This is a genomic window from Rhodospirillales bacterium RIFCSPLOWO2_02_FULL_58_16 (assembly GCA_001830425.1).
Classification (GTDB): domain Bacteria; phylum Pseudomonadota; class Alphaproteobacteria; order Rhodospirillales; family 2-02-FULL-58-16; genus 2-02-FULL-58-16.
On the sequence record MIAA01000036.1, the window covers coordinates 1 to 54,709 of the forward strand.

The 54,709-nt window shown below is 57.6% G+C and carries 58 protein-coding genes; 18 read left to right on the plus strand and 40 right to left on the minus strand.

The window, feature by feature from the left end; all coding sequences use genetic code 11:
* Positions 1-82: 82 nt before the first annotated feature.
* Together A3H92_09030 and A3H92_09035 are read right to left on the minus strand one after the other, a co-directional pair.
* Entirely contained in the window at positions 83-2,014 is a 1,932-nt protein-coding gene (locus tag A3H92_09030; GenBank protein OHC74259.1) for a DNA topoisomerase IV subunit B, read from the minus strand.
* Positions 2,015-2,364: 350 nt separating this feature from the next.
* Positions 2,365-3,321 carry a hypothetical protein gene (locus tag A3H92_09035; GenBank protein OHC74209.1) on the minus strand — a complete coding sequence of 319 codons (957 nt, stop codon included), beginning with the start codon at positions 3,319-3,321 and terminating at the stop codon, positions 2,365-2,367.
* Between the two features lie 63 nt (positions 3,322-3,384).
* Between A3H92_09035 and A3H92_09040 the strand changes: the two genes are divergently transcribed.
* On the plus strand, positions 3,385-3,771 hold the full coding sequence (locus A3H92_09040) for a hypothetical protein (GenBank protein OHC74210.1): 387 nt from the start codon (positions 3,385-3,387) through the stop codon (positions 3,769-3,771).
* Between the two features lie 4 nt (positions 3,772-3,775).
* Here the strand turns inward: A3H92_09040 and A3H92_09045 are convergent, their stop codons facing one another.
* From A3H92_09045 to A3H92_09070, 6 genes are all read right to left on the minus strand, one after another.
* Positions 3,776-4,876 (minus strand): hypothetical protein, encoded by a 1,101-nt coding sequence (locus tag A3H92_09045; GenBank protein OHC74211.1) that lies wholly within the window; start codon positions 4,874-4,876, stop codon positions 3,776-3,778.
* A 42-nt stretch (positions 4,877-4,918) separates the two neighbouring features.
* Complete coding sequence (locus tag A3H92_09050; protein OHC74212.1) at positions 4,919-5,527, minus strand: guanylate kinase; 609 nt, start codon at positions 5,525-5,527, stop codon at positions 4,919-4,921.
* A gap of 25 nt (positions 5,528-5,552) precedes the next feature.
* The gene (locus A3H92_09055; protein ID OHC74213.1) at positions 5,553-6,446 is read right to left on the minus strand and encodes a YicC family protein; all 894 of its coding nucleotides are present in this window, start codon (positions 6,444-6,446) and stop codon (positions 5,553-5,555) included.
* A 149-nt stretch (positions 6,447-6,595) separates the two neighbouring features.
* Complete coding sequence (locus tag A3H92_09060) at positions 6,596-7,996, minus strand: DNA helicase (protein OHC74214.1); 1,401 nt, start codon at positions 7,994-7,996, stop codon at positions 6,596-6,598.
* A 112-nt stretch (positions 7,997-8,108) separates the two neighbouring features.
* The gene (locus tag A3H92_09065) at positions 8,109-8,600 is read right to left on the minus strand and encodes a hypothetical protein (protein ID OHC74215.1); all 492 of its coding nucleotides are present in this window, start codon (positions 8,598-8,600) and stop codon (positions 8,109-8,111) included.
* 306 nt (positions 8,601-8,906) lie between these two features.
* Positions 8,907-9,608: a hypothetical protein gene (locus A3H92_09070; GenBank protein OHC74216.1), complete on the minus strand. Its 702-nt coding sequence runs from the start codon at positions 9,606-9,608 to the stop codon at positions 8,907-8,909.
* Positions 9,609-9,778: 170 nt separating this feature from the next.
* On the opposite strand from A3H92_09070, the gene A3H92_09075 reads away from it, so the two are divergent.
* Entirely contained in the window at positions 9,779-10,057 is a 279-nt protein-coding gene (locus A3H92_09075) for a hypothetical protein (protein OHC74217.1), read from the plus strand.
* Between the two features lie 4 nt (positions 10,058-10,061).
* On the opposite strand, the gene A3H92_09080 is transcribed toward A3H92_09075, so the two are convergent.
* The 5 genes from A3H92_09080 to A3H92_09100 all read right to left on the minus strand — a co-directional run bounded on the left by A3H92_09080 (position 10,062) and on the right by A3H92_09100 (position 13,626).
* Positions 10,062-10,703, minus strand: a complete 642-nt coding sequence (locus A3H92_09080) for a hypothetical protein (GenBank protein OHC74218.1) — start codon at positions 10,701-10,703, stop codon at positions 10,062-10,064.
* Positions 10,704-10,715: 12 nt separating this feature from the next.
* The gene (locus tag A3H92_09085) at positions 10,716-11,567 is read right to left on the minus strand and encodes a glycine cleavage system protein T (GenBank protein ID OHC74219.1); all 852 of its coding nucleotides are present in this window, start codon (positions 11,565-11,567) and stop codon (positions 10,716-10,718) included.
* Between the two features lie 5 nt (positions 11,568-11,572).
* Positions 11,573-12,079 (minus strand): hypothetical protein, encoded by a 507-nt coding sequence (locus A3H92_09090; protein ID OHC74220.1) that lies wholly within the window; start codon positions 12,077-12,079, stop codon positions 11,573-11,575.
* 186 nt (positions 12,080-12,265) lie between these two features.
* Positions 12,266-12,559: a hypothetical protein gene (locus A3H92_09095; protein ID OHC74221.1), complete on the minus strand. Its 294-nt coding sequence runs from the start codon at positions 12,557-12,559 to the stop codon at positions 12,266-12,268.
* 314 nt (positions 12,560-12,873) lie between these two features.
* Positions 12,874-13,626, minus strand: coding sequence for a hypothetical protein (locus A3H92_09100; GenBank protein ID OHC74222.1), 753 nt, complete (start codon positions 13,624-13,626; stop codon positions 12,874-12,876).
* Positions 13,627-13,697: 71 nt separating this feature from the next.
* On the opposite strand from A3H92_09100, the gene A3H92_09105 reads away from it, so the two are divergent.
* Positions 13,698-14,579: an NAD(P)-dependent oxidoreductase gene (locus A3H92_09105; protein ID OHC74223.1), complete on the plus strand. Its 882-nt coding sequence runs from the start codon at positions 13,698-13,700 to the stop codon at positions 14,577-14,579.
* A complete protein-coding gene (locus A3H92_09110) occupies positions 14,579-15,337 on the plus strand; it encodes a hypothetical protein (GenBank protein ID OHC74224.1) in 759 nt (252 codons plus the stop codon). The genes A3H92_09105 and A3H92_09110 overlap by 1 nt, the downstream gene beginning before the upstream one ends.
* 59 nt (positions 15,338-15,396) lie before the next feature.
* On the opposite strand, the gene A3H92_09115 is transcribed toward A3H92_09110, so the two are convergent.
* A complete protein-coding gene (locus A3H92_09115) occupies positions 15,397-15,807 on the minus strand; it encodes a hypothetical protein (GenBank protein OHC74260.1) in 411 nt (136 codons plus the stop codon).
* Positions 15,808-16,256: 449 nt separating this feature from the next.
* On the opposite strand from A3H92_09115, the gene A3H92_09120 reads away from it, so the two are divergent.
* Positions 16,257-16,886 carry an NYN domain-containing protein gene (locus A3H92_09120; GenBank protein OHC74225.1) on the plus strand — a complete coding sequence of 210 codons (630 nt, stop codon included), beginning with the start codon at positions 16,257-16,259 and terminating at the stop codon, positions 16,884-16,886.
* Positions 16,887-16,963: 77 nt separating this feature from the next.
* On the opposite strand, the gene A3H92_09125 is transcribed toward A3H92_09120, so the two are convergent.
* The 10 genes from A3H92_09125 to A3H92_09170 are packed head-to-tail and all read right to left on the minus strand — an operon-like array spanning position 16,964 to position 24,272.
* A complete protein-coding gene (locus A3H92_09125; GenBank protein ID OHC74226.1) occupies positions 16,964-17,269 on the minus strand; it encodes a hypothetical protein in 306 nt (101 codons plus the stop codon).
* Between the two features lie 25 nt (positions 17,270-17,294).
* Positions 17,295-18,845, minus strand: coding sequence for a cytochrome C oxidase Cbb3 (locus A3H92_09130; protein OHC74261.1), 1,551 nt, complete (start codon positions 18,843-18,845; stop codon positions 17,295-17,297).
* Positions 18,846-18,852: 7 nt separating this feature from the next.
* The gene (locus A3H92_09135) at positions 18,853-20,061 is read right to left on the minus strand and encodes a heme d1 biosynthesis radical SAM protein NirJ (protein ID OHC74227.1); all 1,209 of its coding nucleotides are present in this window, start codon (positions 20,059-20,061) and stop codon (positions 18,853-18,855) included.
* An 18-nt stretch (positions 20,062-20,079) separates the two neighbouring features.
* A complete protein-coding gene (locus A3H92_09140; GenBank protein ID OHC74228.1) occupies positions 20,080-20,571 on the minus strand; it encodes a protein nirH in 492 nt (163 codons plus the stop codon).
* Positions 20,572-20,575: 4 nt separating this feature from the next.
* Complete coding sequence (locus A3H92_09145; protein ID OHC74262.1) at positions 20,576-21,019, minus strand: protein nirG; 444 nt, start codon at positions 21,017-21,019, stop codon at positions 20,576-20,578.
* Between the two features lie 20 nt (positions 21,020-21,039).
* Positions 21,040-21,534: a protein nirL gene (locus A3H92_09150; protein ID OHC74229.1), complete on the minus strand. Its 495-nt coding sequence runs from the start codon at positions 21,532-21,534 to the stop codon at positions 21,040-21,042.
* The gene (locus A3H92_09155; GenBank protein ID OHC74230.1) at positions 21,525-21,974 is read right to left on the minus strand and encodes an AsnC family transcriptional regulator; all 450 of its coding nucleotides are present in this window, start codon (positions 21,972-21,974) and stop codon (positions 21,525-21,527) included. Before A3H92_09155 ends, A3H92_09150 begins: the two co-directional genes overlap by 10 nt.
* A gap of 6 nt (positions 21,975-21,980) precedes the next feature.
* The gene (locus A3H92_09160; GenBank protein ID OHC74231.1) at positions 21,981-23,189 is read right to left on the minus strand and encodes a protein nirF; all 1,209 of its coding nucleotides are present in this window, start codon (positions 23,187-23,189) and stop codon (positions 21,981-21,983) included.
* Positions 23,147-23,458: a hypothetical protein gene (locus A3H92_09165; GenBank protein OHC74263.1), complete on the minus strand. Its 312-nt coding sequence runs from the start codon at positions 23,456-23,458 to the stop codon at positions 23,147-23,149. The genes A3H92_09160 and A3H92_09165 overlap by 43 nt, the downstream gene beginning before the upstream one ends.
* 10 nt (positions 23,459-23,468) lie before the next feature.
* Positions 23,469-24,272, minus strand: coding sequence for a uroporphyrinogen-III C-methyltransferase (locus A3H92_09170; protein ID OHC74232.1), 804 nt, complete (start codon positions 24,270-24,272; stop codon positions 23,469-23,471).
* Between the two features lie 302 nt (positions 24,273-24,574).
* Between A3H92_09170 and A3H92_09175 the strand changes: the two genes are divergently transcribed.
* From A3H92_09175 to A3H92_09185, 3 genes are all read left to right on the plus strand, one after another.
* Positions 24,575-26,257, plus strand: coding sequence for a nitrite reductase (locus tag A3H92_09175; GenBank protein ID OHC74233.1), 1,683 nt, complete (start codon positions 24,575-24,577; stop codon positions 26,255-26,257).
* A 159-nt stretch (positions 26,258-26,416) separates the two neighbouring features.
* Positions 26,417-27,142: a hypothetical protein gene (locus A3H92_09180; GenBank protein OHC74234.1), complete on the plus strand. Its 726-nt coding sequence runs from the start codon at positions 26,417-26,419 to the stop codon at positions 27,140-27,142.
* A 292-nt stretch (positions 27,143-27,434) separates the two neighbouring features.
* Positions 27,435-27,854, plus strand: coding sequence for a hypothetical protein (locus A3H92_09185; protein ID OHC74235.1), 420 nt, complete (start codon positions 27,435-27,437; stop codon positions 27,852-27,854).
* Between the two features lie 8 nt (positions 27,855-27,862).
* Here A3H92_09185 and A3H92_09190 read toward each other — a convergent pair whose 3' ends face one another.
* From A3H92_09190 to A3H92_09220, 7 genes are all read right to left on the minus strand, one after another.
* Positions 27,863-28,363, minus strand: coding sequence for a hypothetical protein (locus tag A3H92_09190; GenBank protein OHC74264.1), 501 nt, complete (start codon positions 28,361-28,363; stop codon positions 27,863-27,865).
* Between the two features lie 245 nt (positions 28,364-28,608).
* Positions 28,609-30,144, minus strand: coding sequence for a hypothetical protein (locus A3H92_09195; GenBank protein ID OHC74236.1), 1,536 nt, complete (start codon positions 30,142-30,144; stop codon positions 28,609-28,611).
* A gap of 61 nt (positions 30,145-30,205) precedes the next feature.
* Positions 30,206-31,105: a hypothetical protein gene (locus A3H92_09200; protein OHC74237.1), complete on the minus strand. Its 900-nt coding sequence runs from the start codon at positions 31,103-31,105 to the stop codon at positions 30,206-30,208.
* An 83-nt stretch (positions 31,106-31,188) separates the two neighbouring features.
* Positions 31,189-32,874, minus strand: a complete 1,686-nt coding sequence (locus tag A3H92_09205) for a cytochrome C oxidase subunit I (GenBank protein OHC74238.1) — start codon at positions 32,872-32,874, stop codon at positions 31,189-31,191.
* An 11-nt stretch (positions 32,875-32,885) separates the two neighbouring features.
* Positions 32,886-33,431: a cytochrome C oxidase subunit II gene (locus A3H92_09210; GenBank protein OHC74239.1), complete on the minus strand. Its 546-nt coding sequence runs from the start codon at positions 33,429-33,431 to the stop codon at positions 32,886-32,888.
* 323 nt (positions 33,432-33,754) lie between these two features.
* Complete coding sequence (locus A3H92_09215; protein OHC74240.1) at positions 33,755-35,326, minus strand: peptide chain release factor 3; 1,572 nt, start codon at positions 35,324-35,326, stop codon at positions 33,755-33,757.
* Between the two features lie 25 nt (positions 35,327-35,351).
* Positions 35,352-35,717: a two-component system response regulator gene (locus tag A3H92_09220; GenBank protein OHC74241.1), complete on the minus strand. Its 366-nt coding sequence runs from the start codon at positions 35,715-35,717 to the stop codon at positions 35,352-35,354.
* Between the two features lie 159 nt (positions 35,718-35,876).
* On the opposite strand from A3H92_09220, the gene A3H92_09225 reads away from it, so the two are divergent.
* The 4 genes from A3H92_09225 to A3H92_09240 all read left to right on the plus strand — a co-directional run bounded on the left by A3H92_09225 (position 35,877) and on the right by A3H92_09240 (position 40,079).
* The gene (locus tag A3H92_09225) at positions 35,877-37,538 is read left to right on the plus strand and encodes a phosphoenolpyruvate mutase (GenBank protein ID OHC74242.1); all 1,662 of its coding nucleotides are present in this window, start codon (positions 35,877-35,879) and stop codon (positions 37,536-37,538) included.
* Positions 37,535-38,674: a phosphonopyruvate decarboxylase gene (locus A3H92_09230; protein OHC74243.1), complete on the plus strand. Its 1,140-nt coding sequence runs from the start codon at positions 37,535-37,537 to the stop codon at positions 38,672-38,674. The genes A3H92_09225 and A3H92_09230 overlap by 4 nt, the downstream gene beginning before the upstream one ends.
* A gap of 223 nt (positions 38,675-38,897) precedes the next feature.
* Positions 38,898-39,512: a hypothetical protein gene (locus A3H92_09235; GenBank protein ID OHC74244.1), complete on the plus strand. Its 615-nt coding sequence runs from the start codon at positions 38,898-38,900 to the stop codon at positions 39,510-39,512.
* 45 nt (positions 39,513-39,557) lie between these two features.
* The gene (locus A3H92_09240) at positions 39,558-40,079 is read left to right on the plus strand and encodes a hypothetical protein (protein ID OHC74245.1); all 522 of its coding nucleotides are present in this window, start codon (positions 39,558-39,560) and stop codon (positions 40,077-40,079) included.
* A gap of 3 nt (positions 40,080-40,082) precedes the next feature.
* On the opposite strand, the gene A3H92_09245 is transcribed toward A3H92_09240, so the two are convergent.
* Together A3H92_09245 and A3H92_09250 are read right to left on the minus strand one after the other, a co-directional pair.
* A complete protein-coding gene (locus tag A3H92_09245; GenBank protein OHC74246.1) occupies positions 40,083-41,465 on the minus strand; it encodes a hypothetical protein in 1,383 nt (460 codons plus the stop codon).
* Between the two features lie 195 nt (positions 41,466-41,660).
* The gene (locus A3H92_09250; GenBank protein OHC74247.1) at positions 41,661-42,263 is read right to left on the minus strand and encodes a hypothetical protein; all 603 of its coding nucleotides are present in this window, start codon (positions 42,261-42,263) and stop codon (positions 41,661-41,663) included.
* Between the two features lie 106 nt (positions 42,264-42,369).
* On the opposite strand from A3H92_09250, the gene A3H92_09255 reads away from it, so the two are divergent.
* From A3H92_09255 to A3H92_09265, 3 genes are read left to right on the plus strand one after another with little or no spacing between them, the layout of a single operon-like run.
* Complete coding sequence (locus tag A3H92_09255) at positions 42,370-45,006, plus strand: hypothetical protein (protein ID OHC74248.1); 2,637 nt, start codon at positions 42,370-42,372, stop codon at positions 45,004-45,006.
* A complete protein-coding gene (locus A3H92_09260) occupies positions 45,003-45,716 on the plus strand; it encodes a hypothetical protein (protein ID OHC74249.1) in 714 nt (237 codons plus the stop codon). Before A3H92_09255 ends, A3H92_09260 begins: the two co-directional genes overlap by 4 nt.
* Before the next feature lie 11 nt (positions 45,717-45,727).
* The gene (locus A3H92_09265; GenBank protein OHC74250.1) at positions 45,728-46,717 is read left to right on the plus strand and encodes a hypothetical protein; all 990 of its coding nucleotides are present in this window, start codon (positions 45,728-45,730) and stop codon (positions 46,715-46,717) included.
* Between the two features lie 5 nt (positions 46,718-46,722).
* Here A3H92_09265 and A3H92_09270 read toward each other — a convergent pair whose 3' ends face one another.
* Entirely contained in the window at positions 46,723-47,361 is a 639-nt protein-coding gene (locus A3H92_09270; protein OHC74251.1) for a hypothetical protein, read from the minus strand.
* Between the two features lie 223 nt (positions 47,362-47,584).
* Here A3H92_09270 and A3H92_09275 point away from each other — a divergent pair, with 223 nt between their 5' ends.
* Both A3H92_09275 and A3H92_09280 read left to right on the plus strand, forming a co-directional pair.
* Complete coding sequence (locus A3H92_09275) at positions 47,585-48,487, plus strand: hypothetical protein (protein OHC74252.1); 903 nt, start codon at positions 47,585-47,587, stop codon at positions 48,485-48,487.
* Positions 48,488-48,745: 258 nt separating this feature from the next.
* Positions 48,746-49,606, plus strand: a complete 861-nt coding sequence (locus A3H92_09280) for an RNA polymerase factor sigma-32 (GenBank protein OHC74265.1) — start codon at positions 48,746-48,748, stop codon at positions 49,604-49,606.
* A 190-nt stretch (positions 49,607-49,796) separates the two neighbouring features.
* Here the strand turns inward: A3H92_09280 and A3H92_09285 are convergent, their stop codons facing one another.
* Genes A3H92_09285 through A3H92_09310 form a run of 6 tightly spaced genes read right to left on the minus strand, consistent with a single transcriptional unit; the run spans position 49,797 to position 54,422 of the window.
* Positions 49,797-50,330 (minus strand): D,D-heptose 1,7-bisphosphate phosphatase, encoded by a 534-nt coding sequence (locus A3H92_09285; protein ID OHC74253.1) that lies wholly within the window; start codon positions 50,328-50,330, stop codon positions 49,797-49,799.
* 2 nt (positions 50,331-50,332) lie between these two features.
* The gene (locus tag A3H92_09290) at positions 50,333-50,944 is read right to left on the minus strand and encodes a sugar isomerase (GenBank protein OHC74254.1); all 612 of its coding nucleotides are present in this window, start codon (positions 50,942-50,944) and stop codon (positions 50,333-50,335) included.
* A gap of 2 nt (positions 50,945-50,946) precedes the next feature.
* Positions 50,947-52,140: a hypothetical protein gene (locus A3H92_09295; GenBank protein ID OHC74255.1), complete on the minus strand. Its 1,194-nt coding sequence runs from the start codon at positions 52,138-52,140 to the stop codon at positions 50,947-50,949.
* Complete coding sequence (locus A3H92_09300; protein OHC74256.1) at positions 52,134-52,862, minus strand: ABC transporter; 729 nt, start codon at positions 52,860-52,862, stop codon at positions 52,134-52,136. Before A3H92_09300 ends, A3H92_09295 begins: the two co-directional genes overlap by 7 nt.
* Positions 52,859-54,250 carry a hypothetical protein gene (locus tag A3H92_09305; protein OHC74257.1) on the minus strand — a complete coding sequence of 464 codons (1,392 nt, stop codon included), beginning with the start codon at positions 54,248-54,250 and terminating at the stop codon, positions 52,859-52,861. The genes A3H92_09300 and A3H92_09305 overlap by 4 nt, the downstream gene beginning before the upstream one ends.
* Positions 54,243-54,422, minus strand: a complete 180-nt coding sequence (locus A3H92_09310) for a hypothetical protein (GenBank protein OHC74266.1) — start codon at positions 54,420-54,422, stop codon at positions 54,243-54,245. Before A3H92_09310 ends, A3H92_09305 begins: the two co-directional genes overlap by 8 nt.
* Positions 54,423-54,469: 47 nt before the next feature.
* On the opposite strand from A3H92_09310, the gene A3H92_09315 reads away from it, so the two are divergent.
* Positions 54,470-54,673 carry a hypothetical protein gene (locus A3H92_09315; protein OHC74258.1) on the plus strand — a complete coding sequence of 68 codons (204 nt, stop codon included), beginning with the start codon at positions 54,470-54,472 and terminating at the stop codon, positions 54,671-54,673.
* The last annotated feature ends 36 nt before the right edge of the window (positions 54,674-54,709 follow it).

Sequence of the window (54,709 nt, forward strand, 5' to 3'; positions counted from 1 at the left end):
TACGATTTCTTGCAAATCCGACTACGTCAAATCGCTAAAACCACTCGGCAAATCAAGGGCGTTCGGAGTTTTTAACAGGGGACTAAATATCTATATTCCCGGTGAAGCGGGCGTTTTCCTGAATAAAGGCGAGGCGGAGTTCCGGCTTGCGGCCCATCAGGCTTTCCACCAGATCGGCGGTGTTCTTGGCTTCGACTATTTCCTCGGAACTGTGGCCGGTCGGGATGGTGACCCTCAGCAGGGTGCGGTTGGCCGGACTCATCGTAGTTTCCTTCAACTGGTTCGAAGGCATTTCGCCCAGGCCCTTGAAGCGGCTGATTTCTATTTTGCTCCTGCCCGTGAACTGCTTTTTCAGAAGCTCTTCCTTGTGAGCGTCGTCCCGCGCATACATGGTCTTGCCCCCTTGCGAGATGCGGTACAGAGGCGGCATGGCGAGGTAAAGGTGATTGTTTTCGATCAGCTTCGGCATTTCCCTGAAGAAGAAAGTCATCAACAAAGAGGCGATATGAGCGCCGTCAACGTCGGCGTCGGTCATGATGATGATCTTTTCGTAACGCAGGGCCGCGTCATCGTAGGTCTTTCCCGATCCGCAGCCCATGGCCTCGATCAGGTCGCGCAGTTCCTGATTGGCCATCATCTTTTCGGCGGTAGCGCTGGCGACGTTGAGAATTTTGCCGCGCAGGGGCAAGATAGCCTGATTCAACCGCTCGCGGGCCTGCTTGGCGGAGCCGCCGGCGGAATCTCCCTCGACGATGAACAACTCGGCGCCGTCGGCGGTGTTGCAGGTGCAGTCGGTGAGCTTTCCCGGCAAACGCAGGCGTCGGGTCGCCGAGGCGCGCTTGGTTTCCCTGGACTTGCGGCGACGGTTGCGCTCATCGGCGCGCTCGATGACATGATCCAGCAGCGCCTTGGCGCCGGCCGTATCGCCGGAAAGCCAGTGATCAAAGTGATCGCGTATGCCGGCCTCGACCAATCTGGCGGCTTCCGGCGTCGATAGTTTTTCCTTGGTCTGGCCCTGAAACTGGGGATCAGGAATGAACACGGACAGCATCAGGCGGGCGCCGCTGACCACGTCTTCAGCCGTGATCTTGGCCGCCTGCTTGTTGTTGGTCAGTTCGCCGTAGGCCTTAAGCCCCTTGGTCAAGGCCGAGCGCAAGCCCATCTCATGGGTGCCGCCCTGGGTGGTGGGAATGGTGTTGCAGTAGGAGTTGAAGAATTCATCCTCGTCAAGCGTCCACGCCGCCGCCCACTCGACCTTGCCGGAGCCACCGTTCAACTTGGCCTGCCCGGAGAAAATGGTCGAGGTCAGGGTTCGGCAATCCTTCAGCGTTGAATTGAGGAAGTCGGTAAGCCCGCCCGGAAAGTGCAGGGTGTCCGACGGCGGCGTGTCGTCGCCCCCTTTGATCAGGGACGGATCGCATAACCAGCGGATTTCCACGCCCCGAAACAGATAGGCCTTGGAGCGGGCCATGCGGTAGAGCAGGGCGGGGCGGAACTTGTGCATCGCGCCGAATATCTGCGGGTCAGGATGAAAAGTAACGGTGGTGCCTCGGCGGTTTTGCACCGCCCCCTCGTTTTTCAGCGGCCCTTCCGGTCGGCCCCGGCTGTAGGACTGGCTCCACAAGTTGCGGTCCCGCGCCACCTGCACCAAAAAATAATCGGAAAGGGCGTTAACGACGGAAACCCCGACGCCGTGCAAACCGCCCGATGTCTCATAGACCTTGCCGCTGAACTTGCCGCCCGAATGCAGGGTGGTGAGGATCACCTCCAGCGCCGATTTGTTCTTGAACTTGGGGTGGGGATCAACGGGGATGCCGCGACCGTTATCGCTGATGGTAAGAATATTGCCTTCCTTTAACTCGATGTCGATGCGTCCGGCATGGCCCGCCACTGCCTCGTCCATCGAATTATCGATAACCTCCGCCGCCAGATGGTGCAACGCTCTCTCATCGGTGCCGCCGATGAACATGCCGGGGCGCAGCCGCACCGGCTCCAGTCCCTCAAGAACCTCGATATCCTTGGCGGAATAGCTCTGCCCGTCGTCCTTGGCGGCGCCGCCCTTGGCGCGTGCGCTCTTGGCGGAAACGCTTCCGGCGGGCTTTTTCTCGACATGTTGAAACAGGTCGCTCATGGTCCGTATCCTAGAAATCCTTCAGGCTTATGACAGGCATGATACGGTATATGTTAAAGAAAATATAACAATATATTGTGGCTACCCGATCAGCAGCCACAAATAACCGGCCAGAACAAGGGAGAACAGCGTCGCAAAATCCTGCATGAATGATGTAGGCATAGTAGGAAACCTCCATTATTGAAATGTAAGAACATATCAATAACCATGCGCGAACATTTTAGCAACATAAATTATTTCGGGGTCTTTTTCTTCAGGGTAATGAGGGTCGCTTCTCCTCTGCTGAAGAAGCGCACGGGCACTCCGGAGGCGCCGATGCCGGGGCTGGTGTAGCCGGTCATATCACCGCATTTCCACCAGCCGGAGACAAACCGGTGATCGCGGATCAGGCGGGTCATGATCGGACGTCCTCCGGGCAGGCAGACCTGGCCGCCGTGAGTGTGTCCGCACAGATACAATGAATATCCCTTCCGTGACGCTTCGTTGGCCATTTCCGGGGAATGGACCAGGGCGATCTTGAAATCGTCTCCCGGCGGCGTCAGCGCCGCGTGGGCCATCGGGGTAAAAAAGCGGTTCACGTCATCAAGGCCGGTGATGTGGAGCCGCGCTCCGTTACGCTCCAGGGAAACCGATTCGTTGACAAGAACCCGGATGCCCAGCCTTTCCAGGCCCTTCGCCATGCGATGATCATCATGGTTGCCGAGGGTGGCGTAGATGCCGTCTTCGGCCCTGACGGCACCGGCTATTTTAGCCATGGGGTCGAGGATCAGCCGAAGGGGAAAGGGCCTGTCATTTTGATAGTCTCCGGTCATCACGCACAAATCAAATTGATGCCCTCTCACCGTCGAGATGATTGCCGCATCCAGGCCCGGCGCCATATCCAGATGAAAGTCGGTCAGGTGAAGGATGCGATAGCCGTCAAACTCATCGGGAAGGTCGGCGAAGGCAATCTGAAAGGAGTTAAGATGAATATCCAGCGCGTTGCGAAATCCGTAACGGTACAACCCGAAGCGCCTGACGACGGCGCCGAACAAAGTAACGGAATGCTTGATTATTCCCGGCTCATGATGGCTCAGCATGCCGAGCGGCGTGCTGCGCCGCGCATTCCCCTCGATCACGACGCGATTTTGTTTCCACAGGCGTCGATGATCTTTTTCGACCGCCGCCCGTTCTTTGCAGGGATAAACCATTTATTAACCATACCCGTTGTTTAATGAATGCGTATTTAATCTGAATCTCAAGAAGGCTACTACATGGCGGATGACCGCATTCTCATTGCCGCCGTCAGCGCTACCGTTATCGGCGTCGCCGTCTCGATGGCGGCTCCTTTTGATCGGGCCGGTTGGTCTCCCGGCGTTAAATACGATATCACGCCCCTGGTGTCATTAGACTTGCCGCCGATTCAGACATTACGGGAAATGCCTCCGCCGCCCCCGGAAACATCGACGGCATATGACGCGCCGCTTGTTGAACTGCCGGCAAAGCCCTCTCCCGCCAAGGCTTCTCCTCCGCCGAAACAGCAGACCATGCTCAAAACCGTTGTCGCTTCCTCAAGGCATCCGTTCGCCCCGCCGCCGCCGGCGATGCCGATCATCCGCGTTGAAAGCCGGACGTTGGCTCCGTTGACTCTCGATAATTAGGATTTCAGGTAGCTCGCCGCGCCGCCTCTTCTTCGATCATTTTCATCAACTCGGGCCGGCTGGCGGCGATATGCCGGAAGTCCGCCACGTCGAGTTCAAGAAGCACGCAGGGTTTGGAAGCGACTACGGTGACGCTTCGCGGCGCCCCGGTTATAAGCGCCATCTCGCCGAAGAACTGGTTGTTACGCAACCGCACGGACCCGGAAGGCGTCCGCACCTTCACCTCGCCCGAAACGATGAAGTACATCGATTCTCCGGGCGTTCCTTTTTGGATTATCGTCTGGCCTTTCGAAAATTCATTCCGCCTAAGCAGGCGGGCGACCTCGGCGATTACGCCGGGACCGATCTTGCTGAAGAAGGGGACCTTGGCCACAAGGTCCCAGTTATGCAGAAATTCACGTCGTTTGAGTTCGTCAGCAAAGCCGGAGGCGAGAATTCCCGCCAACAGGGCGAACGTGCCGATGCCGCAAACCATAGTTATGCCGGCAAGGACGCGCCCCGGAAAAGAGAGGGGAGTGACATCGCCGTACCCCGTCGTAGTGAGAGTGACGATCGCCCACCACATGGCCAGCGGAGTGCTGCCGAACTGCGCCGGCTGGCCCGGTCCTTCGATCAGATGCATCAGTGTTCCGGAAGTAATCAGAATGATGGCAAAGCTGAGCAGCACGGACAGCAATGAGTCGGCGGCATTGCCGAGCACCCGCCCGAGCAGCGCAAGCCCCATCGAATAGCGAACGAGCTTCAGAATGCATAGAAGGGCGAAAATATCCGGGATGTTGGAAGTCGCCCCAAGGAGTTCCATAATCGGAACCGTAACGGCGGCAAGCACGTCGATCCAGGCCAATCCCGTCTTCAGATAGGCCGTGACGCCCTTCATTCCTTTTTGATCGTTATTCTTCGCCTCTCTCGCCCGCAACAGCAGATCGATGAAAAAGAAAACCGTCGCCGCCCGGGTAACGGCCATGGTCAACCAACCCCAATCAGCGGCGGCTAGATAATCCGTGCCGGCCAACGTAACCAGAAGGGTCGCGCCGACGACCGCGCCGACGGCGAGCGGCGGCAGAATGAACGAAGAATCAGGCGCGTTCTCATTAGTATCGGACATGGCTTTAATTTTTCTCTTTAATTTTTTTATTAATGACGTCGCTTAACCTTCCCCGATCAGCCCCTTAACGAAGTCGGGCAGTCCGGTCTGTCGGCTCCGTCTCAGGCGCTCGGCGGCGATGATGGCCTCGACGCCGGAAACGCTGTCTCTGACGTGATGGTTGACGATAATATAATCATAAGCGTCCCAATGACTGATTTCGGATGACGCCTTGGACATGCGTTCGCGGACCACCGCTTCCGTATCCTGGGCGCGCTTGCGCAGCCGGTGTTCCAGTTCTTGATGGGAGGGCGGCAGAATGAAGATGCTGACCAGATCGTGGCGGGCGCTATGGGCCAACTGCTGGGTGCCCTGCCAGTCGACATCGAACAGCACGTCCAGGCCTTTCGCCAGCGCCGTTTCCACCGGCGCCCTCGGCGTCCCATAGGAATTGGAAAAGACGACGGCATGTTCAAGGAACTCGCCGTTGCTGACCATACGCTTGAACTGCTCCGGCGAAGTGAAGTAGTAGTCCCGGCCATCCTCCTCGCCGGGGCGCGGCGGACGGGTGGTGGTCGAGATCGACATGCTGAGATTCTCGTCGCGTTCAAGGAGTTCACGCGAAATCGTCGTCTTGCCGGCGCCCGACGGCGAGGACAGGACCAGCATCATGCCTCGGCGCTTGATTTTATGTTGGTTACTCAATGTTTTGCACCTGCTCACGGAGTTGATCGATAATCGACTTTAAATTCAGGCCCAGACGGGTCATTTCTACGTCCGGCGATTTGGAACATAGCGTATTGGTCTCGCGGCTGAATTCCTGGCATAAAAAATCGAACTTGCGGCCGATAGCTCCGTCGTCCTCCCCGAGCAATCCCCTGGCTGTCGCCACATGGGCGTCCAGACGGTCAAGTTCCTCGCGTATATCGGACTTTATAAGCAGCAGCGCCGCCTCCTGGGCAAGCCGTTCTTCGGGCAGGGCAGGGGTCGCCTCCAGCAGTTCCGCCACCTGGGCCTTGAGGCGTTTCTTCATGGCGGCGGGCTGGAGGGTGGCGAGAACTTTAACCTCGCCGAGCAGCCGCTCCATATGTTCAAGCTGAGATAACAGTACGCCGGCGAGATGCTTTCCCTCTCCGGCGCGCATGGCGCTCAGAGATATAACGGCTGCGTCCAGATCGGCGAGAAGCGCCTCGTCAAGAGCGCGGCACGTCTCCTCCGGCGGTTCGCCGTCCGCCGTCGTTTCAATAACGCCGCGCAGGGCAAGCAGACCGTCTATGCTCGGCGGGGCAAGCTCCGGCATGCTCTTTTTGATTTCCGGCAACAGGGAGAGATAGCCGGCCAGCATCCGGCGGTTAATGCGCACATTGTTTTCGGCCCGGCCCCAATCAATGGTCAGGGTTACCGACACATTGCCGCGATGAAGGCGGCTCTTGACGCGCTCGCGCACCGGCTGTTCCAGACACTCGAAACCGGACGCCGTCCGGCAGCGGATGTCCAGCCCCTTGCCGTTGACGCTTTTTAACTCCCAGGTCCAGGAACAAGTATCTTCCTGTCCTTCGCTATGTCCCCGGATGCGGGCGAAGCCGGTCATGGAATTCACGGACGGTATTCTCCTGTTCGATCATAGAGAACCGGAAGTTTTTACCTCCCCTAACCCCTCCTTGGTAAGGGGAGAAAAATTCCTCCCCTTACCAAGGGGAGGTCAGGAGGGGTTAAATTGCGCGAAACATCTGCTGGATTCTACTCGTTCGGCTTGGCCGGCCTCAGCAGGAAAGCGGGGGTATGAACGCCCGCGCCGAAGGTCGGCTTGTTGCTCGGCTCTCTTTCCCTTTCAGGCTTTTTAGCGGTTTCTTTTTTGGCCTCAATCGGCTTGGGCGGAGTTTCCTTTATTTCCGGGCGGCGTGTTTCCTGTTTACGCCCTCGGCCCCGTTCGCGTCCCCGTTCGCGCCCGGCGTGCGGGCGGTCGGAAGCGGCCTCAGGCTCGGCGCTTTGGACGCCGGTAAGTTCGATGCGCGGGATTTCATGGCCGATGATGCCGGCGATGGCGGCCAGATACTTGCCGTCTTCAGGCGTCGCCAGGGTCAGGGCGCGGCCTTCCTTGCGGGCGCGGCCCGTCCGTCCGATGCGATGCACATAGTCCTCGGCGTGGGTCGGCACATCAAAGTTAAAGACATGGCTCATGTTGGGGACATCCAGGCCGCGAGCGGCGACATCGCTGCACACCAGGAAGGTGATCTTGTCGTTCTTGAAGTTGTCCAGCACTTCCATGCGCGACGCTTGAGCCATGTCGCCGTGCAGTTGAGCGGCGTTATAGCCGTGACGGATTAACGACTTGCACAGCACGGAGACGTCGCGCTTGCGGTTGCAGAAGACCAGGGCGTTCTTGACGGTTTCATTTTTGATGAGTTGACGCAGGGCGGCGCGTTTTTCCTTCTGACCGCCGCCGGGGCGCTTGCCGTCGCCGTGGGCGACCATCACCAGTCCCTGGGTTACCATAGCGGTGACGGAGGCCGGCGGCGATACCGAGATTTCCTTGGGATTCATCAGGAAGGCTTCGGCCAGACGACGGATTTCGGGAGCCATGGTGGCCGAGAAGAACAAGGTCTGACGTATCTTGGGAACCAGCGAGACAATACGCTCCACATCCGGGATAAAGCCCATGTCAAGCATGCGGTCGGCCTCGTCGATAACCAGAATCTTGACATCGTTGAGAAGCAGCCGGCCGCGATCAAACAGGTCCAGCAGGCGTCCCGGCGTGGCGATCAGAACGTCCGGCCCACGGTCAATAACGGCGATCTGGTCATTCATCGAGGTGCCGCCGATAATCAGCGCCATGGAGAGCTTTTGGTGCTTGCCGTAGACTTCGAAGTTGTCGGCGACCTGGGCCGCCAGCTCGCGAGTGGGTTCAAGGATCAGGGTGCGCGGCATCCGCGCCTTGGCCTTGCCGGCGGCCAGAATGTCGATCATCGGCAGGGTGAACGAGGCCGTCTTGCCGGTGCCTGTTTGGGCGCAACCCATTATGTCGCGGCCCATGAGAATCACCGGAATGGCTTGCGCCTGGATAGGCGTGGGTTCGGTGTATCCCGCGTCGGCCACCGCCCGCAGAACCTTATCGCCCAGTCCGAGATCAGAAAACTTCATGAGGTTTGAATTTGACCGGCCAATTGTCAGGGCCACTCTTTTTCATTAATTTCGGGGAAATGCCGGGCGAATATCAGGCTTTCTGCCGCTTCTGTCAATGATCGTCGTGAATCTACAGCGGCGCAGCGATGTTGTAGGAGACAACGCCGCCGCTGAGACGCTTCAGGTCGGCGACCGTCGTCGCAAAAACGCAATGAGGATGTCCGGCGGGAACGTACAGGGTTTCAAAGCGCTTGAGGCTTCGGTCGATAAGCATGGGCAGCTTGAAAGGAAGTCCCGTCGGAGCGACGCCGCCGACGGAGAAGCCGGTGGCGCCGCGCACCTCGCCGGCGCCGGCGCCGATGACCTCGCCTTCCATATTAAGCGCTCGCGGCAGGCTTTCCTTCACGCAGGCGCAGTCGCCGGCGAAGAATACGATCACGAACCGCTTGCCGATCTTGAAAACCTGGGCCTGAACAACGGCGCCCGGTTCAACGCCGAGGGCCGCCGCCGCTTCTTCAGCCGTGCGGATCGACTTATCAAGCTCGATAATCGTATCTTCGCAGCCGGCCGCCGCCAGGGCGCAGCGAACCTTGGTCACGGATTTTTCATTCAACAAGCTCATGCCGGAACCTCCATTGGTTTATCCTAGGGCCAAGACTCATTAAATTTATGAAATTCTGTGACATCAAAATGACTGAGGGACAAGGAGAATCGGCGAAGACGGGCCTGAAGGCCCCCGGCGAGCCGATTTTCCGATGTCCATTCGGTCATTCTGATGTCACCCTTCTCGGGCGCGGCAGAAAAGGCGACCGGACGTCTTCAAAGGCCTCAACCGTAGCAAATACTACGCTTTTCGGCCTTTTCATAGCCGAATCGCCTTTTCTGCTTCGCGCAGAATTCATGAATTTAATGAGTCTTGACCCCAGGGTCAGAATGACGGAAGCGCCCGCACGACGCCGTCGGGGAAGACGATTCCCTTGTGAACGAAACGGCGATTCCGGAAATCATTGATCTCGACGACCCCGGCGACGTTATAGATGATGCGCGAGGTCAGGGTGTTGGTGATCTCGTCATCCGGGGTGCGCGACAAGACGAAGGTATGGCAGGCGTCGGCGGTCATCGCCACCATTTCATAATCGGTCGCCTTGATGAAATCATCAACCGCGTCAATGACGCCGAAGTCTTCATGGTCGATATAGTCGTGACCGAGAATCAGGCCGTTCTCCTTCATCTTGGGTAAGAAGGCCTTCAGGTCGGCGGCGACGGCTTCTTTGGTGTGCATGCCGTCGACATAAATCCAGTCGAAATAACGATCATCAAACCGCAGGGCGGCTTCGCATGAAAAATCCCGATGCAGGATAACCTGGCCGGAGGCGATGGCGGCGGCGAAGAGCTGTTGGACATGCAGATAATTATCTTCGTGCTGTCGGTCGCTGACGTTGCTGGCGTCGGACAGATAGTCGGTCTGGTTCTGGAACACCCATGGATCAATCAGGTGAAGGCGCTCCGGTTGGACCACGTCGAGAATTTGCCGGGAAAAAATCCCCTTGAAAGTCCCGATCTCGGCGACGATTCCGCCCTTGGGCATTAAATGAAGGAATTTTTCGCGGCTGGTGGGAGTAAACAGCATGAACACTTGCCTTCAGGTGGAAAAAGCGGAGGCCGCCGTAAGTTTAAACGTAGACCATGAATGTTTCTCTATATTTTTTCAGAAAACATTAACCTTGTTCCTTAGCTGTTCATTAACAAGCTCAATGGTATTCACGGAAATCTTCGCTGAACAGAAAAAAGAGCCGGCCAATGACAAACCGCCAGTCTTACTGCAATTCCAAAAAGCCCCTCGGCCCCAGCGGGAAACCCTTGACCCGCGAAGACCTGCCGCCCTCGGACACCAAGCGTTGGGTCACGAGCCGCAAGGCCGCCGTCGTAGACGGCGTACGTTCGGGACTGATCTCGCTGAACGACGCCTGCCGGCGCTATACGCTGTCGGTCGACGAGTTTCTGTCATGGCAGCGTCTGTTCGACAGCCACGGCCTTTCCGGTCTGCGCTGCACCCGCAGCAAAGAATACCGCTTATAAAGCGTTACTTTCGGATCAGAATCGTCCATTCCCGCAGGGGATGACTGTCTATCAGCACGGCGTCGGACGATAAATCGGCGCGGCAAAAGTCGAGAAAGTCCTGTGAATCGGCGTAATACAGCCAGTCCTCAATTTTTTCCCGTTCATCATTCAGCATGTTGAAGGCCATGCCTTTGGCCGATTTGGCCCACAGTCGGCGCAGGCTTTCCTTAACGTACCTGTTCCACTCCCCTTCGCCGGCGGTCTGTCTCATGTTATAGGCGCCCGAGGCGAAGGAGTAGTCGGCGACATGGATGGCGGCAGAGCTTTCGTAGAATTGAGCGCGCGGATCGCGCACGCGGCGGCGAGCGGCCTTTATCATGTCCCTGCTGATGTCATAGCCGAAGAACCGACCGCCATCCATCGGCGGCATGTCCCGGAGAAACTCAAACAAGGCGCCGTAGCCGCATCCCAGATCGTTGACGCTGATTCCCTTCTTGTGAACATCGTCGCCCATCACTTCGATCAACAACTCAAAGCGCAACTGCTGGCCCTCGGCATTATTCCAGAAGACCGCCGAGGGGCCGACCCCATGAAGTTTCAACCGTTGACTGAAAGCGGCGGCCACCGGGGCTAAAAGTTGAGAGGTTGCGTCGTTGGAAAACATGGCGGGGGAAGGCTAAAACTTCATCCAATCGGGTTTATGCGGCGTCAGCGTCGCCTCGCCGCAGATAAATACGGCGCCGCTCTTGGTCAGACAATCAATGCGCAGCAGCGCCAGGCCGATCTCGCCGACGGCGGAGCGCATTTCGCCGGCATCCTCGCCGTCCATGGTTATCATGTCGCCCGGCTGAGGCGTCCGTCCGTCAATCGATACCGGCGCCAGCCGCTTCTTGATCAGGCCCCGGTACTTGGTGCGCGCCGTCAGCTCCTGGCCGAGATAGCAGCCCTTGTTCCAATCGACGCTGCCCATCTCGTCAAAACCGTTTTCCAGCAGCAGCGCCTTGTCCACAACCATGTCGCGGCTGCCGTCGGCAAGGCCGAGGCTTATCCGCAGTTTATCGTATTCGGCAAAAGTCGCCGCCGCAAAGCCGGCGTCCTCCAGAATCCGGACGGCATGGTCGCGAGGCAGGACGGCACGGGCGCCGATTAAGGCCAGCCGAGGGTCGGCATAGGCAAAGTCGCCGACCATCCCCCCGCCCGGCAGGGCGACGGCGACCAGTTCGGTCGAACGGTCGGCGATCTCCACCCTGGAGCGCAGCTTGTACATGGAGAGGCGTTTCCTGAGGTCTTCGCGACGCGCCGCCTCAACGTCCAGCACAAGAGAGCTGTCCCTGTCCTGGATAATGAAAAAATCATGCAGGTATTTTCCCTGGGGCGTCAGGAAGGCGGCGTGAACGGCGCGCCCGGCGGCCACCTTCTTGACGTCGTTGGAAACCAGCCCCTGAAGAAAGGAGCGGGCGTCCTCGCCGGCGAGGCCGATCAGCCCCCGGCTTTCCAGCAGCACATATGATTTTCCCGGCACCGGCAAACGCCTTAATCGTCGCCTTCGCCGCACTTGCGTTGCAGCTCGGCGGGCAGGAATTTCATCTTGGCGTCGGTGGAGCCGTTGACATTCATGGTCGGGTGGCAAGCCAGGCAATTGGCCTTGGAGCGCACCTGCTTATGCGCCCAAACCTCGGGGCCGCATTGCTTGTGTTTTGAAACAAACCGGGGGGCGTCGGTGATCCGCGCCAATGTTTCCCTGACGCGCCATTTCACAGCGGCGCGCACGTCGCTGACATCGGAAGAATTGGCGACATGAAAGGCAAGAATATTTGCCGCCGCAGCGGGGTCCATAACGGCGTTCTCGCCGAAATGATCAGACAGGGTGGCCATGATCTTTTCCCATGACGCTTTGGGCAAGGTCTGGGGCGGGAAGACCATGTGACATTCGCCGCATTCCTTGATGACGGTCTTGTCGGTTACGACCGGAAAGGTCTCGGCGCGGGCGACGCCGACCGTCAACAAAAGCGCCATGACGGCGAAAGCAAAAATACGCATGATCTGTTTCTCCAGGGGTTAACGCTGCCTGTACGCTGACACAAGTAACCTGAACAGCATATGAAGGGTAGACAAAAAGACGGGAGGGGACAGGGAAGTGCCCCCTCCCGCTCATCCCGCGCGTCTGGTAACCGGCCGGGAATGCCGGCATCGCGGGGGATTGAAAAAAGAAGGGATAACGTGAGTTTAGATATGAAAAATCGGCGGGCCGGTGGTAAAGACGCCGGAGACGGCTTTGGCCGCCATCAGGCGCTCATCAACAAAGAAAACCACTTTCCGCCCCGAGCCGGCAAAGCCGTCGGGATATGAATTCACGGCGAAGGCGCCGAGGTCAGCGCCTTCCGAAGGATCGTCAATCAGGCCGCATGAGCCGTCGAATGAGTAATAATCATCGGAGGCAACCGCCTCCGCCGCGTTTATGACAAGCTGGGCGCATACAAATATGACCAGCAGAAGCTTTGCTAAAAACGACCGACTCATTTTTTCTCCGACAAGAACGGCCTGTAACCGATTTTATTAATTATGGTTCAAAAGACAGCGTGGCGCAAACCTAAAGTCCTCCCCCTTTAGAAGGGAGTTATCAGTCTGTGTGTTTTGACCACCACAGAGGCACAGAGACGCAGAGAAGATTAATTAAAGTTTTATTCCTGCTTTTTCTTTTTTCTCTCTATCCTCCTCTGTGTCTCTGAGCCTCTGTGTTTCATAAAACAGTGCTTATTCCGATCAACGCGCCGGACGTTAGGGGGTATCGGCAGCAACCTCCCCTCCTTCGTAAGGAGGGGAAAGCGCCGGGGCTATTCCGTCTTGACGTCCATCTTTTCCAGATTGGCCTGGGCGGCTTGGGCGGCGAGGGTGTCGGGATGGGCGCCCAACACCTGTAGCCAATCGGCGCGGGCGCCGTCGTCATCGCCCTTGAGGCGGCGAATATTGCCGCGCTCCAGCAACCCCTCCGGATGCAGCGGATCCAGCGACAGCGCCAGATTGACATCGGTTTCGGCCTGCTCAAGGTTGTCGAGCAGGCGTTGAGCGCTGGCGCGAAAAACCAGGGCTTCAACAGAGTCGGGGTTCATTTCGACGGCCAGGTTCAAATCCTCGACGGCTTCTTTATAACGACCGGCGGCGGCGCGGATCACGGCCCGGTCGACCAGCAGGTTTTGGTTCATCGGATTGATCTTGAGGCCTGCCGTCGCCGCCCCTTCGGCGCGTTCGGCCTTGTTGTCCATCAGCCAGGCCTGGGACGCCTGCCCCAGCAATTCCGCCTTGAACGAGGGCTTGTCGATGATCTCCTGGGCCAATTCCTCGAACCGCGCGGCGGCGGTGGAGTACTGGCCGAGCGCCATCAACGCCGCCGCGACGCAATGCTTGGCCGGCGCTCCGCCCCCCATGTCGCGCCACGACATCGCCTTTTCAAAGGCCTCATTGGGAGCGCTCTTGGTCTGCTTCATGCAGCTATCATATTCGGCGGCGGGGTTGATCTCGTCGGCCTCCGCCCCGGCGGCGAAGATCGCCGCCGTCGCCGCCGCCAAAAGCCATATCCGTATGTTCATTATCTTGTTGCTCCACAGTCCGCGACCGGTAAAGTCCTACCTTCCGGCGCCGAAGGCAAGAGACTCCGAACATGAATAAAAAACCGCCGCATTTGTTTTGCTTCGGGCTGGGCTACAGCGCCCGGACGCTGGCCGGCATTCTGATGGATAAAGGATGGACCGTCACCGGCACTTGCCGGGATAAGGAAAGCGTAAACAAATCGGCGGCGACGGGGATCAAGGCCTTCCTTTTCGATGGTCAACGTCCCTTTCGACACGCGGCGACGGCGCTGAAAGGCGTCACTCATCTCCTGACCTCGGTTCCGCCCGATGCCGAAGGCGACCCGGTCCTGCGCCATCATCAAAAAGACCTTTCCGCCGTCAAAGGACTTGCCTGGATCGGTTACCTGTCCACCACCGGCGTCTACGGCGATACCGGCGGCCGCATGGTCGATGAATCGGCGCCGTTGCTGCCGACCTCGGAACGCAGCCGGCTTCGCGTCGAGGCGGAGAAGCAATGGCGGACGGCGACGAATATCCCGGCGCATATCTTCCGCCTGTCCGGAATCTACGGGCCGGCAAACAGCGTACTGGACAGGGTGCGCGACGGGACGGCGCGGCGCATCGACAAGCCGGGACACCTGTTCTCGCGCATTCATGTGGACGATATCGCGGGCGCAGCGATGGCCTCGATGGCCCGCCCCGATCCCGGCGCCGTCTATAACCTGGCCGATGACCTGCCGGCGACGGCGGCCGAGGTGACGGCTTTCGCCTGCGAACTGCTCGGCGTAAAACCGCCGCCGCTGATTCCTTTTGACGAGGCGGCCGGGAAAATGTCGCCGATGGCGCTGTCCTTCTGGCGCGACAACCGCCTTGTCGATAATACGCGCATCAAAAAAGAATTGGCGGTAAGATTGATCCATCCCGACTACCGGTCGGGACTGAGAGCGATTCTGGCGGCGGAAACGAGATAATGATCAAGGTCGCGCAAATTCTTCGCTACCCGGTAAAGGGACTGAGCGCGCAAAGCCTGAATCAGGTCCGACTACGGCCGGGCCTGGGAGTCCCCGATGACCGCCGTTTCGCCCTTGCCCACGCCGCCACCCGATTTGATGCGTCCGCTCCCAAGTGGCTGCCCAAGACCGGGTTTCTGATGCTGATGCGCGACGAACGTCTGGCGGCTCTCGAAACTACTTATGATGAATCCGACGGAACCCTGAGCATCTTCAGGAAAGGCCGTCGGGTGGCGCGGGGCAATATCACCACCCCCGTCGGACGCGCCGTGATCGAAGACTTCTTCGCCGCCTATATGAAACGCGAAGCCGCCGGCAAGCCGCGCCTGCTCGAAGCGCCGGAAGGCCATATGTTTTCCGATCATCAGGCCTGCGTTCTGTCGCTGATCGGCTCGGCTTCGATCACCGACCTGGGAAGGGTAGTCGGCGGGCCGGTGAACCCGATCCGCTTCCGTCCCAACCTGATCTTTGACGGCGCGGCGCCGTGGGACGAGTTCAAATGGCTGAACAAGGAAATCGCCATCGGCGGCGTCCGCCTGGAGATCACCAAGCGCATCGACAGATGCGCCGCCGTCAACGTCGATCCACAAACGGCGGAGCGCGACATGAACATCCCCAAGACCCTGCAACGGGGCTTCGGCCACATCGACATGGGAGTTTATGCGAAAGTATTAACCGAAGGGACTATCGCCGTCGGCGATGAGATCGACATTTTATGAGCGGAACACACCTTAACTTCGCCGCCGAACTGTCCAAACAAGACCGACTCTCGCTACATCTACTTGTTGCCAAGTTTTAGAGTTTTTCTATTATTGTACTTCGGTAACTTTTTGAATCTTTTTACATACTCCGCCCACGCCTCATATTCTGCTTTCACTACACAGCCGAGCATGCGCAGATTTTTCTCAGTTATTTCACCAGCCTCACATTTAAATGGCCGCACGGAAACATAAAGTAATCTGGCAAGATCTTTACCGTTACGGTAATCATGCATGAATCGAACGGCACCACTATGGCCCTTTTTACCTCGGAGTGTATTGTTGAACTGGGAAAGGCGCCTTTTTAACGAGTTAGTCGTCCCAAAGTAGGCGATGCATTTTATAAATTCGAAGTCATTCCCATTAATATTTTTCTTTGAAATTGCCAATGCGTAGATTCCTGGAGACCTAATGTTTTCTAATTCTTTTATCTTCTCATGTGTCCATCGGCTACGCTTAGGGTTCCATCGGTTATTCTTGGTGTCCCATAGGCGGGTCCATTTCACCCATTTAGAAAAACGCTTTTCCATTGTTGGCCGCTCCCTTTATCGTCTAGGTTGAAAAAAGTAATGATATGCCATGAAACCGAATACCATCGTTATTTCCTTTTGCAATCAAACTGATTTTCAGGATGGTCCGTTAACGGATATTCTGCTTATACAAGAATTTCCAGGAGCATTCGCCGCCATCCGGATTGCTTCGCTCCGCTCGCAATAACGGCAAGGCCGCAGCAGCTTACCCTCGGTTTTTGCTGAAGTTTTTGAGAAAGATCATGGTTGAAATCCGGTTGATAGATGCGATATAAAGGATATCTACTTGCTCCCCGCCCGACACGCCGCAAGGCCTCGGGCGGGGTTATTTGTTTGTAGGCAGGGGAACCATGGCAACCGAGTCGGCGACAAAACGAGCCATAGCGTTTATCGACGGGCAAAATCTTTTTCATTCGGTAAAAGAATCTTTTGGTTATACCTACCCGAATTATGATCCTCACGCTCTTGCAAAAACCGTTTGCCTCGACCGGGGCTGGACGCTTGCCGAGGTCCGCTTATACACCGGCATTCCCGATAGTTCGGATAATCCGTTCTGGAACCATTTCTGGACAGCGAAGCTGGCGCAAATGGGGCGCCAAAAGGTCCACGTCTTTTCGCGCCCATTAAGGTACCGGAATAAATCCTTTTCCCTGCCCGACGGAATCCAGCATACGATTCTGGTAGGCGAAGAAAAAGGCATTGATGTGCGGATCGCCATCGACATCATCCGTCTCGCTCACCGGAACGCCTATGACGTGGCGCTGGTGTTCAGTCAGGACCAGGATTTGTCGGAGGTTGCGGACGAAATCCGGGCTATCTCACAAGAGCAGGGCAGATGGGTCAAGGTTGCCTCCGCTTTTCCGAGCAGCATCACCAGCCGGAACCGCAGGGGGATCGACAAGACCGACTGGATTATGATCGACAAGACGACCTACGATTGCTGTCTCGACAATCGAGACTACCGGCCAAAGCGTCCCTGACCGGCCTCTTTCCGAATCCCGCCGGATTATACCGAAGATCATTGATATTGATCCTTGGCATAACGTAGGGCGGTTTTTTACTCCGCCGTCCGCCACGGGCCGTCCCAGACGACCACGCCATCCTTGGCGAACAGGCGGCAGTCGCTTGTGGTTAAGGCGCGGCACTTGAAAAGGGCGTCAAGGACGCCGACGTCGGTGCAATCCTTGGTCGCGCAATAGGATTCCCCGAAGTGTCCGCCGTCGCTGGAGACAACCAGATATCCGCCCAGATGCTTGTGCCATTCAAAGGCCCTGGTTACCTCCGGCGACAGGGTTATGGGGCCGGAGCCGCCGAATTGCTGCGCCTCGGTGAGACAGCCCGCCGCCAGAACGGCGACCGGCAACAGGCCGATGATTCTTCCGAGACGGCTAATGGCTTGTTCCCGATGAATAGGTGATCTTGTTAAAGACGTTGTACTTGCCCGACGGTTTCTTCATCGGGATGCGTTTGACCTCTTCCAGAGTCCTGGCGTCGTAAACGACTATGGCGCCGTCCATTTCCCAGATGCTGACCAGGGCGTGACTGCCGCTGCGGGTGAACTCGACATGGGCGTTGGTCATGCCCGGCGCCGGGTTGATATTCTTGACGATCTCCAGGGTTTGTTTGTCGATAACGTGCAAAAAGCCCTTGTTGGGGCCGAAAAAGACATCGGTCCAGGCATAATTCGTATTTTCATGACTCCTCATGAAAAAACCGGAACCCATGGTCTCGATCTTCTTGATCGTCTTCCATGTCGTCATGTCGATGACGCTGACCGTGCTGCCCTTAAGGTGGGGAGTCGCCATCACCGGGCCGCCGTTGTAATCCCAGACGATGCCGGACCCCAGGTGCGGCATGCCGCCCAGATCAAGATCGGCCACCTTTTTCCCGGTATCCAGATTGTAAACGCTGCCGGTCTTTTCGTCCCGCGAAGCGCCGATAACCTCGGTGTAGGCGAGGTTAAAGAAAAAGTCGTCCAGATAATCATCCAGCTTGATGCGACGCTTGGCGAAGGGCTGCTTTTCCATGGCTACCCCTTCCTCCTGTCCCTCGCGGTAATTGTGGACGAAGCCGCCGTAGATGGGCTTGGCGTTCGGATCATAGGACAGTTCCCACACCTCTTTGAAATCCTTCATGGCGACGATAAAGCTTTTTCGCTGCGGGGCCGTGTAAACGGCGCTGACCCGCGACGTAGCGCCTTGGCCGTCGGCGGTAGAGATTACCCGCGACAACGACAGGTCGGCAGCGTTGAGAACGACCAGGGTGTGCGGCAGATAATTTCCGACCATCACCCACTTTCCGTCCGACGAAACGGCAATGTTGCGGGTGTTAAGGCCGGCGCGCACCTCGGCCACCGGCTTGAAGCTGTGCAGATCGTACTTGCTGACCCAGCCGTCCCGCGAACCGAAATAAACGAAGCGTCCGTCCGGCGAATATTTGGCGCCGCCGTGCAAGGCGTACCGCGACTTGAAGCGCCACAGCGGCTCAAACTTGTCGCCGTCGAGAATGGTGACATGGTGATCGCCGGTCTCCACTACCGTAAACAGGTTCAAGGGATCGGCGTTGTGTTTAGGCTTGTCGGGCAGGCTATCCAACGGCGTATGGATCACATGGGTGGCGTTGATTTCCTTTGTTCCCCATATCGGCATCGGGGTCAGCGGCGTATAGATCAGCGTCACCAGGGCGTCGATCTCTTCCTTGGACAGCTTGTCCTTATAGCCGGGCATTTGGGTCGCCGGGCGACCATTGGCGATATCGTCAAACGCATTTTTCTTGGACAGGCGGCCCAGGTTCTCCGGCAGAAGAGCCGGACCCATGGCGCCCAGCCGTCCGGCCTCGTGGCACTCGGCGCAGTGAGCGGCGTACAGCGAGGCGGGGTCCGCCGCGCTCGCCGCGCTGACTCCGCTCAAAATCATCAGGGTAACGGCTAAAATTTTCATCATCGAATTACAAGACCTTTCGTTGGTGGTGCGCGGATGCGGAAAACGGCGTGATTTTTACCCGCTCCCCGGCGTCGGCAACGCCGATCTCCTCGTCGGTAAGATAGCAGGCCGGGTCTTCGGCCCAGGGGTCGCCGGTGATCTGTTCGGCACGCACCCTGGTGTTGCCGCCGCAGATATTAAAATATACGCACGCCCCGCAGCGGCCCTTGATCAGGCGCGGGCGGCGCTTGAGGCCGGCCATCAGCGGATCGGATGTGTCGTTCCAGATATCGGCAAACGGACGCTTCAGCACGTTGCCGATGGTATAATTCCACCACATGGTGTCGGGGTGAACGTTGCCGGTGTTGTCGATGTTGGAAATATTAACTCCTGAGGCGTTGCCGCCCCATTGCGCCAGCTTGGCGTGAACATGCCCGACGGCTTGCGGGAAGTTGTCTTGCAACCACAACAGCAGATAAACGGCGTCGGCGTCGTTGTTGCCGGTGACGAATTCCTTTTCGTCGCCGTTTTTCAGGCATTGCCGGCCGCGCTCGAACAACAGGTCCATGGCGTGGCGGGTGGTCTTGAAGAAAGCGTCATCCTTGCGGTTGCGGTTGCCCCGTCCGGCGTAATTGAGATGCGAAAAATAGAAACGGTCGATGTTCTCGGCATCCAGCAGGTCGAGGATTTGCGGCAGTTCATGAGCGTTGTCATTGGTCATGGTGAAGCGGAGACCCACCTTCAGTCCCAGGTCGCGGCACAGGCCGACGCCTCGCATGGCGGCCTTATAAGCGCCGTCCAGGCGACGGAACTTGTCATGCGTCTCGCCGATGCCGTCAATGCTGATGCCGACGTAGTCATAGCCGACGGCGGCGATGTTCTTGATATTGGACTCGTTGATAAGGGTGCCGTTGGTGGACAGCGCCGCATAGAAGCCCATATCCTTGGCGCGGATTGATATGTCGAAAATGTCGGGGCGCAGCAACGGCTCGCCGCCCGATAAAATGAGAAACGGAACTCTCGCCGCCTTCAGGTCGCCCAGCACCTTGAAAACGTCCTCGGTCGATAACTCGCCGGGGAAATCCTTGTCGGCGGAAGTGGTGTAACAGTGCTTGCAGGCGAGGTTGCAGCGGCGCACCAGATTCCACACCACTACCGGTCCCGGAAGGTCGCGGCGGGGGCCGACCGGCGTCGGCTCGTCAAGCTCGCGCAAATACTGGGTCAGCCTGAACATCGTCTCATTATTCTATATTCACGCCGAAAAGCGCAATCCCGTCTTTTTGAGAATGCGGGTGCTGAACAGCACTTCATGGGCGCGCACGTCATCGCCGAGGATATAATTGATCTTGCCCACCCGCTCCATCACTTCGTCGCGGTCGTGGCCGTGGACCATGGCGAACAGGTTGTAAGGCCATTCCGGCGGGTGGCGGGGACGCAAATAGCAATGGCTGACATATTCCAGGTCGCCGATCAGGCGTCCGAAGTCGAGAACGCACTCATCCGGCACATCCCACACCGCCATGCCGTTGCCGCGATAGCCCAGCGTGTAATGATTAGGCACCACGCCGATGCGGCGGATGAGGCCCTGGTCCAGCATCCGTTTCATTCGCCGGATCACCTCTTGCGGCGGGAGGCTCAATTGCTCGGCCACGGCGTCGTAGGGGCGGGCGCATAACGGCAATCCCCGCTGGGTAACCAGAACGATCCGGCGGTCGATGTCGTCAATGGTCGCCCTGTCATCCATGCCTTTAAGCTCCGAAACTCAAGCCGATGAAGAATTCCCTGATCTTCGGCATGTTGTAAACTTTAAGGCCGGTCTCTTCCTCGATGGCGGCGATGACCTCGGCGATGCTTTGCTGGGTTTCGGTGGCGATGACGAACCACATGTTAAGTCGATGGTCGCGGGCGTAATTGTGAGCGACTTCGGGATGGGCGTTGACCTGTTCGGCGACGGCGTCAAAGTCCGCTTCCGGCACTTTCATCGCTGCCAGGGTAAGGCCGCCGCCCAGTTTTTCGGCGTGATACATGGGGCCGAATCTGGTCAGCACGTTGTTATCCAGCATCCTTCGGATGCGGGCGATAAGATCGTCCCGGTCCAGCCCCAGCCGTTCGGCAACCTCGGCGAAAGGCTCCTCGCTGAGGGGAAAAGCACCTTGCAGGCCGTTGATAATGGCCCTGTCGGCGTCGTCCAGTAAAATCGGCTTGGGGGCGCTCATATGACGCTCGCCGCCGGAGAGTAAACGGCGCCGCGCTGCTTGAAGCGGCGTCCGCTGAAAAGCACCTCGCGGGGCATGTCTTTAAGCCCGCAACCCTCGGCCAGCTCCTCCACCTGGGCCAGCACCACGTCGCGTTCGCGACCGTGAACCATGCAAAACAGATTATAGGGCCAAACCGGGGGCCGCCGTTTGCGCCGGTAACATAAGGTGACGAAAGCGAATGTTTTGAAACGTCTGCCGATTTCTCCGGCCTTTTCATCGGGAATATCCCACACCACCATGGCGTTGTTTCTGTAGCCCAATTCGTGATGGCGGACGATCACGCCCATGCGGCTGATGATTCCGCTTTCCGCCATGCGGCCAAGGGCGGCGATCACTTCGCTCTCGCTGATCCCGGCCTGCTTCCCGATTTCACGGAAGGGGCGGCGGCACAGCGGCAAGCCCCGCTCGACAGCGGTTATCAAGCGGCGATCCTGCTCGGTCAGTTCCATTTCAGGTCAAACCCCAGGTCCAGGTGATAGCCCTCAAGCATGGGAAGGTCCAGAACATCAAGGCCGCTTCGGCGTGATATCTCGGCGATGACGCGGCTTATTCCTTTGTCGTCGGCGGCGGTGATGACAAACCATAGATTAAGGCGATGCTCGCGTTCATAGTTGTGGTTGACCTCGTCAAAGCCGCTGACCAGTTCGGCGACTTCCTCAAGGCGTTCGGCGGGCACTTCCATGGCGGCCAACGTGCCGACGCCTACGCCGCCGGGGCGAAATACGCAGCCGACGCGGCTGACGGCGCCGCTCTCGCTCAGTTCCTTCAGCGCCGCGATGACCTCGTCCTCGCCGACGTCGAGCCGGCGCGCAATGTCGGCGAAGGGACGTTCAGTCAGGGGGAAATCCCTCTGAAATTCGTCGAGAAGACGTTTTTCCAGATCATTCATTGCTCATTACAATCCGATGCGATGCGCCCGTGAGGTAAAGAAAATACCGCTCGGCTTGTCCGCCGGCAGTTCCTTGACGACATGAAAATCGGCAGTATCGTAGACCAGCACCCGGTCGATGTCGCGCACCGAAACCCAGACTTCCTCGCCGCGCGGCGTAAACTCCATATGCAGCACCCCCTTGCCCGGCGTCAATTCCTTGACGACGGAGTTGGTAGCCACGTCGATAATCTGTATGACATCGTTATTAGGCAAAGCGAAATTGACCCAGATATGACGACCGTCGGGACGGGCCGCCACGAATATCGGCTGGCCGTGCACCGGAATGCTTCCCGCCTGCTTCCAGGTTGCCGTGTCGATGATCAGCACCTCGTTGCGCCCTACCGCCGGAACAAAAGCCTTGCCGTCAACGACGGCCCAGCCCTCCAGATGCGGCATTTTGTAGACGGGCAGCTTTTCCGATCCCTTCCCGTAGTCGCCGAGAATCCGCGTCACTCCGGCTTCCGGCTTCCACAGGTCGAGCAGCGCCATGCCGTCCTCGCCGAACAGCCCGGCGATATAGTAATGTCCGCCCGGCGTAATCAGGGCGTCGTAGGGCAGCGAACCGATGTCTTTATATTTGGTAATAACAGGCTTGGCGGGGTCGTTGAGGTCGGCGAGCCATATCTCGCCGCCGTCATAAAGGGTAAAGACAAAACGCCGCCCCGGCGCGTCCACCAGCCCCACCGTCTTTGACGCCTTTCCCTCCGTTCCGTAAACGGCGGGGATGTCGGCGACCATTTTCAGGGTCTCGGCGTCGAAAACGCGCACGCCGCCCGGCGTATAATTAGAGACGGCGATCAGCCGCCCGTCCTGGGAGACGGCGCCGCCGATGGCGTTGTCGCCCTGAACCACCCGGTTGACAAGTTTACCGGCCAAAATATCGATCTTGGACAGGCCGCCGTCGCGCCCGAAGACATAAACGTAATGCTCGTCGCGGGAGTAGACGGCGGAAGCGTGGCTGAGATCGCCAAGCCCTTCGACGCGGGCGATTTTAGAACGAGTGGTGGTGTTGACGATAAGGACGGAGCCGACCGCTCTCTCGATGATGACGCCAAGGTCGCCGGAGCCTTTGTATTCGACGGAAGCGCAGGCGCCGACGGCGGCGCAAAGCGCGATGATGCGCAGAAAGATCATGGTTTTTCCTCCTTGTTGCGTAGAATCCGGACCAGCCATCTGGTTTCCTCGACGTTGATAAGGGGTCGCCAGGGCGGCATCGGCGTGCCGGGAATGCCGTCGAGAATGATAGAGGCCAGCGCATCGTCAGACCTCTCGGCGAGGAGCGAAGGCAGAAGAGGCGATCCCAGGCCGCCCTTGCGGGTCATGCCGTGGCACGATCCGCAATCATGGTCAAGAAGGTACAAGAGTTCCGTCTGCCGTTCGGACCTGATATCGGCGAATAAAACGGTGGAGAAGGCCGACAGACAGAGGGCAAGAACAACGATCAGGGCGTCGTTACGCACTGGCCGAACATTCTTCCTCGTTGTCGAGAACCGCATCCTCATAGATCAATCCCTGCCAGTTCAGACTCTTGGCCAGACTGACGACCTTACCGATGATGATCATGACCGGCGTTTTATAGCCGAGCGCGACGACCAGAGCGGGCAATCGTTCAAGAGTGGTGACACATTGCCTTTGACCCGCCGCCGTTACCTTGAGCACCGCCGCCGCCGGCGTATCGGCGGCCATCCCTGCGGCGATCAACTCGTCGGCGATCCGGGGAAGGTTGGCCAGTCCCATATAAAAGACGATGGTGGTGTTGGGGTCGGCCATGCCTTTCCAGTTCAGGTCGAGTTCGTCTTCGGACTGACAATGGCCGGTGACAAACTGCACGCCGGTGGCGAGAGCGCGGTGCGTCAGAGGAATGCCGAGAGCGCTGCCGGCCGCCGAGGCGGAGGTAACCCCCGGCACGACCTCGAAAGGTACGCCGTGAAGTTTCAGATATAAAGCCTCCTCGCTGCCGCGACCGAAAATAAACGGGTCTCCGCCCTTGAGGCGAACCACGGAATGGTTACTTTTGGCGAGGCTGACCAGCAGATCGTTGATATCGTCCTGGGGCATATGATGGTTGTTGGGAGCCTTGCCGACGAAGATGCGGGCTTTTCCCGGCGGAACGAGGTCGAGAATTTCCGGCGAGACCAGACGGTCATAAACGACCACATCGGCACTCATAAGAAGCCGTCGGGCCTTGATCGTCATCAGATCAGGGTCCCCCGGCCCGGCCCCCACCAGATAAACACAACTGACGTCGCTCACCATAAACCTCCCGGAATCAGGCATTCGCAACCGAATTTGAGGCAAGGGAAGCACAAAAAAGAATTCCGCGCCACCCTTTCCGGCGCAACCCTTTCCGAACTCCCCAAAAAAATTGTGCAAAAAGTCAAAGTCAAGGGTTGATTAGTTGGCAATAACCATTCACATTGTGCGGCAATGTCGTTTTCTACGCCTTCTCACGGCTAATTAAACGTTAGCTTTTCCTTATCTCGTTATTGGGGGGAAAGAGAAAAAGGAGAACGCCAGGTCAACTCTAGTGTGACTTTAATCAACAGGGAGGCAATTTTATGAAAAAACTAATGTTTGTCACATCAGTGGCAAGCTTGGTCGGCGGCCTGATGATGGGCACTGCGGCTATTGCCGTAGCGGAAGAAGCGGCGGCGCCCACGTTATCCAAAGAAGCGTTTGAGAAATCGAACACGATTTTCTTCCAGCGCTGCACAGGCTGTCATGGCGTTCTGCGTAAGGGCGCCACCGGCAAGTCCCTTCTGCCCGGCCCGACGACTGACGCCAAGGGCGTGGTCACGGCCAAAGGCACGATCGCCATGGGCACCAAGGACCTTACCAAGATCATCACTCTCGGCACCGAAAACGGGATGGTCAACTTCGACGAGACTCTCTCCAAGCAGGAAATCGCCGATATGGCCGTCTATCTGCAAATGCCGGTCGCGGTTCCGCCAGAAATGAGCCTGGCCGACATGAAGAAGACCCACAAAGTCCGCGTCGAACCGAAAGATTATCCGGCGAAGCCCGCTCATGACCGTAATTGGGAAAACTTCTTCATGGTCATCCTGCGTGACGCCGGCAAGGTCGGCGTTATCGACGGCGACAAAAAGGAAGTGGTCACCAGGGTCGACACCGGTTACGCCATTCACGTCCTGAAAGAGTCCTCTGAAGGTCGTTTCTGGTACACCCAGGGCCGTGACGGCAGGATGAACAAGATCGACGTGTGGGCGAATCCCCCGGTATCTACCGCCGAAGCCAGAATCGCCTACGAAGCCCGTGACGTCGCCGTTTCCCACTATGGAGAATGGAAAGACAAATACGTCATCGGCGGCGGTTACTGGCCCCCGCACTTCGCCATCCTTGACGGCAAAACCATGGAGCCGCTGAAAGTGGTTTCCACCCGTGGCACCAACATCAACGGCGAATTCGTCAACGAAGCCCGCGTCGCCGCCATCTACGCCCCTGCGATGTCCCCGACATGGATGGTCGCGGTGAAGGAACTCGGTCAGGTGTGGCAGGTCGATTACAGCGATCTCGACAACCTGCGCGTCGAGAAGCAAAACACCCACTTGATGCTCCACGACGGCTTCTTCGACCCGTCCGGAAAGTACTTCCAGATTGCGGCCAATGCTTCCAACCGCATGGAATTTGTGGACACCGTTACCCGCAAGGCCGTCGGCTCGCTTGAAACCGGCGTGAAGCCCCATCCCGGACCCGGCGCCAACTGGAACGACGACAAGTGCGGACCGGTAGGAGCCACCGTCCATCTGGGCGAAGGCAAGATCACCGCTTGGGGCAACGACCCCAAGGGCCGTCCGGACCAGGCCTGGAAGAAGTGCTATGATGAAAAGACCGGCGGTCCCGGCCTGTTCATCCGCACCCACCCCAATTCGCCTTATGTCTTTGCCGACCAGACTCTGATGCCGGATCCTGAAGTCAACCAGAGCGTCTCTGTTCTTGACAAGAAGACCGGCAAGGTCGTCAAGTCGCTCCGCGTAACCCAGGGCGAAGGCATGGCGGCTGTGCATATCGAGTTCAACAAGGACGGCTCCGAGGTTTGGGTGTCCGCCTGGAACAAGAAGCGTCCCGCCGCCGCTGCCGGCGACAAGGCTGCTATCGTAAGCAACACAGGCGAAATCGTCGTCTATGACAGCAAGACGCTCGCGGAAAAGGCCCGCATCAAGGGACTCGAAACCCCCACGGGTAAGTTCAATATCTACAGCCGGAAAAATCGCGTAGGCTAAGCCGGTTTATCTCTGGAAAAGGCGGACATGTGACCCATGTCCGCCTTTTTTTTGCATTTTTTTCATCCGTAAGTAAAATTTTTGCTGTTCATGCGGCGCTTTATGATAGAGTCGCGTCAACTATGCGAGGCTCGGCTCAATGAGGGGGGAGATTTTCAAATGGGAACCAGCAAGTTTGTATTGGCGGCGTTTGCCGCAGCATTTCTTTTAACGCCGGGCGCGGTCTTCGCCGGCTCCGACATAGAAGGCGGAACCGAGTATAAAATCGCCCAGGGCGGTCAGTTATACGATAACTGGATCGAGATCACCGAAGCCGCCGACCCGCCCATGGGCACGAATGAGGCTTATCCCCAGGACAAGGGCAAGGCCCGGAAAGCCAAGTCGTGGCTGTGCATCAGTTGTCACGGCTGGGATTACAAGGGCAAGGACGGCGTTTTCGGCAAGGAAGGCGACAAGGACTTTACAGGCATCAAGGGCGTCATCGGCGCCGCCGGCAAGGATCCCAAGAGCCTGCTTGACGTCATCAAGGGAAAACACGGCCTTAAAGACGATTCGATCGAAGACGAGGAAGTTGAAGCCCTCGCCGCTTTTGTCAGCGCCGGATTGGGCGATGTCGGCAAATATATCAGCGCGACGGGCCAGGGCACCGGCGACAAGGCCAAGGGCAAGTTGTACTACAGCACCCTTTGCATCAACTGTCACGGCGCTGACGGCAAGTTGATTGCCGACCTGCCGGCCCTCGGCGCTCTCACCAACGAAAACCCGTGGCGGGGCCTGCACACCATCCGCAACGGTCGTCCCAAACAGCCGATGCCGGGTCTGCGCGCCCTGCCGGAGAACGTTTCCGGCGATATCCTGGCCTATGTTCAGACATTGTCTAAATAAGCAGACCGGCATAACCCGCTGAAAAATCGCCGGCTCTTAACGGAGTCGGCGATTTTTTGTTATCATGCCCGGCGCGTTGACCGGAATAAGCACTGTTTTTTTAACCACAGAGGCTCAGAGACACAGAGGAGGATAGAAAAAAAGAAAAAGCAGGAAGAACCCTTCGCTTAATCTTCTCTGCGCCTCTGCGCCTCTGTGTTCAAAGCACACAGGCTGATAACTCCCCCTTCTAAAAGGGGGAGGATTTTTCAGAGTCATTTTTTACGGTCGCTGATATAAGGGAGATGAAAAGATGAGAAAAATATGGATCATGGCGGCGCTCGGTTTCGGCGTGACCGTTTCGACCGTTCAGGTTTCGGCGGCCGATCCCACCGCTCAGCCCGTTGAAATCTGCGCCGAGGCGGCTGAACGGCTCAAAAGCGTCGAGCCTGACCCTGCCGTCGACCCCAAGGCGGTTGTCGTACTCACCTACAAATTCAATTTCTGCCCCAAGGAATTGACGATCAAGGCGGGAACCAAGGTGCAATGGGTGAATGTGGAAAAGCGGACCAATCACAGCGTTTGGCTTAAAGACGCGGGCATTGACGAGTCGGCGCGTTTTTTCCCCGGCGACGGCTGGCGGCACACCTTTGAAAAGGCCGGCAAATATCCGTATCTATGCGGCCCCCACGGCGTCGATGAAAAAATGACGGGTCTGATCACGGTCGAGTAACCACCGCTTTATTTGACGTAGACCGCGCCGGTTACGGTGTCGAAGGAGAAGACCATCACCTGGACAGGCTCCAGGGTTATTTCCTTTTCCAGGAAATAATTGAATTTTTCATCGCCGCCATCATCGATTATGCCCAGCGACATAGTGTGCCTGCCGGCAGGCGCCTTGAAGTTCTCATAAAAACTGGACTGTCCGTCGCCGGTTATGCCCACGGGCTTAAGCGTCTCGCGATAAAGCAGTTTGCCGTCCAGTTTCAATTCGACAAGCACCGGCCAGCGCTCCCTGGAACACTTCATCGGAGCGCGCATGTTGGGAGACAGTTCGGCGATTTCCTCCTTGGTGCGTTTGTGGCATTTCTCCTTGTGTTGTCCGGGAAGCGTCATGCTCATCTTGATCAGCGCCTGATCGGGGGAAACAACGGAATAGGGCGGCGTATTTGAAAAATGGGCGACCATAAAGGCGAAAGGCACATAAAACACCGCTTGCGCGAACAACCGCGACGGCGTCATCGGATATCTGCCGACGGTTGACCGCTCTTTTCGCAGCTTTGAATCCAGTTCCCGCACATCTTTACGGCGCCGGCGCTCCAGTTTCTGGAGGCGCTTCATCTCCTTGACCTCAGGCGACGGGTTAAAGATGTCCTTCAGCGTCAGATGATAAAAAAGAAACCCGACTAACGGGCCGATAATGAACACAGGCCATAAATGTCCGAGGCGCAATCCGCCGATTATTTCGATGTGAAAGAGATCACCCATCATGATCTTCCTTCAAGCGAGGCGCGGAACGTCGCAAGCTCCGTCTCCAGCAGCTTCCTGTCGATGCGCGACGCCCAGGTGGTGCGGAAGCGGTCACGAGGCACTCTCTTGCGCAATTCCGGGTCGCGGAAGCCGTTGATGCGGTCACGCATCCAGTGATCACCCAAACGGCTGTAGCAGTCGCATTCCCGGCAACCGACCAGCAATACGCCGTCAGGCCCCTCGCGGCTGAGCGCGTAATCAATGAAAGACGGCGGCAACATGGCGATGCAGGGAAGGCTGAATCCGGTCACTCCGGGCTGTTCGATCAACCTGATGTCAATGCTGTGATCGCAGCCGAACACGAGAACCTTGGGCCGTCCGTTATCGCCCCCGCCCTTTAATTTTTCCATCGCCTTGTTGGTAAGGTCGCGCAGCTTCGCCAGCGACAGGTCGGGAAGGTCGATGCCGGTGGCCAGTTCTTCGGTATTACGGAAGGGCGTGGAGATGGGGCAGGCGCCGACGCAAATGCCGCACGCCGTGCACAGGTCGGCGTTTACCACCGCTTCTTCCTTGAAGGGGCGTCCGTCGGTGCGGGGCTGCATGACCACCGCATTGAACGGACAGTCGGCGTAACAGCGGGTGCAGCCGTTACATTTTGCCAGGTCAACAAAGGCCGGCCTGGGCAGCCGCATCGGCGGCAGCCACGGCATGGCCGCCGAAAGCAAGGTCACCGCCAAGGCTATTCCCCACAGGCTTCCCGGACCCCAGTTCTCAAACAAGGGATAGAATATCATGAAGAACCAGTCCAGGTTCACGGTGGTCGGCGTCGTTCCCAGGTCCGCCGGAAGATGGCTGATCGCCGGCTTGACCAAAGCGATGACAAACAGCATCAGGGTTATGCCTACGGCCAGGCCGCGTGGAGGTTTAATTTTCGGACGGCTCACCCTCAGCACATGGAACCACATGATGAACAGCAGCATCAGCGGGGCAAAGATGTGCATAAAGATCAGGAGGGTGAAAAACCTGTCGCCAAGGCTTCCCCTGGTCAGGAAATTATTGGCGACATGCTCGCCGAATATCCCCAGCCAGTCGATCCATTCCATGGAGGCGATAGCGATATACTGGGCCAGTTGATCCCAAACCAGCCAGTAGCCGCTGATGCCGGAAAAAACGAGCATCCACAGGATTGGCACGCCGAGAACCCAGGTAAACCAGCGGACATCGCGATAGCGGTCAAAGATGAATTCACGGCTTAAATGCAATATCGCCGACACCACCATGGTGTCCGAGCCGTAGCGGTGGAAGCTGCGGATTACGCCTCCCAGATACCACTGCTCATGCGTAATATACTGAACGGAATTATAGGCGCCGGCGACGCTGGTATCGAACAGGATGTAAAGGTAAATGCCGGTCCCGGCGACGATCCAGTAAAGGTAGAACGTTATGCTGCCGAGCTGGCGCAACGGGTTCCACTTCGGCCCGAAGGCGCGGTCGAATACCGCTTCAACGCAAAGCAGGAAGTCTTGCAGCGGGCGGCGGAAGTTTTTCGGCAAACGCAGTCTCCCTTACGGTCTCTTTTTTGAAGCCGCAGACGTTAGAGCGCATTGACGGGAGTCAAGAAGGGGAAAGTTTCGGCCCCATCACCGCCGCTTCCTTCTCGGCGGCGATACGTCTGCGCCTGATCAGTATGCTTTGCCTGATAACGAAAAAGATCATCGGAATGATGACGGTCAGCCCGGCGGCGATGCGGACAAAAATGGTGATGTCAAACTTATATGTGTTATTCAGCGGATCATAGACCGTGCAGAACAGGCGAATTTTTTTGACAAAATCATCAACGCTGGCATACGGGTCTTCGGTTCCGAAAATTAACTGCTTGATAGGGTCGATCAGCAGCGGCAGATCGAATGTTTCGCCGTAAACATGGCGATAGACCTTGCCTTCAACGGTAAGCACCGAGGTCTGGGTCAGGTGTTCAAACCCTCCCGACGCCGGGTAGTAGATAAACCCCAGGTCTTTGGTCAGGCTTTTGATGGTGGCGGCGTCGGCGCTCAGGAACTTCCAGTTCTTGATCCCGTCAACGCCGTTCTGACCGGCGTAAAGGCGCATCCTTTCGGGAGTGTCGTTGACCGTATCAAAGCCGATGGAAACGATGGAATACTGATCCTCGCCGAAGGCCTTGTTTGCAACCACGCGGGTGTCGTTGATCTGATTGGTGATCAACGGACAGACATGGGCGCAGCTTGAATAGATCAGGCTGATGATCAGAACCTTGCCGCGAAAATCGGATAACTTTACCGGCTGTCCCCGGCTGTCCTTGAAATCGTAATCGCCGACCGACTTGCCGATGACGCCCTGACTATAGGCATAGGCTTCCTTTTCGCTGTATCCCGAGCCTTTTACGACGGCGTCATCCATGGGTTGGGCCATGGCCGCCGCCATAAACGCAAAAAACCCGGCGACCGTGAAGCCGCCGAGTCGCAACAATATCAGGCAGTGCTTGCCGACGGCCATGTTCCCATCCGAAATTTTATAAAAAAGGGCAAAAAAAATAACGGGGTGGACGGCGGTTAGGCCATCCACCCCATTTTAGAGTCTCAGCTAAGACCCCAGACGTCGGACAGATACTTCCAGTTCACGAAGTAGTAGAGAACAAACGTGACCAGGAAGATCATCGCCAAGGTGAAGGTGCCGGGCACCTCCATGGCGCCGGCGCTACCGTGTTTGGTAGCGGCGGAAGCCACTGAAGCCGCCGGGGCCGCTTTTGCCGCCGGAGCATGAACCTTGGATTTGCCGACCAAGATGGTCAGCACCATGTTGAGCACATAAACAAGCCCGCCGACGGCGCCGATAACGCCGCACAAGCTGGCGAGTCCCATCATCATGAAAGCCGAAGCAGGCAAATCATAACCGATGGCGGCGTCGGCAAAGGACATATCCCAGTGCCGGCGCGGCGCGCCGACGGTTCCGGCGCCCATTTGCAGGATAGCCAAACCGCCCATCCCAAGACCGAACAGATACGGCTGAAACTTGGCCAGACCGGGCAACACCAGTTCCTTCTGCCACAACGTGGGTACGATCCAGTAGGAGATACCCATGAAGGCCAGGGTCGTTCCTGTGGCGACGGTGCCATGGAAGTGACCGGGAACATACATGGTGTTGTGCATAATCAGGTTAAGCTGCTCGGTGCCCAGCACCACGCCGGTTATGCCGCCGAGGAAGCCGAACATGACCAACGACAAGGCAAACGCGGAGAATACCGGATTGCCCCAAGGCGCCTTGGTCAGCCACTCAAACAAGCCGTTGTTATAGCCCTTCTTGCGCTGGGCCGCTTCAACGCAACCCGGCACGGTCAAGCCGTGGACCATGCTGGCCAGCACCGCCAGATAGAGGGCGTAGCTGGTGTTGAAGATCTTCCACTCCGAGGTAATGCCCGGATCAACCAGCAGATGGTGGGCGCTGGCCAATTGCAGGAAGAAGATATACAGCAGGAAGGCAAACCGGCTGACTTTTTCAGACAGCGGCTTGGCTCCGAACAGGATCGCCGCGCTGGCATACCACACCGCGATATGAGCCGACACGTTGATCTGCTGCGAGGAATGACCCATCGCCCACCAGATAACCTTGTAAACAACGGTGTCGATATGTCCCAGCAGACCCGCCGACCACGCCAACGTCGGAATAAGAATGATGGCGCCGGTAAGGATGGTGAACACGGCAATCAACGCCGCCGTTATGGCGCCGAAAGTCACCAGAGGGACAGTGCCGACAAAGACTTTTTCCACCTTCGCCATGTGAATGGTGAAGAAGAAAACGAAGCAGGCGATAAGAGCGCCGACGGCAAACAGGATTATGCCGAGGTAGAAGTCCGGCGTCGCCATCATCGGCGGATAGGAAGTAAACATAACGCTGGAATTGCCGCTGAGTACGGCGACGTTGGTGATCGCCGCTCCGACCAGCATCGTCCAGTAGGCAATCCATGCCCAGCCGGGTCCCGCCAGACGGCAATTCAGGAGAATCGCCGAGGTGAAGTAAAGCAACGCCACCTCAAAGAAGATAATCCACACCAGCAGAATGTCCAGGCCGTGCGCGGTAAGCGCCAGGTAGAACAAATCGGCCGGAAGAAGATGTACGGCCGGCCAGCGCGTCAACGCCACCAATAGACCCATAAGTCCGCCGACCAGGAAGAAGACCACGGCCGTAACCGCGTTCCACTTGATCAGCTTTTCGGCGGCGAGGTCGATTTTAAATCCCGTTTCGGGACATGTTCTGAATTGTGCCATGATCGCCCCCCTCACTTCTCTACAACGAACATTTTGGACGACATGGTGTGATGTCCGATGCCGCAAAATTCGTTACAGATCAATCCGAATTCGCCCGATGAAGTCGGGGTCAGCGTAAACACCAACTCGTAATCGGGATGGATCTGAATGTTAATGTTCTCAGGCAACAGCGAGAACCCGTGCAGGTAATCCAGCGAGGAAAGGTGGAAGCGATAGTTCTGCCCCTTTTCCAGTTCGAGGATCGGGTACCATTCCCACAGGCGGGCGAGCAGATAAACATCGCTGCCTGCCGGCGGGTGGACAACGGGAACGTTGTTCGCGCCGACCGTTTTAGCGGTCTTGTGCTTATCGACCATGGCGTTAACCTTGGCCTCGAATGCCGCCGGTCCGATCTCATAGGCCTCGTTGGACAGATTCTGTTTACCGGCGATGTGCCAATAGGGCATCATAAAAAACAATATCAATGCCCAAACCAAAGCGACGCTGATCCACGTAACCTCGGTTTTTTCTATCGGCTCGTTCCACCAGAGCGGATTTTCTGGAGGTGTAATAGCCATTTGTTCTCCCCCTCTAAGTTATGGTGCCGGCGGAATCGCGAGAGCGTCGTAAACGCCCCACACGACGTAAATTAACATCGGCACAACGTTGCCGATCACAACGAGCAACCACATATTGTCAAGAAGCCGTTGCATGAAAGGCACGTCACAACACGCCGGTGCCGCGCCCGAACCTGGGTTTGCCATTGCCCCCCCCTCTAAAAGTTAACTGCATCAAAAAGTAACCTAGCTGATCGTACAGAATATATATCCTGAAAAATCATAGATACATACATATCTCAACGAAATTCTTACGTCCATACCTAAAAAATCAGGAAACGACCTTACCTTGTCTGTTCCTTCGTCTTCAGGAAACGGATTTCCGGCCAATCCTTGCCGGCCTGGTCAAGATGCCAGGCGTTCCGCGCCATGAAAACGGGAGCGCCGTCGTGATCATCGGCGATGGCCGCGCTGTTGGCCTTGATAAATTTTTTCATGGTCAGGCAGTCGTCAGCCTCAACCCAGCGGGCGGTATAGAGCGTCGTCGGCTCAAGGCGCACCGGGATGTCGTATTCGGTGCGGATGCGATCGGCGATCACCTCGAACTGAAGGGCGCCGATAACGCCGATGATCCAGTCAAAGCCGATTTGCGGCTTGAACACCCTGGCGACGCCTTCTTCGGCCAGATGACGCAAGGAACGCCCCAGATGCTTGGCGCGCATGGGGTCTTCGGGATGCACGCTTTTCATCATTTCGGGAGCAAAGCTCGGAATTCCGGTGAACTTCAGCGTCTCGCCCTCGGTCAGCGTATCGCCGATGCGAAGGTTGCCGTGGTTGGGAATGCCGATGATGTCCCCGGCCCAGGCGTCATCGACGGTTTCCCGATTCTGGGCGAGGAACAGCAACGGATTATGAAGGATGAATTGCTTGCCGCTCCGCACATGTTGCAGTTTCATCCCCCGCTTCAGGCGCCCGGATGACAAACGGAAGAAGGCGATCCGGTCCCGATGCTTGGGGTCCATGTTGGCCTGAATCTTGAACACGAACCCGCTGACCTTTTCCTCGTCGGGAGCGACGATGCGTTCCTCGGCCTGCCGCGATTGAGGCGGGGGGGCCATGGCGATCAGGCCTTTGAGAAGTTCGTGAACGCCGAAATTGTTTATGGCGCTGCCGAAATAGACCGGACTCAAATGGCCCTCGCGGTAAGACTGAAGATCAAACGCATGGCACAGCCCCTCGGCCATAAGAATATCCTCGCGCAATTTGCGGACGGCTTGTTCGGGCAAAAGGACGTCAAGCTTCGGATCGTCCAAGCCGACGCACTGCTCCAGGCCGGAGGTCTGACCCTTGCCGATAAGCAACAGTCCGTCGTTAAGAATATCGTAACAGCCGAGAAAATCCCGCCCCATGCCGATTGGCCAACTGACCGGCGTAACGTTGAGGGCCAGGGTCTGCTCGATATCATCCAGCAAATCAAACGGATCGCGCCCTTCGCGGTCCAGTTTATTGATAAAGGTTATGATCGGAATGTCCCGCAGGCGGCAGACTTCGAAAAGTTTTCGCGTCCGGGACTCGATGCCTTTGGCCGCGTCGATGACCATGACCGCCGAATCGACGGCGGTGAGCGTGCGATAGGTGTCCTCGCTGAAATCCTCGTGGCCGGGCGTGTCCAACAGATTAAAGGTGCAGCCGCCGAACTCATAGGTCATCACCGAGGAGGCCACGGAAATGCCGCGCTCCGCTTCCACCTTCATCCAGTCGGAACGGGTGTTGCGCGCTTTCCCGCGAGCCTTCACGGCGCCGGCCATTTTTATGGCTCCGCCGAACAGCAGAAGCTTTTCCGTAAGCGTCGTTTTACCGGCGTCGGGATGCGAGATAATGGCGAAGGTCCGCCGGGCGGCGATTTGCTTTTTCATGGGAGAGAAATTGTCAGGAAGGAAGCTACAGGAGGCCGACCTGGGAGAACTTGGCCTGAATGATCTCGCTGTCGAAGGGCTTCATGATGTATTCGTTGGCTCCCGCCTCGATAGCTTTCTGAATATGTTCGATATCGTTCTCGGTCGTGCAGAAAATAACCACCGGCTTGTCGCCGCCGGGAAGCAGGCGAAGCTCCTTCAGGAATTCGACGCCGTTCATAACCGGCATGTTCCAGTCGAGCAAAACCGCTTCCGGCATAGCCGCCTTGCAGGCGTCAAAGGCGAGTTGACCGTCAGCCGCTTCCCGCGCTTCAAAGCCGAGTTCGGTCAGTATCTTGCGGGCCACCATGCGGATGACCTTTGAATCATCTACGATCAGACAGGTTTTCATGTGCTTGCCGACATCCCGGTTAAAAATATTATCTATCCTTAGATTCAGAAGAGGAATTTATCAAGCCCGGCTATTTCAGACGCCCGCGCTTTGAACATTGAGTTTGTGCGTAATTATGCTATATGCGCCCTTGCAATCCTTGATGAGGAACCCGTGTAAGTGTCAGTTAAAATAAAACCGATATCCGTCAAAGCGGAAGAATCGCCGACCAAAGCGGCGCAGTTGAGGGCGATGATAATGTCGCCCGAGATTGAGTTTCTTATGGAGGCTCACGACGGCCTGTCCGCCAAGATCGTCGAAGAGTCGGGCTTCAAGGGCATTTGGGCCTCCGGCCTGTCGGTATCGGCGGCAATGGGGCTGCGCGACAATAACGAGGCGTCGTGGACCCAGGTTCTTGACGTAATGGAGTTCATGTCGGACGCCACCTCGATTCCCATCCTGATGGACGGCGATACCGGCTACGGCAATTTCAACAACCTCCGCCGGGTAGTGCGCAAAATGTGCGAGCGCGACATCGCCGGCATCTGCATCGAGGACAAGGTGTTCCCCAAGACCAACTCGTTCATCGGCGAGCGCCAGCAATTGGCCGAAATCGATGAGTTTTGCGGTAAAATCCAGGCTGGCAAGGACAGCCAGACCAATGCGGATTTCTGTTTGGTGGCGCGAATAGAAGCCCTGATCGCCGGTTGGGGGCTGGACGAAGCCCTGCGCCGCGCCGAGGCCTACCATAAGGCCGGCGCCGACGCCCTGCTGATCCATTCCAAACGCTCAACCGCCGACGAAGTGTTGGCTTTCAAGGCTGAATGGGGCAACCGCTGCCCGGTGGTGATCGTCCCCACCAAGTATTTCAACACCCCCACCGACGAGTTCCGCAAGGCCGGAATTTCGGTGGTTATCTGGGCCAACCACAACATGCGCGCCGCCATTACCGCCATGCGCGACATCAGTTGCCGCATTCAGCGCGAGGAAAGTCTGGCCGGCGTCGAGGACAGCATCGTCAGCGTTCAGGAAGTTTTTGCAATCACCGGCGATGACGAACTGGCGGAGGCCGAGAAACGTTATCTGCCTTCCAAGCGCGACGAGCCGAGGGCCGTTATTCTCGCCGCCTCACGCGGACGCCAGTTGGGCAAACTCACCGAAGACCGTCCCAAGTGCATGGTTGATGTTCGCGGTCAACCCCTGCTGCGCCGTCTGGTGGATACCTTCAACGAAGGCGGGGTGCGCGACATCACCGTGGTTCGCGGCTACCACAAGGAGATGATCAATCTGCCCTCGATCAAGACCGTTGACAACGATGTTTACGCCACCACCGGCGAGGTCGCCAGCCTTGCCTGCGCCGTAGACAGCATTCAGGGGGAATGTCTGGTCGCTTACGGCGACATCCTGTTCCGTCATTATATACTTGATAGAATCAGGGCGGCTTCCGGCGATATCGTATTGGCGGTGGACGCCATGTGGGAGAGTCGCCGCTCCGACTCCGCCGAATGGGTGCGCGACCTGTGCGCCTGCACCACCGGCTTTTCCACCGATTACCTGAAGGACGATCATGTGCATCTCAGCCGCATCGGTCCCGACCTGAAAACAGATACGGTGAACGGCGAGTGGATCGGTCTGGCCAAGCTTACCGCCGAAGGAGGCCGACTGGTGCGCGCCAAAATGGCGACGATGCGCGAAGACGGCAGCCTTCATAAGGCAGGTCTGGTCGGCCTGTTCGCCGGATTGCTGGAAGACGGTCACAAAATTTCCGTGCTTTATGTCACCGGCCACTGGCTGGATGTTGACGACACCTCCGACCTTGCAAAAGCGCGTGAGTTCCTGTGATCGGAGCCGACGATTTTCTGGCTCCCGCCCGTGAGGCGGGATTTGATTTCTTTACCGGCGTTCCCTGCTCGCTGCTGACGCCGCTGATCAATCGGGTGATCGGCGATAAAAGGCTGACCTATATCGCCGCCGCCAGCGAAGGCGAGGCGGTGGGCATCGCCGCCGGCGCCTGGCTGGCCGGACACAAGACGGCGGTCATGTGCCAGAACTCGGGGTTGGGCAACACGGTGAACCCGTTGACCTCGCTGAACTTCCCGTTTCGCATTCCGACGCTGCTGATCGTAACCTGGCGCGGGGAGCCGGGGCTTGCCGATGAACCCCAGCACGAATTGATGGGCGAGATCACACCGGCGCTGCTGGACGTTATCAGGATTCCTCACCGACCATTCCCCTCCTGCCGGGAAGATGTGGCGAAAGCGCTGGCCGAGGCCGATTCGGTTATGGAGCGCAGCGGTCTTCCCTTCGCCTTCATCATGCAAAAAGGCAATGTCGCTTCCGAGCCTCTGAAGGCAGCGCCGGCGGCGGCGCCTCCCCATGGGCGTTCGGTGGACCTGCGGAACGGGAAAAATGCCCCGCCGTCGCGGATGCAGACCCTTGAATGCCTGTCGGCGGAGATTCCCGATGCGGCGGCGGTCATCGCCACCACCGGAAAATGCGGACGCGAGCTGTTCACTATCGCCGACCGGCCTCAGCACTTTTATCAGGTGGGATCGATGGGATGCGCCGCCGCCTCCGGCCTCGGCGTCGCCCTCAATGTGCGCCGACCGGTGGTGGTGCTTGACGGGGACGGCGCGGCGTTGATGAAGATGGGGGCGCTGGCCACTATCGGCGCGTACGCTCCCGGCAATCTGATCCATATCGTTCTCGACAACGGCGTCTACGATTCCACCGGCGGCCAGCCGACGGCGGCGGCCAATGTCGATTTTGCCGCTATCGCCATGGCCTGCGGCTATGCCGGAGCATCTTCATGTGATTCTCTTGAAGGATTCGCCGAGGCCTTGGCGCAGGCTCTATCAACGCCAGGACCTCACTTAATTCATATGCGAATCTCCATCGGCTCCACGACCGACCTCGGACGACCCTCCGTCAAGCCGTTCGAGGTTGCCCGTCGCTTCAAGGCTTTTCTTGCCGGCTAGAGCGTTATCCGACCAAATGGAATTGCCTGCGTTGCGCATTGGCGAGGCGATCCGCGAGACGCGACGTGAAGAGCGATGCAAAAGCATCGGTCGAACGGCGCAACGAAGCGGGCGTCCGCCAAGGCGCAACCCGAAGGGCCGGGGTCTTTTTCGGCGCAGGCGGTTCCATTTGGTCGAATAATGCTCTAAGACGCGCTAACGTAATTCGGAAAGGGAGAGGGCCATCAGTCATAACACCTGGATACACCGCGCCGCGCGCGCCACCCTGGTGCGCTCCCTGGCGGCAACGGCGGTGACTCCCAATCACCTGACAACCGTGCGTCTGATTGTCGGCCTTACCGCAGCGGCGTGCATGATGGTCGGCGAGCAGCCTTGGCGCGTCATCGGCGGCGGCGTGTTTGTCCTGTCGGTGTTTCTGGACCGGGCCGACGGCGATCTGGCCAGAGTGACCGGAAAATCCAGCCCGTGGGGGCATACCTATGACCTGATCGCCGACGGGATTTGCAATACTTTGATCTTCATCGGCCTGGGGGTCGGCCTGACGACAAGCAGCCTCGGAATATGGGCCGCGCCGCTGGGGGTAGTCGCCGGCATTGCCGTGGCGTCAATCCTTTGGCTGGTGATGCGCATGGAGGAGATAGACGGACAACGGGCGGCGGAGTTGAAGAGCTTTTACGGATTCGACGCCGATGACGGCATCCTGCTGGTCCCGATCTTTATCTGGATGGGCTTTGCACAGGAGTTGTTGGTCGTCGCCGCCGCAGTTATTCCCGTCGTCACCCTGTTCTTCATGGTGATGTACCGAAAGAAACAGAAAACAACGGGCCGCAAAAAATAAGAGACGTTAAGGTTTGATAAATATAATCCGTGAGAAAATCAGACCATGTTCAGATTCAGTCTCAAACTTCCCGTAATTCTATTAAGCATCGGCATCGCCGTGTCCAGCTGTTCCAATACGGACGCCACAACCGGCGAAAAGTCCGGGAAACCGGATATCGGGAAAGCCTCCTCCCGCTTTGCCGACATCCCGATGCCGGCCAAGTCCGATATCGATATGGACAGCACCATGGTATTCGGCGGCGATGAGGCATGGTTGGGCAGACTGGCCATCAAATCATCACATAACACCAACGATATATTTGATTTCTTCAAACAGGAATTGCCGGGGTACGGCTGGCGGGAAATCACCTTGATTCGCTCGACGGTGAGCGTACTCACCTATTCCCGCGAAAACCGAGTCGCCACCATCCAGATTCAGAGCACCACGCTGGGCGGCAGCAGTGTTATGCTGACCGTTTCCCCCCGTGACAGCAAGACTCCGCAAGATTCGCCGGGATCATATGGCGGCGGCACATCCCTTCCGGGCCGGGGCGGACTGCCGGCGCCGGTGCAAATCATTCCGTAAACATCAGCCTGATCCCATAAAACTCGGCTCGCAATATTGGCGGCGAAGTTTCAGTTTGGCGCAGATATCGGCGGCGGCGGCGTCGCTGTTGAGAGGTCCGGCCTTAAGCCGGTAAAAGATTCCTTTGCCCTGTCCCATATCGACCTTGGAAACCTCAGGCGTAAGATCGCCGAGGAGAGTCGGGTGGGCGCGCTTCACTTGCGCCCATCCGCGATCAGCGGCGTTTTGCGAACGGTAAGAGGCGAGATGGACGGCGGGTTGCGTCCCGGAGCGCTTGGCGCCGGACTTGGCGGACACCGCCGCGCCGTTGCCTGCTGACGGACTGTTGGTCGGCGTGCCGGCGGGCTGCATGGAGCGTTCGATGGCGGTTCGCTCCTTGGCGTACTCATCGGTGTCGATCAGCTTTTCATCCCGCAACGTCTCCAGTTTGCGCACGGCGTCGGCGGCTTCCATCAAACCTTTGGGCGGCGCTCCGGGATTGGCTACCGATACCGGCGCCGAGGGCATCAGGGCGTCAAGGATCATGGTGCGCTCGGCGGAATGTTGACTGACGGAAAGGGCGCGCATTTCAAGCGCCCGCCCGATAGCCCTGAGGCGTCCGGATATCTGTTCCGACGACGGCACCGGACGATCCATGCCGGACGCCGCAGGCGGAGAAGTAAGAGGCAACAGAGCGCCTATATTGGCCTGACGGCGGGTATTGAATTCTTCCGGGGTAATCAGGCTTTGATCGCGCAACGCGGTCATGGCCTTGAAACGGGCGACGACATTGGCTTCATTGCCGCTGAACGTGGGGGCCAATCCCGCCGCCCGTGCGCTGGATTCGGGGCTGGGCGGCGGCAGCGCCGTCCTGCCCAGCAGGGCCGGACCGGCAGGAGCGCCGCTGATTATCGGGTTGCCGGCGTCCGCCGGAAAACCGGGCGGGGACGGCAAACTTTCTCCGTAACCGCTGTTCTCCATGCCTCCCACAATGTTTCCGCTTTCCAGCAGGGCGAGATTGACGCTGGCGATCTCGGAAACCGGGCGCGTCGATAACTCTTTCCACACGACAAGCTGTTTGCTGTTGTCAGGCCTGATGGCGAGGATTGATTCATACATTTCACGGGCCTTCACCGCCCGCCCGGTGCTTTGATAAATAAACCCAAGAGCCAGCAAGGCGTGGACATCCTTGGGATCGGTTCGCAACGCCTTGTTGAAGTGGACTTCGGCTCCCGCGTAATTGCCCTTGGCCATTTCGGCAAGGCCGAGTTCCGCCCGGTCATTGGAGCCGAACAGCATTCCGGTGTCCCAGAAAGACGAATCGACTATTCCCCGACCTTCGGAATAGCCGGCGCAAGCGCCAAGCCCATAAACCATAAGCGCGACGACCGCCGTACGCCTGATCATTCCTTTCACGATTCTCTATCCCTTTCCCGAGATCGCGAAGAATTTTGGAAGCCCCCGCCGAATTCTTCAATAGGCAAAAATCAAATCACTAACTATAGTGCCTCATAATGGGACGACATACTATCATTTGATGAGCCATAAGCAACAGGGAATGTTAAAATATTTTCCTACGACTTACAGTGAAAAATAATGCGGTTATTCCGCCTTGTTTTTCAGCCTCAGCAGGGTCCATAGGGTCCACAGGCAATAGACGGAGGCGCCGATACCGCAAGCAATGAAAAAAGGCTCCAGGTAGCCGAGCCAGGTGATGGGGGCCAGCAGGTAAATGCCGTCTTCCAGCTCGAAACCGGCGAATCCGGGATAGCCGACGGTCTCGCCGCCCAACGCCTTGTCGATGTTGAGGTTAAGGAACATGGACAGGATGGCGGAAGTCGTCCCCGCTACGCCGAGGACGACCGCCCAGCTTCCCAACGGCCCGTTATACAAGCCGGCGCCGATGCAAAAGAACAGCGTTCCGTAACTCAGCGCCCCGGCAATGTAATCAAGGAAGTAGCCGAGCCTGGAAGAGGAGGCCTGCTGGCGCGCCAATTCACCGTCAAAATGATCCATGAAGCGGGCCAGCACGAATAAACCGGCTCCCCAGTTAGCCATTTGCGAATCGCCGACGGCGAACAGGCCGGCGCCGGCAAGCGCCGTCAACAACGATAAAATCGTAAGGTGATTGGGGGTAACCGGCGTATTAACCAGCGGTTTAACGAGTATGCGGGCGATTCGCTGATCCCAGGGAGGACCTTGCATCGGAAACTCCTTAAAAGACGGCCTGAATGATGACACGCTTGGCAGGCCGACGCTTTCGGCACTATAAGCGCCTGTTAAGCGCCTGTTAAATGTATGGATTTGAATTATGCTCGACGCCGCCGCAAAAGCCTATCGCCGATTTCTCGTGCGTTGGGTTGACTACGTTCGCCGATTTGCTCTGTTGGTTATCTTCGCCTCAACGGCTGCCTCTGTCGGTTCGGTCTATTATCTGTCCAATAACATTTCGATTAACACCAAAACTACCGATATGTTGTCGTCGGAGCTTCAATTCCGCAAGGATTCGGCGGAGCTTAATGCCGCCTTTCCCCAGTTTTCGGACAACATTCTGGTCGTAATCGAGGGTGAAACCCCGGATTTGGCCGATGACGCCACCTTGATGCTGGCGGCGCGATTGCGCCAATACCCCGAGCTGTTCGGCGGTGTCTACGACATTGCCGGAGACCATTTTTTCCGCCGCAACGGGTTGCTTTTTCTTAATGAGAATGACTTAAATGAACTAAGCGACCGCTTGGCCGAGGCTCAACCGTTTCTCGGCAAGTTATGGCAGGACATGAGTCTGCGCGGCCTGTTCAAAATGCTGGAGCTGGTTATCGACGAAACCGGCAAGAAGGACGGCAAGGCGCCGATAGAGATAAGCGCCTTGCTGAATTCCATCGCCGATGTTGCGGAAAAACAGGCCGCCGGAAAGTTCTCGAGCCTGTCCTGGCATGATCTTATGCGCGGCAAGACCGGCGCAAAAAAGGACAAACGACGCTTTCTTATGATTCAACCGGCGTTGGATTTCAGCACCCTGCAACCGGCAATCAAGGCCATGAAAGCGTTGAGAGGCCATGCCCGCGAGTTATCTCTGGATAAACAACGCGGAGTGAGCGTCCGTCTCACCGGCTCGGCGGCGTTGGGGCATGAGGAGATGATGAGCGTACAGGAGGGCATGGGCATGGCCGCCCTGTTGTCGCTGTTCCTGGTCGGCGGCTTGTTGATTATCGGGCTGCGCTCGGTTCGCCTCCTCATCGCCATTTTCGCCACCCTGATTATGGGGCTGATCTGGAACGCCGCCTTTGCCATCGCCGCCTTCGGGCAGCTTAATCTTTTATCGGTGGCCTTTGCGGTGCTGTTCATCGGTCTCAGCGACGAGTTCGGGGTTCATCTGGCCCTTCGTTACAAGGAGGGAATAGATAACAATGAGTCGCATGCGGCGGCGCTTCGCCACGCCGCCGACGGCGGCGGCGACGCCTTGACGCTGTGCGCCGTATCCGCCGCTATCGCCTTCTATTCCTTTCTGCCGACGGATTATATCGGACTGGCTGAACTCGGCCTTATCGCCGGCACCGGGATGTTCATCGCCCTGTTCGCCAATATGACCATATTGCCGGCCGTTCTTACGCTGTCGCCTTTGTCTGCGGAGCCGAAAACAGATGAGCGCGAACTGTCCGCCTCGGCGGAGTGGTTCGGCTACAGCCACGCCAAATCAATCGCCTGGGCGGCGCTGGTCCTCGGGCTTGCCGCAGCGGTATTTTTGCCGAAAGCCGGGTTCGATTCCGATCCCCTGAATCTGAAAGACCCGAAGTCGGAGTCGGTGTCCACCCTGTTTGACCTGATGGATGATTCCCGCACCAGTCCTTATTCCATCACCGTTCTCGCCAATAATCTTGATCAGGCTGAAGAACTTGCCGGCAGGCTTGATGTCCTTGGCGAGGTGGATTCTACGGAAACCCTTGCCGACTATGTTCCCGTGGACCAGGACAAGAAACTGGAAATTATCGGCGCCATGGCATTGTTCCTTGCCCCGTCGCTATCGGCTGAAGGCAAGACGCCGCCGCCGGCGAAAGGACGCGCCGAAGCGCTTGCTTCGCTCAGGGCAAAACTCAGGCTGCCGGCCACGGGGGATCATGCGGCAAGCGCCCGTCGTCTTGAGGCCGCCTTCTCGGGGCTGATCAAAGAATCTTCCGTTGACGGAGACGTATTGAATGAGCTTGAGGCAAGACTGCTTTCAGGCCTTCCCGGCCGGCTTCGCGTCCTGCGGGAGTCCCTGACGGCCGAACCGGTCACCATAAAAGATATCCCCGCCACCTTGCGCGATCACCATATCGCCGCCGACGGCCGGGCGCGGCTTAAGGTTTATCCCAAGGAAAACCTGCAAAACAAGGAGGCGCTTTACCGCTTCGTCAATGCCGTGCGCAGCATCGCGCCCCACTCTACCGGAATGCCGGTGGTCATACTGGAGGCCGGCAATACGGTAGTCGCCGCCTTTTGGCAGGCGGCATTGCTGGCCGTCAGCGGCATCTCGCTGATGCTTTTGGTGGTGTTGCGGTCCTTCCGCGACAGCCTGCTGGTGTTCGCGCCGCTGTTGCTGGCGTCGCTGCTGACCGTCGCCATATCGGTTTTGTTCAACATTCCGTTCAACCTCGCCAACATTATAGCGTTGCCTCTTTTGTTCGGGCTTGGCGTGGCGAGCGGCATTCATCTGGTAATCCGTGAACGCGAGGAGGCCGGATCGGCCGCCGCCTTGATGACCAGCACCCCCCGCGCCGTGCTGTTCAGCGCGCTTACCACCATCGGATCGTTCGGCTCCATGGCCTTGTCCGGCCATCCCGGAACGTCAAGCATGGGCGTGTTGCTGACCATCACCATCACGCTGAGTCTGTTAAGCACCCTGTTTGTGTTGCCGGCGCTGATGGTCATCTGGCCGCCGGTAATTAAAAATAATAAGGGGAATACATGACGACCGGCCCGAAGCAACCCTATGTGCCGCCGCCGCCAAAGACCCTGTTTCCCCTGGTCCGACATCTATCGTTTTTCATGACTCCGCTGCTCGCAAAAACGCCGATCAGCGCCAATCAGACAACCACGATCTCGATGCTTTCAGGGCTTGGTTGCGCATGGGCGATGACGCGAGGGAGCTGGGCCATGGAAACGGCCGGCGGCGTCATGCTGGTTTTGTGTTACATCCTTGATAATTGTGACGGCGAGATCGCCCGCATCAAGGATCAATGCTCAACGTTCGGCATGCACTATGACAGCTTCGTTGATTTTATCGTTCATGTCGGGTTCTTCGCCGGCCTCGGCGTCGGGGTCGCCGGATCGACCGGGCAAGAGGCATGGCTGTGGATGGGGATGGCGGCGGCGGCGGGGGGAACCGTCAACTATGTCATCAGCCTCTTTTTCGCCGCCAAAACCCGCCGAAAGCATGAAGATGCGGGCGATTACGATCCCACCGGGCGTCTGGCCGCCGAAAAACCCGTGACGCCTGAAAAATGGCAGGAATGGGCTGTCTTCATATTACGCGAACTCAGCCGCGCCGATTTTTGTTTTATCGTTCTCGGGCTTGCCCTTTTCGATTTGACCTGGGTGCTTTTGCCGGCCGGGGCCGTCGGCGCCCAGGTCTACTGGGCGGCGCTTTTCATCCGTAACGTCAACGAGTTTCATGTTTAGGGAATGTCGGCTTGCGCTATCTGAAATTCCTCTATCTTGCAATCGGCCTCGGTCTCCTGGTTCTGGTGCTTGGTGAGACTGATATTGCCGATGTGAGTGAACGGGTAATTCAGGTCGGATGGGGGCTGGCCGTGATTTTCGGCCTTTATCTCATCGCCTTCACCATTGACTCCTTCACCTGGCAGATGGCGCTGGTTGAGGTTCCGCTGAACGGCGTCTGGATGTATCGAACCTGGAAGGCGCGGATGGTAGGCGAGGTTTTCAACACGGTAATGCCGGCCGCCGGCATGGGTGGCGAGCCGGTCAAGGCCATACTGCTGAAGAAATACTACGGCATCGGATACCGCGAGGGAACGGCGTCGCTGATCCTCGGCAAAACCATCAACATGGCCTCCCTGATGATTTTCCTCATCGGCGGCTTTGTCCTTATGTGGAGCGCGCCGGCGCTGCCCTTATCCTACAAGTTCGTCTCCGGCCTGGGACTTTTGACCCTGGGAATGGGCATCGGCCTGTTTTTCATCATTCAACGGCTGAAAATTACATCAATTACCGGCGCCTGGATCGGTCGTCGGCGAATCGGCGCCTGGGTCAACGGCGTGGTCCACCACATCCATGACATGGACGAGCGGCTGGTCCGTTTTTACACTCAACACAAGCGGCGGTTCGCCGGCGCGGTGATGCTGGCCCTGGTCAACTGGCTGCTCGGCGCCGCCGAAGTCTATTATTCGATGCTGTTTCTCGGGCATCCGATATCCCTGGCCGATGCCTGGATTATCGAGGCGGCGGCGCAACTGGTGCGCGCCGGAGCATTCTTTATTCCGGCCGGGATCGGCATTCAGGAGGGCGTGTTCTTTGTCGTCTGCTCGGCGATGACCGGAGTTCCGGCGCTGGGGGTGGCGGTGGCGGTGGTGCGACGAATCCGCGAAGCGTTGTGGCTGGCGTGGGGAACGCTCCTCGGCTTCATGTTCACCTTGATGCCGGAGCATGAAGCCGCGAAATGAACCGGCTATTTCGCGGTCATGGCTTCGGCTTTTTCATTGAGAACCTTAACGAGTCCGTCAACGCCTGAATTTTTCAGCACCATGCGATATTCAGAGCGGCGCACGGCAAGTTCGCTGATCGAATTATCGAGCAACACATCAACGATTTGCCACTGCTCATTATTCATTCTCAGCACATAGGTGATGCCCACGGGCGACTTCTGAGGGCGTAAAATCCTGGTTTCAACCAGCAGCGTCTGCTGCGGTCCCGGCCTTTCGCCGACGGTCTCGAAAGCCTCGCCGGAAAAGCCGTCAAATTGGGACGCATAGGTGCTGATGCTTAATTTCGTGAAGGCATCAGAGAGATTTTTCTGCTGCTCGACGCTTGCCGCATTCCAAAAATCACCGGATGCTATCTTTATCATCTTGGGAAAATCGAAGGTCTGCTCAATTTCCGGCGCCAGACGACTATAGCGTCCCTTTATGCCGAGGGCATCGGCTTCTTTCATTACCGCCAGCAGGTTTCCATGAAATTTCTCGACAATGGCTCGCGGAGTGATGCTTGTAGAGGCGCTTGCGGAGGCGGCGCCGGCGCTGCCGGAAAGAACCGTCAACGACATAACGAGAAAAACAAGGGCCTTGAGAGTTGTAACGTGGTAATTCATGCTTTAGATTCCCGGTGGACTATTTTGAAACTATGATGTTAACCATAGCAGTTTCTAGAACCTTGATGCTTTCCTGACAATAGGGTGTGACAAAAAAACACACATTAACCATAATTTAGATTTTTACGGATATCACGGTTGCAGAAACGCGGAAGTTAACTTAGATAAGATAACCGAGTCGCGTTCTTCGGGTCGAGGGACATGTTTTTATGGGGAGGCTCTTTTGATAAGTTCCAATAAAGTACTTTACTTCTTTAACGCCCTTTTGCTGACGGGCGCCCTTGTCGCCGGAAGCGCTACGCTTTCAAAGGCCGGTGATTTTGAAAAAACCGCCCCTGTCGGCATCGATGGTCCCGGAGCGGCGACCGCTGATCAATTGGCGGAAGGCGCCGCCGCCGCAGGCGGTGATGATTTCAACGATCCCATCGAGCCTTTTAACCGTTTTATGTTCGATGTTAACGAAGGCATTCAGGACTTCCTGCTCAGGCCCATCAGCACGGTCTATAATTATTTGCCGGCGGGTTTCCGCAACGGCGTAGGCAACCTCATTCATAACCTCAACACCCCGGTTATCCTGGCCAACGATCTGCTTCAGTTAGAGGGGCAGCGGGCCATGAGGACCTTCGGGCGCTTCGTGATCAATACCATTGCGGGCGCCGGCGGCATCGGAGACGTCGCCGGAGACCTGGGCATTCCCTCGCATAAAGAAGACTTCGGACAAACCCTCGGCTCCTACGGCGTAGGCGAAGGGTTCTATCTTGTCCTGCCGCTGTTCGGACCGTCCAATCCCCGCGACGCCGTCGGCAAGATCTTTGTCGACAGCTATTTCGATCCCCTGTCCATGTATCTGAAGAATACGGATGAGGATGCGGCCTACTGGTCCATGATGGCCGGCAAGGGCATCAGCGAATATGCTGGCGTGATGGAAGAGCTTAATCAGATCAAGAGCACGTCCATTGACTACTACGCGGCGATCCGCAGTATGTATCGCCAGAAGCGCAAGGCTGAAATCGGCAACGGCCAGGATACCAACCTTCCGCCCATTCCTGACCTGGACCTCAGCCTGAATATCGATGATAACAAAAAAGAGAGCGAAACAGCGGCGGCAAGCGTCGTTACCAAGTAGCTCCCGCCTTATCTGCAAGGCTGAAGAATTTTACCCCCTCCGGGCAGACCGTTCGGAGGGGGTATTCTTTTGTCGCGTCCCGTCGCCATCTAAGCCAGGCAACCCCTTGATATTAAACGACTTTATCCGCCGGGGCTTGACTTTAGGAATGAAACGTGTATGATCATCGGCATCGGGCGCCCGTCCGGGGCCTGATATGAGAGCCGGTTGAATTCGCATATTGCTTCGAAAAGGAGGATATGGCGCATGTCTTATTCGATGAGCATGAAATTGCCGACCGTTCCGATGGATGGCGGACTGTCGGGTTATTTCCGTGATATCTGGAAATTTCCCATTCTGGAGCCTCAAGAGGAATACATGCTGGCTCGGCGCTGGCGTGAGCATAACGATATGGAAGCCGCGCATAAGCTGGTAACCAGCCACTTGCGTCTTGTCGCCAGGATCGCCGTGGGATTTCGCGGCTACGGCCTGCCGGTATCCGATCTTGTTTCCGAGGGGACAATCGGCCTTATGAAGGCCGTCAAAAAATTTGAGCCGGAGCGCGGGTTCCGCCTTTCCACATACGCCATGTGGTGGATAAAAGCGGCCATTACCGAATACGTTCTTCGTTCGTGGTCGATGGTCAAGCTGGGAACCATGGCGGCGCAAAAGAAGCTGTTCTTCTCTCTGCGCAAGATCAAATCCGGACTGAACATCCTTGACGGCGAGGAACTGACTTCGGAACAGGCCGCCGAACTTTCCAGGAAGATGAAGGTGTCGGAGCGCGAGATCATCGACATGAACCGTCGCCTGACGGTGCGCGACCTTTCCCTGAATGCGCCGCTGTCCCGGGAAGAGACTATGGAATTCCAGGACACCCTCGTCGATGAATCCTCCTCGCCCGAGACCCTGTGCCGGAACAAGGAAGAAATGGAACAGCGCATGGTTTTCCTGAAAAAAGCCGTCGCCGGACTTTCGCAACGCGAACGCCGCATTTTTACCGAGCGGCGACTGAAGGATGATCCGATGACTCTTGAGGACCTGGGGACGCGCTATGGAATCAGCCGGGAAAGGGTGCGCCAGATCGAAGTCCGCGCCTTTGAAAAGGTGAAGGCGGCGATTAACGTCAATGGCCGTTGATATTGACCGTTAGTATCACACATACGCAAAACCGTCTTGGCCGGACTTGATCCGGCCATCCACGTCTTTTCCTCACACCATTTTCGTACCCGGAAGACGTGGATGCCCGTGACAAGCACGGGCATGACGGAGGGGTTCGTTTCGAGTCATCGTCAATGGCCGCTGATACAATATCAACGCTGTCGGAGGGTCACCGGGGATTCTTTAAGATAACGGCAACCGCTTCGCCGAGGGATGAGACGATGAAATCCGCCGCCTCGGCAGGTGGTTCGTCGTAGCCGAAGTCGATCCATATAGAGGCGCATCCGGCGGCTTTTCCGGCGGCGGCGTCTTTCCATCGATCACCGATCAGGAAGCTGGCGGATAGGTCTATGCCGAAGCGCTCGGCGGCGTCATTAAGCATCCCCGGCTGCGGCTTGCGGCATTTACAGCCGTCGCCGTCATCGTGACAGCAGACAAAAATATCATTCAGCGCCAGAAGCCCCCGCAGTTTTTTATGCATGGCCTCCACCGCCTCGCGTTTCATCTTTCCCCTGGCGACATCGGGCTGGTTAGTGACGACGATGGTCAAAAAGCCCGCCTTGCGCAGACTTTCCACGGCTTCAACGGCGCCGGGGAGAATCTCCATTTCTTCCAAACTGACCGGCGCGAAGGGGATTCCTTGGCGAATTACCGCCCGCGTCAAAACCCCGTCACGGTCGAGAAACACGGCCTTCGCCGCCATGATCAGACGGCTTTCCCTGAGTCCAGGCCTTCCCATTTGGCGCTTTTAACCGCCAGATCAGGATGAGAAACAAGGCAGTGCCAGACGACCGCCTGGAAGGCTTCGGCATGGGGCGTAATGTGATTGGGGGCGACGGTGGGAATCACCACCACTTCATCGCCCGCGCTTTTGGTATAGCCGCCGTCGCGGCCGACCACGCCGAGCACCGTCATGGCCCGCGCCTTGGCGAATTTTACCGCCTGCACGATATTGGCGCTGACGTTGCGCTCCAGATCGCCGCCGCCGACCGAGAATACCATCAAGGCGTCGTTCCTGTCGGCGCGGCTGGTTTCCAGCCAGGCGGAATAGACCGTCTCCCAGCCTTCATCGTTGGTGCGCGCCGTCAATTCCGAGACATTATCCACCGGCGTGTAGGCTTCGATGGCGCACAGCTTACGAAAATCGTTGACGGCGTGGCTGCAATTGGCCGCGCCGCCGCCTACTCCGACAAGGAACAGCCGCCCTCTCCGCTCACGCAGACCCTTCAGGGCGACGGCCATGCGTTCCACTGATTGAGGATCGATGGCGGCGGCGATTTCCGCCGTCTGTTTAAGAAAATCTTTTACATGGCCCATAATTATCCTCCGAAAATAAGTTCCTCACGCGCATAAAGACCGGCGGCGCAAGCAATAAGAACAAGCGCCAGGGCGGTTGACGACGACATGGAAATCACGACGTTAAGCAACTCAACCGATTCGCCGCGCACAAACTGACCAAGCAACAAGGTCTGGCTGAAAGTAGGAATTGCCATCATCCACTTCTCGGCTTCAACAGGCGACAATACCATAACCAGACCGGGCAGAGCCGGCGCCAGCGGCAGCAATCCCAGATAAGTCTGGGCCTCCTTGAAGCTGCGGGTAACGGTGGCGATGATGAACTGCGCCCCCACCGCCAGCATCATCAGCGGCGCTAACGTCATTATGATCCCAAGCAACGTGGGGATGGATAGTATTTGCGCGAACGGCGAATCCGGTCCTCCCATCGTATTGAACACCATCTTGAAGGCGGCCAGTTGAACCAACACCGCCACTGCCGTGAACAGCAGCGCCGCGAGAAACTTGCCGAGCATCAGTCCCCACCGTTCTATGGGGTTGATAAGCAACGGCTCCAGCGACCCCCGTTCCCGCTCCCCCGATGTGGTGTCGATAGCCAGATAGACGCCGCCCATAAACACGTTGAAGATGATCAACGGCGGCACCATGAATAATAAAATATCGGTAATATGGGTGATTGCCCCGACATTGACGCTGTCAATGGAAAGCGGCCGCAAAACCTTCATGTCGATATCTTCGTCGGCGAGACGCCGCCCCCAGATTAAAATGTTAAAGCCGCCGAGAAGGGAGGCGACGCGATTGAGAGCCGTCAGGCCGGGCAACCGCGACGGATTGGAAATCACCTGCACCGAAGCCGTGCGCCCGGCGTCAAACATCTCGGAGAAATTTCCGCTGATCGCCAGCACAATGTTCACCCTGCCGAGGCGTACGGATTCTCGCGGGTCTTTGGGCGCCGGGGCAATCACAACCCCTTTGTCTTCAAGATAGGCGATGAGAGCGGGGCCATATTCGGCGCCCTGAACATGGAGGGTGAATTTCGACTCGCCCTCGCCGCCGCCGGAAACCACGGAGGCCGCCATCGTCATCATCAGGCCGAGAAGAATCGGCCCCATCAGCGGATAAATCAACGCCACCAGCAGGGAGCGCCGGTCGCGGATGTTGTCTTTTACCTCCTTGGCGAAAACGATGATGATGCGGCGCCACATGTCGGTCACCACCCCGCTTCGCCGCCGGTGACGTCCAGAAACATTTCCTCCAGGTCCGGTTTGCCGGTTTGTTCAAGCAACTCCGCCGGGGTTCCACAAGCGGCAATTTTGCCGTGGGCGATAATAACGATACGGTCGCAGATGGCCGCCACCTCCCGCATGATGTGACTGCAAAACAGCACGCATCGACCCTGGTCGCGGATATTGCGGATCAGACGGTGGACGGCGCGGGAGCTTGCGATATCAAGGCCGTTTGTCGGCTCATCCAGCAACAGGTTGGGCGGCTCGTGAACCAGGGCGCGGGCCAAGGCGACCTTGCGGGCCTGACCCTTGGAAAATCCTTTGGCGCGGCGGTCGGCGAACTCACCCAGTCCCAGGGTCTCGACCAGCTTGTCGATGCGGTTTTCCAGTTCAGCGCCGTCCAGGCCGTGCAGGCGGCCATAATAGCGGACATGCTCGCGGGCGGTGAGCCGGGGATAGAGACCCCGGCTGTCGGGCAGTACGCCGATGCGCTGCTGAACCGAGCGTCGGTCGGCAACGACATCAAACCCGTCCACCCTGGCGTTCCCCGAATCGGGACGCATCACCGTATAGATAATACGCAGCGCCGTAGTCTTGCCGGCGCCGTTAGGGCCGATCAGTCCGGTCACCTCGCCGTTGCGGGCGGTGAAATCGACGCCGTCAAGCGCGGCTACCGATTTGAAGGACTTGCGAAGAGCGGTTACCTCAATCATGACGACGCCTCGCGCGCATCAAACCAAATCAGCTTGCGCCCGCTCGGTTCCAGCGTCCCTGATTTAATAATGCGGGCGCGCCGACTTAAAGCTTCGCTGAAATTTTCCATAGCGTAGTCGTTAAAGATATCGTCGCGTAACTGCAACATGCGCTGAATTTGAGGATCGCTTTTGGGCGCGAACTCGATGACGCCGGTCGGCGCGATTGATATCAAAAGGCCGATAATGCCGTTCAGCGGCGCGTTATGGGTAATCGCCAAATGATGGACGAAGGCCAGCGCCAGCACCGCCTCGGCCGGCCCCCGCTCGAACCAGCCCATGCGCTCCGCCTGATTCCATCCCTGGGCCGGCGAGGGATTGGCGGCATTGCCGAACAACGGCGTAAAGGCGATCCCTGACTGATCGGCGGCGGTGAAGGCGATATCGAGGGCGTTCTGGTCCATGTCCCAACCGACGGCGCGCCCGGCGCCGCTATCCAGCGCCGCTTTTGAAAATTCTCCCGTGTTGCATCCCATGTCCCACAGCATGGCGGGGCGCACGGCCTCGCAAAATTCGGCGACGAAGGCTTTCTTGGCGCCGGTCTCGGCGTCAGAGTACGACTTGAAAGTTTCATATTCCCGCCACTGAGTCCCGCTCCTGTCGCCCGGCTTCAGACCGGATATCCAAGTCCGCAATTTTCTCAACATTCTACGCAAGGCGGACAGGGGAAACGTCCGGTTCCCGATGTCCTGCCTGCTGATTTCGAGGCCGCCGCCGTCAGACGGCCCCAAAGCCGCCTGAAGAACGACATGGGTGAGGATATTCCCGGAAAAGAAATGGCGCGGCGAAAGCATCCGCCGCAATTCCTCCGTCGGGATTCCTTCCAGACTGCCGCGAAACCAGTCGTTATGAGGGATGGCGAACAGCGAGCGCAGCAACAGCGGATTTAGAAACTGCCGGCAGAATTGCCGATAGCCCAGCCAGAATTCTCCCTGCCGGTAACGCCGGAAGGAAAGGGCATCAATGAAAATCGGTCGGCTGCCGATGAACTGCACGTTGTAGGCGGAAGCGTCCGACAGGGTCATCCCCTTGTCCAGGGCCGACAGGTGAACATCCAGATGCAGCAGCGCCGCCGATTTCAACGCCGTAAAACACCATTCGTAGGGGTAGGAAATAAAGGGCAGGCGCGGATGCTCCAGGACATAATGCGCGTCTTGCCGGATATCCGCATCGACCTTCCACGCATCGACCATGCGACCGGCGGCGACAAGCTCATCCAGCAATCCGCAATCATGGAGAAAGTCAAAGTCTTCCGCCGCCGCTTTGCCGACCGTTCGCAATATCCGCCCGTCAACGTGAAAGACCGTGCCGGCAACATCGCGAAACGACCCCGGATCGGCTTCAATCATCGGGTTTTTGCCGCTTGCCGGGAGCGGACTTGAAAAAGGAAATAATCCGGCGCCAGTAGAGCTTAAGCACTACCGCCGCGCCGGCCGCGCCGCCAAGAATCATTTGCAGCAGGATGCTGCCGGTGCCGGGATCAAGATAGGCATGGGCCGGATCGCCCGGCGCCGGCGCCATCACAAAAATGGCGGCGAAAAGAATGATCCGCATCGTTTTGCTCTCACTTGGACAAGACGGCAAAGGTATCATATGTTCGGCTGACCATGAAACGTATTCTCCACAGCCTTGTTCTGCTCGCCGCGTTGCCGGCGGCGGGGATCGCCCAAGCGGATGACGAGAAGATTCTCGAATTTGAAAGCCGCATTTCAATCAACGCCGACGCGACGGTAATAATCAGTCGACCGTTAATAAGCCGGGTTGAGTGCTGATTGAGGCATTATTACGACCCATATGGCGGCGATGAT

What these genes read in the sequence shown, in the direction of transcription:
- A3H92_09035 (OHC74209.1), bottom strand. Translation starts at nt 3,321, where the DNA reads ATGGTTTATCCCTGCAAAGAACGGGCGGCGGTCGAAAAAGATCATCGA.
- A3H92_09040 (OHC74210.1), top strand. Translation starts at nt 3,385, where the DNA reads ATGGCGGATGACCGCATTCTCATTGCCGCCGTCAGCGCTACCGTTATC.
- A3H92_09045 (OHC74211.1), bottom strand. Translation starts at nt 4,876, where the DNA reads ATGTCCGATACTAATGAGAACGCGCCTGATTCTTCGTTCATTCTGCCG.
- A3H92_09050 (OHC74212.1), bottom strand. Translation starts at nt 5,527, where the DNA reads ATGATGCTGGTCCTGTCCTCGCCGTCGGGCGCCGGCAAGACGACGATT.
- A3H92_09055 (OHC74213.1), bottom strand. Translation starts at nt 6,446, where the DNA reads ATGACCGGCTTCGCCCGCATCCGGGGACATAGCGAAGGACAGGAAGAT.
- A3H92_09060 (OHC74214.1), bottom strand. Translation starts at nt 7,996, where the DNA reads ATGAAGTTTTCTGATCTCGGACTGGGCGATAAGGTTCTGCGGGCGGTG.
- A3H92_09065 (OHC74215.1), bottom strand. Translation starts at nt 8,600, where the DNA reads ATGAGCTTGTTGAATGAAAAATCCGTGACCAAGGTTCGCTGCGCCCTG.
- A3H92_09070 (OHC74216.1), bottom strand. Translation starts at nt 9,608, where the DNA reads ATGCTGTTTACTCCCACCAGCCGCGAAAAATTCCTTCATTTAATGCCC.
- A3H92_09075 (OHC74217.1), top strand. Translation starts at nt 9,779, where the DNA reads ATGACAAACCGCCAGTCTTACTGCAATTCCAAAAAGCCCCTCGGCCCC.
- A3H92_09080 (OHC74218.1), bottom strand. Translation starts at nt 10,703, where the DNA reads ATGTTTTCCAACGACGCAACCTCTCAACTTTTAGCCCCGGTGGCCGCC.
- A3H92_09090 (OHC74220.1), bottom strand. Translation starts at nt 12,079, where the DNA reads ATGCGTATTTTTGCTTTCGCCGTCATGGCGCTTTTGTTGACGGTCGGC.
- A3H92_09095 (OHC74221.1), bottom strand. Translation starts at nt 12,559, where the DNA reads ATGAGTCGGTCGTTTTTAGCAAAGCTTCTGCTGGTCATATTTGTATGC.
- A3H92_09100 (OHC74222.1), bottom strand. Translation starts at nt 13,626, where the DNA reads ATGAACATACGGATATGGCTTTTGGCGGCGGCGACGGCGGCGATCTTC.
- A3H92_09105 (OHC74223.1), top strand. Translation starts at nt 13,698, where the DNA reads ATGAATAAAAAACCGCCGCATTTGTTTTGCTTCGGGCTGGGCTACAGC.
- A3H92_09110 (OHC74224.1), top strand. Translation starts at nt 14,579, where the DNA reads ATGATCAAGGTCGCGCAAATTCTTCGCTACCCGGTAAAGGGACTGAGC.
- A3H92_09120 (OHC74225.1), top strand. Translation starts at nt 16,257, where the DNA reads ATGGCAACCGAGTCGGCGACAAAACGAGCCATAGCGTTTATCGACGGG.
- A3H92_09130 (OHC74261.1), bottom strand. Translation starts at nt 18,845, where the DNA reads ATGAAAATTTTAGCCGTTACCCTGATGATTTTGAGCGGAGTCAGCGCG.
- A3H92_09135 (OHC74227.1), bottom strand. Translation starts at nt 20,061, where the DNA reads ATGTTCAGGCTGACCCAGTATTTGCGCGAGCTTGACGAGCCGACGCCG.
- A3H92_09140 (OHC74228.1), bottom strand. Translation starts at nt 20,571, where the DNA reads ATGGATGACAGGGCGACCATTGACGACATCGACCGCCGGATCGTTCTG.
- A3H92_09150 (OHC74229.1), bottom strand. Translation starts at nt 21,534, where the DNA reads ATGGAACTGACCGAGCAGGATCGCCGCTTGATAACCGCTGTCGAGCGG.
- A3H92_09155 (OHC74230.1), bottom strand. Translation starts at nt 21,974, where the DNA reads ATGAATGATCTGGAAAAACGTCTTCTCGACGAATTTCAGAGGGATTTC.
- A3H92_09160 (OHC74231.1), bottom strand. Translation starts at nt 23,189, where the DNA reads ATGGCTGGTCCGGATTCTACGCAACAAGGAGGAAAAACCATGATCTTT.
- A3H92_09170 (OHC74232.1), bottom strand. Translation starts at nt 24,272, where the DNA reads ATGGTGAGCGACGTCAGTTGTGTTTATCTGGTGGGGGCCGGGCCGGGG.
- A3H92_09175 (OHC74233.1), top strand. Translation starts at nt 24,575, where the DNA reads ATGAAAAAACTAATGTTTGTCACATCAGTGGCAAGCTTGGTCGGCGGC.
- A3H92_09180 (OHC74234.1), top strand. Translation starts at nt 26,417, where the DNA reads ATGGGAACCAGCAAGTTTGTATTGGCGGCGTTTGCCGCAGCATTTCTT.
- A3H92_09185 (OHC74235.1), top strand. Translation starts at nt 27,435, where the DNA reads ATGAGAAAAATATGGATCATGGCGGCGCTCGGTTTCGGCGTGACCGTT.
- A3H92_09190 (OHC74264.1), bottom strand. Translation starts at nt 28,363, where the DNA reads ATGACGCCGTCGCGGTTGTTCGCGCAAGCGGTGTTTTATGTGCCTTTC.
- A3H92_09200 (OHC74237.1), bottom strand. Translation starts at nt 31,105, where the DNA reads ATGGCCGTCGGCAAGCACTGCCTGATATTGTTGCGACTCGGCGGCTTC.
- A3H92_09205 (OHC74238.1), bottom strand. Translation starts at nt 32,874, where the DNA reads ATGGCACAATTCAGAACATGTCCCGAAACGGGATTTAAAATCGACCTC.
- A3H92_09210 (OHC74239.1), bottom strand. Translation starts at nt 33,431, where the DNA reads ATGGCTATTACACCTCCAGAAAATCCGCTCTGGTGGAACGAGCCGATA.
- A3H92_09215 (OHC74240.1), bottom strand. Translation starts at nt 35,326, where the DNA reads ATGAAAAAGCAAATCGCCGCCCGGCGGACCTTCGCCATTATCTCGCAT.
- A3H92_09220 (OHC74241.1), bottom strand. Translation starts at nt 35,717, where the DNA reads ATGAAAACCTGTCTGATCGTAGATGATTCAAAGGTCATCCGCATGGTG.
- A3H92_09240 (OHC74245.1), top strand. Translation starts at nt 39,558, where the DNA reads ATGTTCAGATTCAGTCTCAAACTTCCCGTAATTCTATTAAGCATCGGC.
- A3H92_09245 (OHC74246.1), bottom strand. Translation starts at nt 41,465, where the DNA reads ATGATCAGGCGTACGGCGGTCGTCGCGCTTATGGTTTATGGGCTTGGC.
- A3H92_09250 (OHC74247.1), bottom strand. Translation starts at nt 42,263, where the DNA reads ATGCAAGGTCCTCCCTGGGATCAGCGAATCGCCCGCATACTCGTTAAA.
- A3H92_09255 (OHC74248.1), top strand. Translation starts at nt 42,370, where the DNA reads ATGCTCGACGCCGCCGCAAAAGCCTATCGCCGATTTCTCGTGCGTTGG.
- A3H92_09260 (OHC74249.1), top strand. Translation starts at nt 45,003, where the DNA reads ATGACGACCGGCCCGAAGCAACCCTATGTGCCGCCGCCGCCAAAGACC.
- A3H92_09270 (OHC74251.1), bottom strand. Translation starts at nt 47,361, where the DNA reads ATGAATTACCACGTTACAACTCTCAAGGCCCTTGTTTTTCTCGTTATG.
- A3H92_09280 (OHC74265.1), top strand. Translation starts at nt 48,746, where the DNA reads ATGAGCATGAAATTGCCGACCGTTCCGATGGATGGCGGACTGTCGGGT.
- A3H92_09285 (OHC74253.1), bottom strand. Translation starts at nt 50,330, where the DNA reads ATGGCGGCGAAGGCCGTGTTTCTCGACCGTGACGGGGTTTTGACGCGG.
- A3H92_09290 (OHC74254.1), bottom strand. Translation starts at nt 50,944, where the DNA reads ATGGGCCATGTAAAAGATTTTCTTAAACAGACGGCGGAAATCGCCGCC.
- A3H92_09300 (OHC74256.1), bottom strand. Translation starts at nt 52,862, where the DNA reads ATGATTGAGGTAACCGCTCTTCGCAAGTCCTTCAAATCGGTAGCCGCG.
- A3H92_09305 (OHC74257.1), bottom strand. Translation starts at nt 54,250, where the DNA reads ATGATTGAAGCCGATCCGGGGTCGTTTCGCGATGTTGCCGGCACGGTC.
- A3H92_09310 (OHC74266.1), bottom strand. Translation starts at nt 54,422, where the DNA reads ATGGCGCCGGCGCCGGGCGATCCGGCCCATGCCTATCTTGATCCCGGC.